Origin of the sequence: Plantactinospora endophytica (assembly GCF_016862915.1) — a bacterium.
Taxonomy (GTDB): Bacteria; Actinomycetota; Actinomycetes; order Mycobacteriales; family Micromonosporaceae; genus Plantactinospora; species Plantactinospora endophytica.
In genome coordinates this window covers 345,617-403,287 of record NZ_BONW01000021.1, presented here as the reverse complement: position 1 = coordinate 403,287, position 57,671 = coordinate 345,617, and the positions used below count along the sequence as shown (strand labels likewise).

At 72.3% G+C, this 57,671-nt stretch carries 45 protein-coding genes, 2 pseudogenes and 1 riboswitch (2 of these 48 running past the window's edge); of the genes and pseudogenes, 31 read left to right on the top strand and 16 right to left on the bottom strand.

What is annotated here, in order from left to right:
- The 10 genes from map to truA form a co-directional block, all read left to right on the top strand.
- Nucleotides 1-85 carry the 3' portion of a type I methionyl aminopeptidase gene (gene map / locus Pen02_RS22795; RefSeq protein WP_203868103.1) on the top strand. 764 nt of this gene lie to the left of the window's left edge, so only the last 85 of its 849 coding nucleotides appear in the window; the start codon falls outside the window, past its left edge; it ends in the stop codon at nucleotides 83-85.
- 76 nt (nucleotides 86-161) lie between these two features.
- Nucleotides 162-719: a DUF1707 SHOCT-like domain-containing protein gene (locus Pen02_RS22790; RefSeq protein WP_372445644.1), complete on the top strand. Its 558-nt coding sequence runs from the start codon at nucleotides 162-164 to the stop codon at nucleotides 717-719.
- A gap of 214 nt (nucleotides 720-933) precedes the next feature.
- On the top strand, nucleotides 934-1,155 hold the full coding sequence (gene infA / locus Pen02_RS22785) for a translation initiation factor IF-1 (RefSeq protein WP_007073013.1): 222 nt from the start codon (nucleotides 934-936) through the stop codon (nucleotides 1,153-1,155).
- A 126-nt stretch (nucleotides 1,156-1,281) separates the two neighbouring features.
- Nucleotides 1,282-1,395: a 50S ribosomal protein L36 gene (rpmJ, locus tag Pen02_RS22780; RefSeq protein ID WP_012184307.1), complete on the top strand. Its 114-nt coding sequence runs from the start codon at nucleotides 1,282-1,284 to the stop codon at nucleotides 1,393-1,395.
- A 220-nt stretch (nucleotides 1,396-1,615) separates the two neighbouring features.
- The gene (gene rpsM, locus Pen02_RS22775) at nucleotides 1,616-1,996 is read left to right on the top strand and encodes a 30S ribosomal protein S13 (protein WP_203860657.1); all 381 of its coding nucleotides are present in this window, start codon (nucleotides 1,616-1,618) and stop codon (nucleotides 1,994-1,996) included.
- A gap of 209 nt (nucleotides 1,997-2,205) precedes the next feature.
- Complete coding sequence (gene rpsK, locus Pen02_RS22770; protein ID WP_030329919.1) at nucleotides 2,206-2,613, top strand: 30S ribosomal protein S11; 408 nt, start codon at nucleotides 2,206-2,208, stop codon at nucleotides 2,611-2,613.
- A gap of 16 nt (nucleotides 2,614-2,629) precedes the next feature.
- Nucleotides 2,630-3,256, top strand: a complete 627-nt coding sequence (gene rpsD / locus Pen02_RS22765; protein ID WP_203868102.1) for a 30S ribosomal protein S4 — start codon at nucleotides 2,630-2,632, stop codon at nucleotides 3,254-3,256.
- Nucleotides 3,257-3,370: 114 nt separating this feature from the next.
- The gene (locus tag Pen02_RS22760; RefSeq protein ID WP_101368124.1) at nucleotides 3,371-4,393 is read left to right on the top strand and encodes a DNA-directed RNA polymerase subunit alpha; all 1,023 of its coding nucleotides are present in this window, start codon (nucleotides 3,371-3,373) and stop codon (nucleotides 4,391-4,393) included.
- Nucleotides 4,394-4,461: 68 nt separating this feature from the next.
- A complete protein-coding gene (gene rplQ, locus Pen02_RS22755) occupies nucleotides 4,462-5,016 on the top strand; it encodes a 50S ribosomal protein L17 (RefSeq protein WP_203868101.1) in 555 nt (184 codons plus the stop codon).
- An 81-nt stretch (nucleotides 5,017-5,097) separates the two neighbouring features.
- Complete coding sequence (gene truA, locus Pen02_RS22750) at nucleotides 5,098-5,931, top strand: tRNA pseudouridine(38-40) synthase TruA (RefSeq protein WP_203868100.1); 834 nt, start codon at nucleotides 5,098-5,100, stop codon at nucleotides 5,929-5,931.
- 145 nt (nucleotides 5,932-6,076) lie between these two features.
- Here the strand turns inward: truA and Pen02_RS22745 are convergent, their stop codons facing one another.
- Nucleotides 6,077-6,787 carry a hypothetical protein gene (locus tag Pen02_RS22745; protein WP_203868099.1) on the bottom strand — a complete coding sequence of 237 codons (711 nt, stop codon included), beginning with the start codon at nucleotides 6,785-6,787 and terminating at the stop codon, nucleotides 6,077-6,079.
- Nucleotides 6,788-9,551: 2,764 nt separating this feature from the next.
- Between Pen02_RS22745 and Pen02_RS22740 the strand changes: the two genes are divergently transcribed.
- The 5 genes from Pen02_RS22740 to Pen02_RS22720 all read left to right on the top strand — a co-directional run bounded on the left by Pen02_RS22740 (nucleotide 9,552) and on the right by Pen02_RS22720 (nucleotide 15,969).
- A complete protein-coding gene (locus Pen02_RS22740; RefSeq protein WP_203868267.1) occupies nucleotides 9,552-10,157 on the top strand; it encodes a class I SAM-dependent methyltransferase in 606 nt (201 codons plus the stop codon).
- A gap of 185 nt (nucleotides 10,158-10,342) precedes the next feature.
- Nucleotides 10,343-12,022, top strand: a complete 1,680-nt coding sequence (locus tag Pen02_RS22735; protein ID WP_203868098.1) for an ATP-binding cassette domain-containing protein — start codon at nucleotides 10,343-10,345, stop codon at nucleotides 12,020-12,022.
- A 226-nt stretch (nucleotides 12,023-12,248) separates the two neighbouring features.
- A complete protein-coding gene (locus tag Pen02_RS22730; protein ID WP_203868097.1) occupies nucleotides 12,249-13,463 on the top strand; it encodes a lysylphosphatidylglycerol synthase transmembrane domain-containing protein in 1,215 nt (404 codons plus the stop codon).
- A gap of 44 nt (nucleotides 13,464-13,507) precedes the next feature.
- Nucleotides 13,508-15,109, top strand: a complete 1,602-nt coding sequence (locus Pen02_RS22725) for a glycosyltransferase (RefSeq protein WP_203868096.1) — start codon at nucleotides 13,508-13,510, stop codon at nucleotides 15,107-15,109.
- On the top strand, nucleotides 15,097-15,969 hold the full coding sequence (locus tag Pen02_RS22720; RefSeq protein ID WP_203868095.1) for a class I SAM-dependent methyltransferase: 873 nt from the start codon (nucleotides 15,097-15,099) through the stop codon (nucleotides 15,967-15,969). Before Pen02_RS22725 ends, Pen02_RS22720 begins: the two co-directional genes overlap by 13 nt.
- 117 nt (nucleotides 15,970-16,086) lie before the next feature.
- On the opposite strand, the gene Pen02_RS22715 is transcribed toward Pen02_RS22720, so the two are convergent.
- Nucleotides 16,087-17,982, bottom strand: coding sequence for a hypothetical protein (locus Pen02_RS22715; RefSeq protein ID WP_203868094.1), 1,896 nt, complete (start codon nucleotides 17,980-17,982; stop codon nucleotides 16,087-16,089).
- Nucleotides 17,979-18,965 carry a glycosyltransferase family 2 protein gene (locus Pen02_RS22710; RefSeq protein ID WP_203868093.1) on the bottom strand — a complete coding sequence of 329 codons (987 nt, stop codon included), beginning with the start codon at nucleotides 18,963-18,965 and terminating at the stop codon, nucleotides 17,979-17,981. The genes Pen02_RS22715 and Pen02_RS22710 overlap by 4 nt, the downstream gene beginning before the upstream one ends.
- A 255-nt stretch (nucleotides 18,966-19,220) precedes the next feature.
- Between Pen02_RS22710 and Pen02_RS22705 the strand changes: the two genes are divergently transcribed.
- The gene (locus Pen02_RS22705; RefSeq protein WP_203868266.1) at nucleotides 19,221-20,168 is read left to right on the top strand and encodes an aldo/keto reductase; all 948 of its coding nucleotides are present in this window, start codon (nucleotides 19,221-19,223) and stop codon (nucleotides 20,166-20,168) included.
- Nucleotides 20,169-20,287: 119 nt separating this feature from the next.
- Here Pen02_RS22705 and Pen02_RS22700 read toward each other — a convergent pair whose 3' ends face one another.
- From Pen02_RS22700 to Pen02_RS22690, 3 genes are all read right to left on the bottom strand, one after another.
- Nucleotides 20,288-20,836 carry an endonuclease domain-containing protein gene (locus tag Pen02_RS22700; protein WP_239141101.1) on the bottom strand — a complete coding sequence of 183 codons (549 nt, stop codon included), beginning with the start codon at nucleotides 20,834-20,836 and terminating at the stop codon, nucleotides 20,288-20,290.
- A 220-nt stretch (nucleotides 20,837-21,056) separates the two neighbouring features.
- Nucleotides 21,057-21,653 carry a hypothetical protein gene (locus tag Pen02_RS22695; protein WP_239141099.1) on the bottom strand — a complete coding sequence of 199 codons (597 nt, stop codon included), beginning with the start codon at nucleotides 21,651-21,653 and terminating at the stop codon, nucleotides 21,057-21,059.
- Nucleotides 21,654-21,961: 308 nt separating this feature from the next.
- Complete coding sequence (locus Pen02_RS22690) at nucleotides 21,962-27,838, bottom strand: ThuA domain-containing protein (protein WP_239141097.1); 5,877 nt, start codon at nucleotides 27,836-27,838, stop codon at nucleotides 21,962-21,964.
- A gap of 393 nt (nucleotides 27,839-28,231) precedes the next feature.
- Nucleotides 28,232-28,342: riboswitch (TPP riboswitch) on the top strand.
- On the opposite strand from Pen02_RS22690, the pseudogene thiE reads away from it, so the two are divergent.
- From thiE to thiC, 7 genes and pseudogenes are all read left to right on the top strand, one after another.
- Nucleotides 28,337-28,960 (top strand): annotated as a pseudogene (thiE, locus tag Pen02_RS22685) (thiamine phosphate synthase); the annotation flags it as partial. Its footprint overlaps the riboswitch before it by 6 nt.
- 95 nt (nucleotides 28,961-29,055) lie before the next feature.
- A complete protein-coding gene (thiO, locus tag Pen02_RS22680) occupies nucleotides 29,056-30,207 on the top strand; it encodes a glycine oxidase ThiO (RefSeq protein ID WP_203868091.1) in 1,152 nt (383 codons plus the stop codon).
- A 10-nt stretch (nucleotides 30,208-30,217) separates the two neighbouring features.
- Nucleotides 30,218-30,418 (top strand): sulfur carrier protein ThiS, encoded by a 201-nt coding sequence (thiS, locus tag Pen02_RS22675; protein ID WP_203868090.1) that lies wholly within the window; start codon nucleotides 30,218-30,220, stop codon nucleotides 30,416-30,418.
- Between the two features lie 5 nt (nucleotides 30,419-30,423).
- A complete protein-coding gene (locus tag Pen02_RS22670) occupies nucleotides 30,424-31,221 on the top strand; it encodes a thiazole synthase (RefSeq protein WP_203868089.1) in 798 nt (265 codons plus the stop codon).
- Complete coding sequence (locus Pen02_RS22665) at nucleotides 31,218-31,988, top strand: thiamine phosphate synthase (protein WP_203868088.1); 771 nt, start codon at nucleotides 31,218-31,220, stop codon at nucleotides 31,986-31,988. Before Pen02_RS22670 ends, Pen02_RS22665 begins: the two co-directional genes overlap by 4 nt.
- Nucleotides 31,985-32,797, top strand: a pseudogene (gene thiD / locus Pen02_RS22660) (bifunctional hydroxymethylpyrimidine kinase/phosphomethylpyrimidine kinase); the annotation flags it as partial. The gene Pen02_RS22665 and the pseudogene thiD, both read left to right, overlap by 4 nt.
- A gap of 194 nt (nucleotides 32,798-32,991) precedes the next feature.
- A complete protein-coding gene (gene thiC, locus Pen02_RS22655; protein ID WP_203868087.1) occupies nucleotides 32,992-34,584 on the top strand; it encodes a phosphomethylpyrimidine synthase ThiC in 1,593 nt (530 codons plus the stop codon).
- Between the two features lie 345 nt (nucleotides 34,585-34,929).
- On the opposite strand, the gene Pen02_RS22650 is transcribed toward thiC, so the two are convergent.
- From Pen02_RS22650 to Pen02_RS22640, 3 genes are all read right to left on the bottom strand, one after another.
- Nucleotides 34,930-38,295, bottom strand: coding sequence for a hypothetical protein (locus Pen02_RS22650; RefSeq protein ID WP_203868086.1), 3,366 nt, complete (start codon nucleotides 38,293-38,295; stop codon nucleotides 34,930-34,932).
- A 108-nt stretch (nucleotides 38,296-38,403) separates the two neighbouring features.
- Nucleotides 38,404-39,213: an ABC transporter ATP-binding protein gene (locus Pen02_RS22645; RefSeq protein WP_203868085.1), complete on the bottom strand. Its 810-nt coding sequence runs from the start codon at nucleotides 39,211-39,213 to the stop codon at nucleotides 38,404-38,406.
- A 109-nt stretch (nucleotides 39,214-39,322) separates the two neighbouring features.
- Nucleotides 39,323-40,516, bottom strand: coding sequence for an ABC transporter substrate-binding protein (locus tag Pen02_RS22640; protein WP_203868084.1), 1,194 nt, complete (start codon nucleotides 40,514-40,516; stop codon nucleotides 39,323-39,325).
- 455 nt (nucleotides 40,517-40,971) lie between these two features.
- Between Pen02_RS22640 and Pen02_RS22635 the strand changes: the two genes are divergently transcribed.
- The 5 genes from Pen02_RS22635 (at nucleotide 40,972) to Pen02_RS22615 (ending at nucleotide 46,332) form a co-directional block, all read left to right on the top strand.
- Nucleotides 40,972-44,076 carry a sensor histidine kinase gene (locus Pen02_RS22635; RefSeq protein ID WP_203868083.1) on the top strand — a complete coding sequence of 1,035 codons (3,105 nt, stop codon included), beginning with the start codon at nucleotides 40,972-40,974 and terminating at the stop codon, nucleotides 44,074-44,076.
- Nucleotides 44,073-44,483 (top strand): roadblock/LC7 domain-containing protein, encoded by a 411-nt coding sequence (locus tag Pen02_RS22630; RefSeq protein ID WP_203860634.1) that lies wholly within the window; start codon nucleotides 44,073-44,075, stop codon nucleotides 44,481-44,483. Before Pen02_RS22635 ends, Pen02_RS22630 begins: the two co-directional genes overlap by 4 nt.
- A gap of 62 nt (nucleotides 44,484-44,545) precedes the next feature.
- A complete protein-coding gene (locus Pen02_RS22625) occupies nucleotides 44,546-44,914 on the top strand; it encodes a DUF742 domain-containing protein (RefSeq protein WP_203868082.1) in 369 nt (122 codons plus the stop codon).
- The gene (locus Pen02_RS22620) at nucleotides 44,895-45,539 is read left to right on the top strand and encodes a GTP-binding protein (RefSeq protein WP_203868081.1); all 645 of its coding nucleotides are present in this window, start codon (nucleotides 44,895-44,897) and stop codon (nucleotides 45,537-45,539) included. Before Pen02_RS22625 ends, Pen02_RS22620 begins: the two co-directional genes overlap by 20 nt.
- Nucleotides 45,540-45,612: 73 nt before the next feature.
- Nucleotides 45,613-46,332, top strand: a complete 720-nt coding sequence (locus tag Pen02_RS22615) for an SDR family NAD(P)-dependent oxidoreductase (protein WP_203868080.1) — start codon at nucleotides 45,613-45,615, stop codon at nucleotides 46,330-46,332.
- A 124-nt stretch (nucleotides 46,333-46,456) separates the two neighbouring features.
- Here the strand turns inward: Pen02_RS22615 and Pen02_RS22610 are convergent, their stop codons facing one another.
- The 7 genes from Pen02_RS22610 to Pen02_RS22580 all read right to left on the bottom strand — a co-directional run bounded on the left by Pen02_RS22610 (nucleotide 46,457) and on the right by Pen02_RS22580 (nucleotide 56,408).
- On the bottom strand, nucleotides 46,457-47,233 hold the full coding sequence (locus Pen02_RS22610) for an ABC transporter permease (RefSeq protein ID WP_203868079.1): 777 nt from the start codon (nucleotides 47,231-47,233) through the stop codon (nucleotides 46,457-46,459).
- Nucleotides 47,234-47,309: 76 nt separating this feature from the next.
- The gene (locus Pen02_RS22605) at nucleotides 47,310-48,329 is read right to left on the bottom strand and encodes an ABC transporter substrate-binding protein (protein WP_203868078.1); all 1,020 of its coding nucleotides are present in this window, start codon (nucleotides 48,327-48,329) and stop codon (nucleotides 47,310-47,312) included.
- 406 nt (nucleotides 48,330-48,735) lie between these two features.
- Complete coding sequence (locus Pen02_RS22600; protein WP_203868077.1) at nucleotides 48,736-49,824, bottom strand: uroporphyrinogen-III synthase; 1,089 nt, start codon at nucleotides 49,822-49,824, stop codon at nucleotides 48,736-48,738.
- The gene (nirD, locus tag Pen02_RS22595) at nucleotides 49,824-50,192 is read right to left on the bottom strand and encodes a nitrite reductase small subunit NirD (protein ID WP_372445654.1); all 369 of its coding nucleotides are present in this window, start codon (nucleotides 50,190-50,192) and stop codon (nucleotides 49,824-49,826) included. Before nirD ends, Pen02_RS22600 begins: the two co-directional genes overlap by 1 nt.
- A gap of 2 nt (nucleotides 50,193-50,194) precedes the next feature.
- A complete protein-coding gene (nirB, locus tag Pen02_RS22590) occupies nucleotides 50,195-52,756 on the bottom strand; it encodes a nitrite reductase large subunit NirB (RefSeq protein ID WP_203868262.1) in 2,562 nt (853 codons plus the stop codon).
- A gap of 11 nt (nucleotides 52,757-52,767) precedes the next feature.
- Entirely contained in the window at nucleotides 52,768-54,252 is a 1,485-nt protein-coding gene (locus Pen02_RS22585) for an FAD-dependent oxidoreductase (protein ID WP_203868075.1), read from the bottom strand.
- The gene (locus Pen02_RS22580; RefSeq protein WP_203868074.1) at nucleotides 54,249-56,408 is read right to left on the bottom strand and encodes a molybdopterin oxidoreductase family protein; all 2,160 of its coding nucleotides are present in this window, start codon (nucleotides 56,406-56,408) and stop codon (nucleotides 54,249-54,251) included. Before Pen02_RS22580 ends, Pen02_RS22585 begins: the two co-directional genes overlap by 4 nt.
- 260 nt (nucleotides 56,409-56,668) lie before the next feature.
- Here Pen02_RS22580 and Pen02_RS22575 point away from each other — a divergent pair, with 260 nt between their 5' ends.
- The 3 genes in view from Pen02_RS22575 to Pen02_RS22565 are tightly spaced (at most 32 nt apart) and all read left to right on the top strand, a layout consistent with a single transcriptional unit that may run on beyond the window.
- Nucleotides 56,669-57,370, top strand: a complete 702-nt coding sequence (locus Pen02_RS22575) for a class I SAM-dependent methyltransferase (RefSeq protein ID WP_203868073.1) — start codon at nucleotides 56,669-56,671, stop codon at nucleotides 57,368-57,370.
- A 32-nt stretch (nucleotides 57,371-57,402) separates the two neighbouring features.
- Complete coding sequence (locus Pen02_RS22570; protein ID WP_203868072.1) at nucleotides 57,403-57,666, top strand: DUF6364 family protein; 264 nt, start codon at nucleotides 57,403-57,405, stop codon at nucleotides 57,664-57,666.
- Nucleotides 57,656-57,671 carry the start of a type II toxin-antitoxin system PemK/MazF family toxin gene (locus Pen02_RS22565; RefSeq protein WP_203868261.1) on the top strand. 278 nt of this gene lie beyond the right edge of the window, so 16 of the gene's 294 nt are visible here — the first part of the coding sequence; it begins with the start codon at nucleotides 57,656-57,658; its stop codon lies off the right edge, out of view. The genes Pen02_RS22570 and Pen02_RS22565 overlap by 11 nt, the downstream gene beginning before the upstream one ends.

Here is a 57,671-nt window from a genome sequence, read left to right as displayed (position 1 = left end):
CTGGGTGCTGACCGCCCCGGACGGCGGCCGGGCCCGGCTCGGCGACCTGGTGACCGCCCGGGAGCCGGCCCAGTCCTCGGCCTGAGGCCCCGCCTGCCGCCCGTGACGGCCGGACGGGCGCAGGTCGTCGACGGTGGCCGGGGAGTGGCATCCTCGTAGGTATGGACCGGCGGGACCAGATGCGCGCCGCGGACTCCGATCGCGCGGCGGTGGCCGACCAACTCCTGCGCGCGCTCAACGAGGGCCGACTCGACCTCGGCGAGTACGAGGACCGGCTCCAGCGGGCGTACGCCGCCAAGACGTACGCGGACTTCGACGGACTCCTCGACGACCTGCCTGGGACGGTACCGGTCGACCGGGCCCAACTGGTCCCCGCCGACGGGGCGGCTGCCCCGGCGCTCCGGCGCGGTCCGGACGGGCGCTACCCGGGCGCCACCCGGGCCTGGCTGGCCGACACCTGGGACGGCTACGTCGGTGTGGTCACCGTCGTGGTGGTGATCTGGGCGATCACCTCCCTGATCGCGACCGACTGGCTCTATTTCTGGCCGGTCTGGGTGGCCGGGCCGCTGGGCGCGGTGCTGCTCGTCGGCACCGTGACCGGGTTGGCGAACGGGGAGCCGCAGCGGTGGGCCGCCAAGCGGGAAGCGAAGCGGCAGGCCAAGATCGAGAAACGGAATCGCCGCCGGGGCGAGCAGGCCGGTCAGGAAGAACCTGCCTGATATAGTCGCCTTCGTCCGGTACGACGACCTGGGAGTCCCCGGGTTGGCGCTGGCGTGCGGGCGCGCGTACACTGGCTGATCGGCGCACAGCGTCCACTCCGGCATGCCCACCAGCGCTTCGGTGGGCCCGGAGCCGCGGCTGGCTCGGATGTTCTCCATCCGGGAAAGGCGTTGTGAGCCGTCCGGAGTAACCGACGTCAGGACAGCGGAGGACATGCCGAAAAAAGACGGAGCCATCGAGATCGAGGGCCGAGTGATCGAGCCACTCCCGAACGCCATGTTCCGGGTCGAGCTCGCCAACGGTCACAAGGTGCTGGCTCACATCAGCGGCAAGATGCGGCAGCACTACATCCGCATCCTGCCCGAGGACCGGGTCGTCGTCGAACTCTCGCCGTACGACCTGACCCGAGGGCGAATCGTCTACCGCTACAAGTGAACGGCGCCGGGCCGTCCGTCGGTCCGGGGTTCACGAACTGTCTGACGACGGCCGGGTGTCCGTGTCCGTCCTCAAGACTCGACGGCGTCAGCGCGCTGCCGGGCAGAGTGGGAAAGTAAGGCAACCGTGAAGGTCAAGCCGAGCGTCAAGAGGATCTGCAACAAGTGCCGGGTGATCCGCCGGCACGGCCGGGTCATGGTCATCTGCACCGACCCGCGCCACAAGCAGCGCCAGGGCTGAGCCACGCCCGCCGGCCACGTGCCGGCGGAGTCGTCGGAAAGTCCGGGCCGCAGGTCCCGTACAACAACACAAGCTCGTCCCAGCCGCGAGCGGCGAGATCGCCAAGCGATAGCGCAGTCGTGGCCGACCCCCGGTCGGAGGCCGGGGCCCGCCGGTTTAGGGCAGGCGGGGTGGGGTGGGTGCAGACCTCCGCGAAGAATTCCGAGGAGTACGCCCGCACATGGCACGGCTAGCCGGCGTCGATCTTCCCCGCGAGAAGCGGCTGGAGATCGCGCTTACCTACATTTTCGGGGTCGGTCGGACCCGCGCGGTCGAGACGCTCGCCGCCACCGGCATCTCCCCCGACAAGCGCGCCAAGGACCTCACGGACGAGGAGCTGGTCCAGCTCCGGAACCACATCGAGGCCAACTACAAGGTAGAAGGTGACCTACGCCGCGAGGTCGCTGCTGACATCCGCCGCAAGGTCGAGATCGGCTGCTACGAGGGCATCCGGCACCGCCGGGGCCTGCCCGTCCGTGGCCAGCGGACCCGTACCAACGCGCGGACCCGGAAGGGCCCGAAGCGGACCGTCGCCGGCAAGAAGAAGCCCGGCAAGAAGTAGAACTTAACCGGAATCCGGGTCGGCATCCGCCGAGCTAGGCCGGACTCCAACCCGCACCGGGAAGTTCTCCGGGATTCGGGTCAACGTCCGCCGAGGTAGGCCGGACTCCAACCCGCACCGGATAAGTTCTCCGGAATCCGGGTCGGCATCCGCCGAGGTAGGCCGGACTCCAACCCGTACCGGAAAGTCAACTAGGAGCGCACAGACTTATGCCACCGAAGGCTCGCGCCGGGGCCGCCGTCAAGAAGGTCCGGCGCAAGGAACGCAAGAACGTCGCCCACGGGCAGGCGCACATCAAGAGCACGTTCAACAACACCATCGTCTCCATCACGGACCCGACCGGTGCCGTCATCTCCTGGGCCTCCGCCGGCCAGGTGGGCTTCAAGGGTTCCCGCAAGTCGACTCCGTTCGCCGCGCAGCTGGCCGCCGAGGCCGCCGCACGTCGGGCCATGGAGCACGGCATGCGCAAGGTCGACGTGTTCGTCAAGGGCCCCGGCTCCGGCCGGGAGACCGCCATCCGTTCGCTGCAGGCCGTCGGGCTGGAGGTCGGCCAGATCGCCGACGTCACGCCGCAGCCGCACAACGGGTGCCGTCCGCCGAAGCGTCGTCGGGTCTGAGAGGTAGACGAAGAACATGGCTCGTTACACCGGTGCCGACTGCCGCCGTTGCCGTCGGGAGAAGATGAAGCTGTTCCTCAAGGGCAGCAAGTGCGATGGCCCGAAGTGCCCGTTCGAGTCCCGGCCGTTCCCGCCCGGGCAGCACGGCCGGGGCCGCACCAAGGAGACGGAATACCTGCTCCAGCTTCGTGAGAAGCAGAAGGCCCGCCGCGTCTACGGCGTGCTGGAGAAGCAGTTCCGCGGGTACTACGAGGAGGCCGTCGCCAAGAAGGGCAAGACCGGCGAGATCCTCCTCCAGATCCTCGAGTCCCGGCTCGACAACGTCGTCTACCGGGCCGGCCTGGCGAAGTCCCGCGACCACGCGCGGCAGCTCGTCAAGCACGGTCACCTGACGGTGAACGGCCGCAAGGTCGACATCCCGTCGTACCGGGTGAAGGAGCACGACATCGTCGAGGTCCGGGCCAAGTCCAAGGAGCTGACGCCGTTCATCGTGGCGCAGGCCGAGGCTGGCTCGAAGACGGTGCCGGCCTGGCTGGAGGCGATCCCCAGCCAGATGAAGGTGCTGATCCACTCGCTTCCGGCCCGGGGCGTCATCGACACCCAGGTCCAGGAGCAGCTGATCGTCGAGCTCTACTCGAAGTAGCGGTTCCTGGCGTTTCCGCACCGGTTCCCGGCCCTGCCGTCGGGAGCCGGTGCGGAGCGCCGGACATCAGTTTGGGCATCAAATAGCGGGTGCCCCGAACGAAAAGGAAACAACATGCTCATCACCCAGCGGCCGACCCTCACCGAGGAGTCGATCAGCGAGACCCGGTCCCGGTTCACCATCGAGCCGCTCGAGCCGGGTTTCGGGTACACCCTGGGCAACTCGCTCCGGCGGACCCTGCTCTCCTCCATCCCGGGCGCGGCGGTCACCTCGATCAAGGTCGACGGTGTGCTGCACGAGTTCACCACCATCCCGGGGGTCAAGGAGGACGTGGTCGAGCTCGTCATGAACGTGAAGGAGCTCTGCGTCAGCTCCGACCACGACGAGCCGGTCAGCATGTACCTGCGCAAGCAGGGCCCCGGCGACGTCACCGCCGGTGACATCCAGCCCCCGGCCGGTGTCTCCGTGCACAACGCCGACCTCAAGCTCGCCACCCTGAACGGCAAGGGCCGGCTCGACATGGAGCTGACCGTCGAGCGGGGTCGGGGCTACGTCACCGCCGCGCAGAACAAGCAGGCGGGTGCCGAGATCGGCCGGATCCCGGTCGACTCGATCTACTCGCCGGTGCTGAAGGTGACGTACCGGGTCGAGGCGACCCGGGTCGAGCAGCGTACCGACTTCGACCGGCTGATCATCGACGTCGAGACCAAGGCGTCGATCGGGCCGCGTACCGCGCTCGCCTCCGCCGGCTCCACCCTGGTCGAGCTCTTCGGGCTGGCCCGGGAGCTGGACGAGAGCGCCGAGGGCATCGACATCGGCCCGTCGCCGCAGGACGCGCAGCTCGCGGCCGACCTGGCGCTGCCGATCGAGGAGCTGGACCTCACCGTCCGGTCCTACAACTGCCTCAAGCGCGAGGGCATCAACACGGTTGGCGAGCTCATCGGGCGTACCGAGGCCGATCTCCTCGACATCCGGAACTTCGGTCAGAAGTCGATCGACGAGGTCAAGATGAAGCTCGCCGGCATGGGGCTGGGCCTGAAGGACTCGGCGCCCAACTTCGACCCGGCGCACGTCGTCGACTCGTTCGGCGAGGCCGACTACGACACCGACGACTACCGCGAGACCGAGCAGCTTTAGTCCGGGGCTAGCCGGAGATCCGGCCACCCACTGGAGATCCGGCCACCCACTATTGAGGAGCACCAAGAATGCCCACGCCCACCAAGGGCCCCCGCCTCGGCGGTAGCCCCGCGCACGAGCGGATGATCCTGGCCAACCTGGCCACCGCGCTGTTCCAGCACGGCCGCATCACCACCACCCAGACCAAGGCCAAGCGGCTCCGCCCGCTCGCGGAGCAGCTCATCACCAAGGCCAAGCGGGGTGACCTGGCGTCCCGGCGCCGGGTGCTGACCGTCGTACGGGACAAGGACGTGGTCTTCACCCTGTTCGACCAGATCGCCCCCCGGTTCGCCAACCGCCCCGGTGGCTACACCCGGATCGTGAAGACGGTCCCGCGCAAGGGTGACAACGCGCCGATGGCGATCATCGAGCTGGTCGAGGAACTGGTCGAGGCGCCGCCGGCGCCGGCGAAGAAGACCGCCGCCCGCAAGGCGGCGCAGCAGGACAAGGTCGAGGCGCTCGCCCCGGACGAGGAGACCCCGCGTTCCTCGTCGGCCGCCGACCAGGACGCCGAGGCGCCGGAGTCGCGCTCCGGCGACACCCCGGAGGCCCGCGAGGACACCGACGAGGCGGACAACAAGTAACACCGAGGAACGACGCCGGGCCCGGCATCCCCGCGGGGGTGTCGGGCTGCGGCATATCTGGAGCCGGCCGTGGAGCACGAGGTGGATGAAGAGCAGACCCGGGTACGCCTGGACGTCGCCTACGACGGCGGTGACTTCTCCGGCTGGGCCGCCCAGCCCGGTCGACGTACCGTCGCCGGGGTACTGGTCGAGGAGCTGACCAGGATCCTCGGGCCGGGGCGGGCCACCGGGCTGACCGTGGCCGGGCGTACCGACGCCGGAGTGCACGCCAGCGGGCAGGTCTGTCACCTGGACCTGCCGACCGAGGTGTGGCGGCAGTGGGCGGACACGCTGCTGCGCCGGCTCGCCGGGCTGCTTCCGCCGGACGTCCGGGTGCGGGCGGTCACCGAGGTACCGGCCGCGTTCGACGCCCGGTTCTCGGCCACCTTCCGGCGCTACGAGTACCGGGTCACCGACGCCCCGTACGGGGCCGAGCCGCTGCGCCGGCACGAGGTGCTCGCCTGGCCCCGCCCGCTGGACCTGACGGCGTTGAACGAGGCCGCTGCGGGGCTGGTCGGCGAGCACGACTTCGCGGCGTACTGCCGGCGCAAGGAGCACGCCACGACGATCCGGGAACTGACCCGGCTGGACTGGCGGCGGGAGCCGGACGGTGTGCTGGTGGCGACCGTGCAGGCCGACGCGTTCTGCCAGTCGATGGTGCGCAGCCTGGTCGGGGCGATGCTGGTGGCCGGGGACGGGCGACGCCCGGTCGACTGGCCCGGTGGCCTGCTGGGGCGCCGGGAGCGGGCCAGCGAGGTGAGCGTCGTACCGCCGCACGGGCTGACCCTGGTCGCGGTCGGCTATCCCGCCGACCCGGCGGAGTACGCCGACCGCGCACTGCGTACCCGTCGACTCCGGCTCACCGCCTCGGCCTGAACCGGCCGGAGTCTCGTCCCGGCCGGAGTCCCGCCCCGGCTTCGCGCTGCTTCCGGCGAACCGGGTCGGTGCCCTCGGTGCCCCGGCTCGGCGTCCCCGGTGGCCCGGCTCGGCGTTCCGAGGGTGTCCGGGGGCCGGGACGTGGTCAGTCGGACTGTGTGGGGCTGGGTGGCGCCGACGAGGCGATGGTGCGCCGGTCGAGCACCTTGCCCCGCAGGTGCACCTCGATCATGTCGGAGAGGATCTGCCGGGCGAACAGGTCATCCTCGCCGATGGTCTTGCCGTCGGTCTTGGCGACGACGCAGTAGATCAGGAAGTGTCCGCGGACGTGCCAGCCGGCCTGTGCCGAGGCGGCCGTGACGGCGTCGGTGTCCCGGCCGGCGGACAGCCCGAGGAACCGCCCCTTCCGACCGTCCACGATCGGTTTGATCTTCTCGCGTGCCGACGTCGCGCCCGCCTCGTCGGCCAGGTTCACTATCCCGGCGGTCGCGACGTACGAGCCGGTGGGCGAGCGTACGGTGCCACGGACGAACTGACTGCACCCGGCATCGGCCAGTACGGTGGCCACCTGGCCGTCGGCGACGAGCTTGCAGTCCTCCGACTCCTGGGTCTTCAGCAGGTCGTACGGGCTCTGGTCGATGTCGATCGGCACCTGCTTGCCGTCCGGGAAGACCTCCTTGACGGTCAGCGGGGTCGGGTCGGCGGTACGCGAGCTGATGTCCCGAGGTGCGGCGACCGCGTCGGCACCGTCGGCCGCCCGGGAGTCCCGCCCGACGGGTTCGTCGACCACGAAGAAATAGGAACTGAGCCCGCAGATACCGAGCAGGAGCAGTACGCCGAGCGAGCCGATCACCAACTGCCAGGTCCGCTTGCTGCTCCGAGCCGGTGTGCCGGCGCCGCCGGACGGCGACGCGACGATGGCGAGGGCCGAGCCGGGAGCCGGTTTCCCTGGTGTGGTGGCCGGCGCCGGAGCGGGCGGAACGGACGCGGCCGACTTGGGCGCCCGCTCCGGGGCGCGGGCCGGGGACGCCGGGGACGCGGCGGCGGATGGCCCGGTACGACCGCCCTGCCCCGACGGCCCTGGCCGGCCGGCTCCGGCCGGTGGTCCGGAGCGCGGTCCGGCGGGTGAGCCGGGAGCACGGTCGAGTGGCGGTCCGCCGCGCGGGCCAGCCGGCCGGTCGAGTGGGGGTCCGCTGCGTGGCCCGGCGGGTGACCCCGGGGCCCGGTCGAGTGGCGCGTTGCCCGGTGGTCCGGAGCGTGGGTCGGCGGCCGATCGCGCCGCGCGCTCCGGTGCGGAGCCACCGGTACGGGGTCCGGCGGGTGAGGCGCCGGCACGTGGTCCGGCGGGTGAGTTCGGTGGTGCGGCACCGGGTGGCCCGGTGCGCGGGCCGACGGGCGGCCCGGAGCGTGGGCCGGACTGTGGCCCGGCGGGTGATCGTGGTGCACGGTCCGGCGTGGGCCCGGATCGCGCACCGGCGGGCGAGCCCGGGGCTCGGTCGAGTGGCGGGGTGCCGGGTGGCCCAGAGCGTGGGCCGGCGGGTGAGCCTGGGGCTCGGTCGACCGGTGCCGGCCCGGGCGGTCCCGAGCGTGGCCCGGCGGGTGAGCCGGGTGCGCGGTCCGGTGCCATACCTGGACGCGGGCCGCCCGACGGGCCCGGTGGAGTTCCGGCGTTCCTGGATCGGCGTCCGGCCGGCGGGCCGACCTGTCCCGGCCTGCCCGGCTCGGCGTCGGGCCGGGGCAGGGCGGTCGGGCCGGGACCTCCCGATCGGGTTCGTGGCGGCTCCGGCGGTGCCCCGCCGGACGTCGGGGGCGGGCCGGAGCGGGCCGGTCCGGCGGGTCCACGGGTACCTGCCCGGTCGGCGGGTGCCTCGGAGCGGGCGGGCCCGCCGGGACGGCGTACGCCCGGATTCTCGTGCCCTGGACGCAGCGGCGTTGCCCGGTCCAGCGGCGGGCCGGCCGGGGTGCCCCGGTCACCGGTACGGTCCGCCGGATCGTCGGCGGCCCTGCGCCGTCCACCGCGTGGTGCGGCGGGCTCGGGAGGGCCGGGCCGGAGAGCGTTCCGATCGTCCGAGGGAGCGCGACGCTGCCGTGGCGCCGGGGCGGGCCGTGTCCCGGCGAGCGGCCCCTCCCCGGAACCCGGCCGGTACGGACCGTCGGGTGGCAGTGGGGAATCGGTCTGGGCCCGGCGTCGGCCCACCGGACCACGCTCGCGGGAATCGGCGATCCCGGGTGCGGCCGGACCCGAAACGCTGCGGGGCGAGCCGAACGGCTCGGCGCCCGAGACCGGCCCGTCCGGGCCTGGCCGGCCACCCGCGTCCGGGCCTGGCCGGCCACCCGCCCGGTTCGGACGACCGCCAGAGCCGGGCCTGCTGTCGGGACCGGGTCGGTCGTCGGGGGCGATCCTGCTGCCCGGTATCGGCCGACTGCCGGGGCCCATCCGGTCGCCCGGTCGAGGCCGGTCGCCGGGGGCCATCCGGTCGTCGGGTGCGAGCCGGTTGCCGGCACCGATGTGGTTGTCCGGTCCGGTTCGGCCACCCGGGTTCATTCGGTCGTCCGGTCCGGGCCGGCTTCCCGGGCCCATCCGGTCGTCCGGTCCGGGCCGGCTTCCCGGGCCCATCCGGTCGTCTGGGGCGGGTCGGTCGGCGGTGGCGGGCCGGCCGGCTCCCGGAGCGGGGCGGATAGCGTGCGGCGGCCCGTCCACCGGTGCGGCCAGATGGCGCCCGGCGCCGGCCGGGCGCGCGGCGTGCGTCGGGCCGACCGGGGGCAGCCGGTCGTGACCGGGGGGGTCCACCGCTGAACGATCGCGGTTCCGGCCACCGGGCGGTGACAATGGGTCACGACCGGGAATGTCTGCCGGCGGATAGCCGTGACCCAATCCGGGGATGTCAGGTTCCCCAGCGCCGTGTCGAGCGCGCCGAGAACGGCCGGGGGTCTCTGCCGACCGTCCAGGTCCGTCCGGGCCGTACCCGGGTGGCCCGTCCGGTGCGCGACCAGGGCCGTCCAGCCCGCGACCACGGTCGTCCAGTCCACGGCTGCGGTGGTCCGGGGCGTGGACGCGGTCGTCCAGGGCGTGCGCGGGTGGGGTGTCGGCGTACCGGCCGTGGGTTGGTCCGTCGGGGCGTCGCCCGGGTGGCCCGTCCGCGTGCCGGCCCTGCGGCTCCGGGTATCGGCCGGGTGCCTCGGGAGAGCGGTCGGGAGAGGCTGTTGACCGACCTGGACGGTCGGCGGAGCGCCCCGGGGCGTCGATCGACCAGCCGGCGGAGGAGTCGGGGCCGGAAGGCTCCGGAGTGGACGGACCGAACCGGGTTGCCGCTGGCAGCGGGTCCGGCCGGTCGCCTCCAGACCGGCGCCGGCCGGCCCGCCCCGGTGGCGGACCGGCCACCGGATCCGAATCGGCCGAAGGCTGATCGGCGGGATCTCGTCGAGACCGTGGCGGCCCGCCGCCCGGTCCGGGTCCGCGCCCATAAACCATGTCGCACAGGGTAACGGAAATGCCGAACGGCGCGCCTCCACGGATGAGTCACAGTTGGTGAGAGAGTGGGCATTTGCCCGGAAGACGGGCAGGGCCCCGAGTACGACCACCGGCGCGGGCGCCGACGCGGTAGGCGAGAATGCGTGACGTGACCGGCGACCACTATTTCAGCACCGAGCCCGCGACCAGCGCCGACCGGCGTACGGTGGCGTTCTCCGTCGAGGGCCGCGACTACTCGCTGAGCTCTTCGGCCGGGGTCTTCTCCGCCGATCGGCTCGATTCGGGCACCGCGGTACTGCTGCGCAAGGCCGAGCTGCCCGGTCCGGAGACCACCGGTGTACTGCTCGACCTGGGCTGCGGGTACGGGCCGATCACCTGCGTGCTCGCCAGTCGGGCGACCACCGCGACGGTCTGGGCGGTGGACGTCAACGCCCGGGCCCGCGAACTCACCACCGAGAACGCCCAGCGGCTCGGCCTCGCCGACCGGGTACGCGTCGCCGCGCCGGACGAGGTGCCCGACGACCTCTCCATCGCACAACTGTGGTCGAACCCACCCATCCGGGTCGGCAAGGACGAGCTGCACGCCATGCTGCGGCGCTGGCTGCCCCGGCTGGCGCCGGACGGCGTGGCGTGGCTGGTGGTGGCCCGGCATCTCGGCGGCGACTCGCTCCAGCGCTGGCTCGTCGAGCAGGGCTGGCGGGTCGAGCGGCATGCCAGCCAGAAGGGCTACCGGGTGCTGAGGCTCACCCGCTGACCGTCGTCCGATCCGCTGGACCGTCGCGTCATCTGCTGACGGTCGGGCAATCCGCTGGACCGTCGGGCGATCTGCTGACGGTCGGGCGATCCGGTGACCGTCGCGTCATCCGCGATGACGGGTCGGGCAGGTCCGGCGTCGAAACCCGCTGTTGCCGGGGGCGGCTGTTGCGGCACTATGCCGACGTGGGTTATGTGGACGTCGCCGGAGTCGGGCACATCCTGCCGGACGGCCGGCAGTTGTTCGCCGACGTCTCCTTCCGGGTCGGCGAGGGCGCCAAGATCGCCCTGGTCGGGCCGAACGGCGCCGGCAAGACCACTCTGCTGAAGATGGTGGCCGGCGATCTGCCCACCCGTGCCGGCACCATCGCCCGCTCCGGCGGGCTGGGCGTGATGCGGCAGTTCATCGGCATGATCGGCGACGAGTCGACGCTGCACGACCTCGTACTCTCGCTCTCGTCACCCGGGCTGCGCACGGCGGGGGAGCGGCTGGCGGCGGCCGAGACGGCGCTGCACGCCGCCGAGGTGCGCGGCAAGTTCAGCAGCGCCGCCGGCAAGGCCCAACTCGGGTACGCGGAGGCGCTGGGCGCGTGGGGCGAGGCCGGCGGCTACGACGCCGAGGTGCTCTTCGACACCGTCTCCACGATCGTGCTGGACCTGCCCTGGGAGAAGACTCGTGAACGGCCGGTACGCACGCTCTCCGGCGGTCAGCAGAAGCGGTTCGCCCTGGAACTGCTGCTGCGCGGCACCGACGCGGTGCTGCTGCTCGACGAGCCGGACAACTTCCTCGACGTGCCGGGCAAGCGCTGGCTGGAAGGGCGGCTGCGGGAGTCGGCGAAGTCGGTGCTCTACGTCTCGCACGACCGCGAACTGCTGGCGCGGACGGCCGACCGGGTGGTCGCGGTGGAGGGCGGCAGCGCCTGGGTGCACCCGGGCGGCTTCGGCAGTTGGCACGAGGCCCGGCTCGCCCGGCACGACCGGCTGGAGGAGCGGCGCCGCCGCTGGGACGAGGAGCACCAGAAGCTGCGCGAGCTGATGCTGATGTACAAACAGAAGGCGGCGTACAACGACGGGATGGCCTCCCGCTACCAGGCGGCGCAGACCCGACTGCGCAAGTTCGAGGAGGCCGGGCCGCCGCCCGTGCCGCCGAAGGACCAGGACATCCGGATGCGGCTGACCGGCGGGCGTACCGGCAAGCGGTCGATCGTCTGCGAGCAGGTCGAGCTGGACGATCTCACGTTCCCGTTCGACCTGGAGGTCTGGTACGGCGACCGGGTCGCCGTGCTCGGCGCCAACGGTACGGGGAAATCGCACTTCCTCCGCCTGCTCGCCCGGGGCGGCACCGACCCGGACCCGGCCAACGGTCCGGTCGACGGCGGCCCGGCGCTGGCCCCGGTCCGGCACGGCGGGACGGCCCGGTTGGGTGCCCGGGTACGGCCCGGCCACTTCTCGCAGACCCACGACCGGCCGGAGTTGCTCGACAAGACCCTGGTCGAGGTGCTGTGGCGGGGCGACGACCACCGGGCCGGGATGGACCGGCACACCGCGATGAAGGCGCTGAACCGGTACGAGTTGGCCGGCCAGGGCGACCAGCGGTTCGGCACGCTCTCCGGCGGCCAGCAGGCGCGGTTCCTGGTCCTGCTGCTGGAACTCTCCGGCGCGACCCTGCTGCTGCTGGACGAGCCGACCGACAACCTGGACCTGGCCTCGGCCGAGGCCCTGGAGGCCGGGCTGCTGGCGTTCGACGGGACCGTGCTGGCGGTCACCCACGACCGGTGGTTCACCCGGTCGTTCGAGCGGTTCCTGCTCTTCCGGGGCGACGGCGAGGTGGTCGAGACGCCGGAGCCGGTCTGGGACGTCGGCTGAGCCGGATCGGTCGTGTCGCCGCAGCCGGTTCGCGGCGTCGGCCGGGCCGGGTCGGTCGTACTTGCCGGAGCCGGTTTGCGATATCGGCCGCTACGTCGATGTGGTCGAGTTCCGGAGCCGGTTCGCGGCGTCGGCTGAGCCGGCGTGGTCGCGGAGCCTGAGCGGTACCGCCGAGCGCCGCGTGGCTCTCCGGGGTGGTGGCATTACGGCGAGTATCGTCCGTGCCGTGGTGCCGCGTGGATCCGGCAGGTGGCGCCTGGCGCGGCGAGCCGGCCAGGTCGTGGTGACCGCCGTACTCCTCGGTTTCGTCGGCTGGGCAGTGGCGGGACGGTGGAACGAGTTCTCGGGCGTACTCGGTGCGCTCTCCGTACCGGGCCTGGTGCTGGCCGGGCTGGCCGCCGCCGTCGGAGGACTCTGCGGCTGCCTGGCCTGGCGGGCGATCCTGACGGACTTCGGCGCCGACCTGCCGTGGTACGGCACGGCGCGGATCTTCTTCGTCGGGCAGTTGGCGAAGTACCTGCCCGGCAAGGTCTGGCCGATCCTGCTCCAGGCCCGCCTCGCACGGGCGTACGGAGTGCCGGGGCGGACGTCGGCCGTGGCGGCGTTACTGGCCATGCTGATCACGCTGGGCACCGGCCTGCTGCTCACCGCGATCGCCCTGTTGGTGCTGGGCGACGGAGCTGTCGTCGGTTACCGGTGGACCCTGCTGGCCGTACCGCTGGTGCTGGTGCTGCTCTGGCCGCCGCTGCTCAACCGGATCCTCGCCCGGCTGCTCCGGCTGGCCCGCCGCGATCCGATGCCCCGGCCGCTCTCCCCGCGCGGCGTCGGCAGGGCCGTCGGCTGGTCGCTGGCGACCTGGCTCGGCTACGGTACGCACCTCTGGCTGCTCCTGACCGACCTCGGAGTGGACGGCCCCGACCTGTTGCTCCGCTCGATCGGCGCATTCGCCGGTTCGTGGTCCGTCGGGTTCCTGCTGGCCGTCGCCCCGGCCGGGGTCGGCCCCCGGGAGGTGGCCCTGCCCCTGTTGCTCGGGCCGACCGTCGCCCAGCCCGCCGCGCTGGTTGCCACCGTCGTGTCCCGGCTGCTGCTGACCCTTGTCGACCTGCTCCTGCCGGCCGTCGCGGTGTCGGCCGAGTGGACGCGTCGTCGACTGTCCCGACGAGCGCCCCAGCCGGCGCCGTCGACCGATGCGCCGGAGATCGGGCCGATGGTGGCCGACGCGCCGGAGTTCAGGCCGGTGATGGCGGATGCGCCGGAGTTCAGGCCGGTGGTGGCCGACGCGCCGGGGTTCGCGGCGATGGTGGCCGATGCGCCGGAGTTCGGGCCGGTGGTGGCCGACGTGCCGGAGGTGCCGGTGGCGCGGCGGGCGGGGTCGGCTCGCGGAGATGGTCGCCGCGAGGCGGCCGGGCCATCGGCGGACTCCGCGACTCGCCAACAGTGACCACGGAACGTGCTGACTGGCGTACGGCGGGTTACTCTGCTGGCGTGCGTTGGCTGGTGTTCGGCAGCTACGACGTACGGCGACATCCCCGGGTCGGCGTACTCGTCGAGGGGCTCCGGGCGGCCGGCGACGAGGTGGTCGAACTGAACGTGCCGTTGGCCCTGGACACCGCCGGTCGGATAGCCATGCTCCGCCAGCCGTGGCGGCTTCCGCTGCTCGTCGGCAAGCTGGCCCGGTGCTGGACCCTGCTCGTGCTGCGGACCCGCCGGCACCGCCGAGCCACCAGCACCAGCACCAGCACCAGCACTGACATCACCGCCACTGGCACTGCCGACACCATCGCCTCCGGCACTGCCGTCCCCGGCGCCACCGTCCCCGGTGCCACCGTCACCGGCACCACTGCCACCAATGGCTGCACGGGGAGCCCCGGCACTGGAACCGTTGGCACCGGTCCGGTCGATGCCGTCCTGGTCGGGTATCTCGGGCACTTCGACGTGCATCTGGCTCGCCGGCTGTTCCGGGGTACGCCGATCGTGCTGGACCATCTCGTCTCCGCCGCCGGGACGGCCCGGGACCGGGGACTCGCCGGTGCCGGCGGTCTCCGGGGACGGCTGATGCGGGCGATCGACCAGGGCGCGTTGCGCCGGGCCGACGTCGTACTGGTGGACACCGCCGAGCAGCTGGCTGCGCTGCCCGACGAGGCGCGGGAGCGGGGACTCGTCGTACCCGTCGGAGCCGGAGCGGAGTGGTTCGCCGCTGGTGCCCGTACCGCCCGAACGCGCTGGCCCGGCGAACCGGCCGGCGGCGGCCGGCGCGGGCTGCGGGTCGTTTTCGTCGGCCTGTTCACCCCGCTGCACGGCACCCGGACCCTGGGCACCGCCCTGGCGCTGCTGGCCGCCGACGAGTCGATCGAGGTCACCCTGGTCGGCACCGGCCAGGAACATTCGGCCTGCCGTCGGGCCGCCGCCGACAACCCGCGGGTGACCTGGTACGACTGGGTTCCGGCCGGCGAACTGCCCGCGCTCGTCGCCCGGCACGACGTGTCGCTGGGGATCTTCGGTGAGACGGCGAAGGCCCGCCGAGTGGTACCGACGAAGGTGTTCCAGGGCGCCGCCGCCGGCTGTGCGATCGTCACGTCCGACACCGCTCCGCAGCGGCGCGCCCTCGGCGACGCGGCGGTCTTCGTCCCGGCCGGCGACCCGTCCGCGCTGGCCGACGCGCTCCGCGCGCTGGCCGGGGAGCCGGACCGACTCGCCCGGCTCCGGCGGGCCGCCCGGCGCCGGGCGGTGGAGTACTTCTGGCCGGCCGCCGTCGTCGCGCCGGTACGCCGCCGGCTCGGCGCCGCCGTCGAGCGGGACGGCTCCACCGGCCATCCGTGTGCCACGGACCGGTCCGGCGAGTCGATCCCGATCCCGATCCCGGCTCCAACTCTGACCCCGAGCCCGACTCCGACTCCGAGCCCGACTCCGACTCCGAACCCGGAGCCGACTCTGGCTCCGACCTCGACCTCGGCTTCGTCCCCGGCTCCGGCTTCGTCCCCGGCTTCGGCCACCAGCCTGACGGGTACCGGTGCGGCCGGTGTCGACCCGACCGCCGCAGGCCCGGATGCTGGTCCGGCCGGCGGTCCGGTTCGGTGGATCGGGTGACCGCGCTCGCCGCCGACCCGCCGCTGCCACCCCGGGCGGCCCTGCGCTGGCACGTCGTACGTCGGATGGTGGCGGAGTGCCGGCCGGAGACGATCCTGGAACTCGGCTGCGGGCTCGGATCGGTCGGCACCCGGCTGGCCCGACTCGGCAACTACACCGCCGCCGAACCCGATCCACGCAGCTACCGGACCGCACACGCCCGGATCACCCCGCTGGGCGGGACGGTGCTGAACGGGGACCACCGGCAGGTGCCGAGGGCCGGCGGCTACGACCTGGTCTGCGCGTTCGAGGTGCTCGAACACATCGCCGACGACCTGCCGGTGCTGGCCGAGTGGCTGACGCTGGCCCGGCCCGGTGGTCACCTGCTGCTCTCGGTACCCGCCGATCCGGACCGGTTCGGTGCCTGGGACACCCTGGTCGGGCACTACCGGCGGTACTCGGCCGAACAGCTCCGGCAGCGGCTGTGCGATGCCGGTGCCACCGACGTACGGGTGGTGCACTACGGCTGGCCGCTCGGCTATCTTCTCGACGCCGTACGGGACCGCTGGGCCGGACGCCGTGCCGACTCTGGCGGCGCCGGACCCGACGAGGGCCGCGCGCCGGCCGACGAAGCCGACCCGGCCGACGGCCTCGACCGAGCGGCCGGTCCCGACTCGGCAGGTGGCCCCAGGTCGGCGGATCGGCCCGGACTGGTGGGGGGCACCGCAGAGGAGCGAACGTCGCGCTCGGGACGCATTCTGCAACCGAACGGGACGGTGGTCGGCGAAGCCATCCGGCTGGCGGTGTCGCCGTTCGTCGTCCTCCAGCGGATGCGGCCCGACCGTGGTCCGGGGCTGGTCGCGCTGGCCACCCGCCCCTAGCCGCTCGATCCACGGAAGCAGTCGCGTCCGGCGGGCTCCCCCGGAGCGGAGTGACAGCCCGAGATCGGGATCGGGACCTTAGGCCGGGGATCGGGAATCGGGGATCGGGGATCGGGGCTACGATCCGGCGGCGTCACGGAGTACGGCGACCGGAAACAGCGCGTACGGCCCGGCCCGCGCCACGGCCTGTGCCTCGACCGACTCGGGCATCCAGTCCGGGCGCCTGCGCAGGTTGACCAGTACCAGGTCCTCGGGGCGGGTCGGCGCGGCGGTCAGCGTGGTGGCGGTGAGCAGGCGGGGCTTCAGCCGCCAGTAGTAGGCGAGCCATCGTGGACTGGTCGCACCCGTGCCGGCCACCCAGGCGTACCGCTGACCGGCCGGTGGCGGGTGTCCGGCCACCAGCCGCCCGGCCTGGGCCGGCTCCTCCAGCAGGCGTTGCCGGTCCGGACCGACGACGAGCACCCCGAGGTACGTCCCGAGCGCCGTCCCGACCAGCAGCGCTACCGTCACCCGTACCGGCCGGCGGGCCAGCCACCGACCGGCCCGCTCGGACCGTCCGACCCGGCGGACCACGGCCGGCGTTCCTCCGCCGCCCGGCCCCGAACCGTCGAGCCGGCCGTCGGCGTCCGACCCGTGAAGCCTGTCGAGTTCGTGGAGTCCGTGGACTCTGTCGAGTTCGTGAAGTCCGTCGAGTTCGTGGGGTTCGTGGCCCGGGTGCGGACCATCGAGTTCGTGGCCCGGGGTGGGGCGTCGGGCGGCCATGAGGTGGTCGGTGACACGGTCCAGCAGTACGCCCATCCCGACGAGCCCGACCACCAGGATCGGGTAGGACCAGTACGAGTGGACGAAGGCGCCGTTGTTCAGCCCGAGGATCCAGGCGGCGGTGAAGGCGATCGCCATCGCCAGGTAGCTCCGGGTACGGCGGTCCAGCAGCCCGACCACCGCCCCGACCGGCAGCGCGGCGATGTACCAGACCGGGAGCAGGTCGGCGGCGTACTGCCACTGGCGGCCGAGGAACTGCCAGACGGTGTAACTGCCACCGGTGCTACGCAGCTCGGCCTGCCCGCCGAGCATGGTCATCCCGGTGACCCCGACCACGAAGGTCAGACTGATCGCCACCCCGGCCAGCATGCTCGCGCCGACCGGCACCGTCACCCGGTCGACCCGCCGGGCCGCCAGCAGCCACAGCCCGAGTGCGGCGGCGAACCCGACGCCGGGCCAGGAGACCAGGGTGGTGAGGAACGCGGCGAGGCAGGCGCCGAGGACGAGCCGGCGCGACGGATCGGGGCGGGCGCGCAGTCGTACCACCGTGGCGGAGAGCGCCAGGATCGGTCCCAGGTCGAACATCAGCGGGCTGTACACCCAGTAGAAGGTGGTGGCCGTCATCAGGCCGACCGCCAGCAGGGTGGCCGACCAGCGCAGCCCGATCCCGCGCAGCAGTGCGGCACCGGCCGGGACGATCGACAGGGCCAGCAGGTACGGCGGCAGCCACACCTGGTACTCGCCGTCACCGGGGAGCAGTCCGGTCAGCGCGGTGAGCAGGTTGAGCAGCGGCGGATGGTGCGCGTACGGCGCCGAGGCGTACGGCACCCAGTCGGCGCCGAAGTGCGAGCCGAGGAGTCCCTGCTCCTGGAGGTTGCGCAGGTGCAGCGCGTACCGGCCGATGATCCGGCCCAGGTGGTTGTCGCCGAACGGCATGTCGAGCAGCGGGATCCAGGTCAGCGCGACGATTCCGGTGATGGCGGCGACGGTCGTCCAGCCCCACCGCTCGACCCGCCGGAGATCCCGCCGGACCCCCGGCCCGCTGCCCCGGACCTCGGTGCCCCGGACCCGGAGCCCACTGCGCTGGGCCCTGAGCCCACTGTTCCGGAGTCCGCTGCCCCTGAGCCCACTGCTCCTAAGCCCACTGCCCCTGAGCCCACTGCTCCGGACCCGGAGTCCGCTGGCCTTGAGTGCGCTGCTCAGGGCCCGGATCCGGAGCAGTGCGGTGGCGCTCGGCACCGCTCCGTTCACGAGCGGTTTCCGGGTGGCCAGTCGATTCTGGACCGGACGATCAGGTCGGCGAGCAGCGCGACCGCGCCGACGATCAGACCGGCGCAGAGCAGCAGCACGGTGTTGGTGGCGATCCGGACCGGATGCGCGACCAGGTCGTAGACGACTTTTCCGGAGCCGACGGTGAGCAGCAGCAGCGACGGCGGCATCAGGACCTTGAGCGGGTTGAAGTACATCACCATCCGGACGACCTGGAGCAGGTAGCGGTAGGCGTCCCGGACGAAGTGGAACTTCGACGAGCCGGACCGACGGGCGTACGAGATCGGCAGGTAGTACACGTCGTGCTGGTTGTGCAGGAAGGCCATCGTGATGGTGGTGACGCAGGAGAAACCGGGCGGCAGCAGCCGGAGGTAGGGCAGCGACACGTCTCGGCGGAACGCCCGGAGCCCGGAGTTGAGGTCGGGAATTCGGGTACCGGCCAGCCGCTCGGCGATCTTGCGGATGAGCCACTTCGCCGGTACCCGGAGGAACTTGTGGCTGCCCTGTTCACTCGTCCGGGCGCCGACCACCTGGTCGACGTGCGGGTCGCCTAGCAGCAGCCGGACGAACTCCGGGATGCGCTCGTTCGGATAGGTCATGTCCGCGTCGGTCCACACCACGATGTTGCCGCGAGCCTGTTCCGTACCGATTCGGCGCGCGGTACCGGAGCCGCCGTTGCGGTGGAAGCCCAGCACCCGCAGCCGGGGAAAACGGCCTGCCGCCCCGCGCAGGATCTCCAACGTCCGGTCCGTGGACGCGTCGTCGATCGCCAGTAATTCGTATTGGAGACCGCTCGCGTCCATTGCCACGCAGATCCGCTCGACTTCGGCGAGTACGTGTGCCTGCTCGTTGTAACAGGGCAGCACGACCGTCACCTCGATCGGCGCGTTGCTCTCCCTGTTGACCTGGGCGGGGACGACGGACACCTCCGCCCCCGGCCGGTCGAATCGGCCGTTCACCGCCATGCGAACCCGCCTTTCGGCACCTCGCCCGGCGACCAGGAACGGCACGGGCAATTGCAGAGGGTTGCCGTATCCGTGCCCACGATATATAGCAGTTTCCGGCGCGAGTACGCGACGCGCCAGCCCGTCCGTCGATTTCACAAACGCGAATCGGTGGCGAATTCGTTTCTCGAATTGTCGTACGCCGCACGGGTGAGCGGGTACCGGTGCGAGGTGGCGTGCCGGCGCCCGCGGCATAAGGTTGATCTCGTGACTGAGATGACCTACCGCCGGTTGGGCGACTCCGGGCTCGTGGTGTCCGTGGTCGGGATCGGCTGCAACAACTTCGGCCGCAAGCTCGACGCCGGCGGTACCCGGGCCGTGGTCGACGCCGCCCTGGACGCCGGCATCAACTTCTTCGACACCGCCGACATCTACGGCGAGCCGCACGGCGGTTCGGAGGAGCAACTCGGGGCCGCGCTGCGTGGCCGGCGGGACGACGTCGTGCTGGCGACCAAGTTCGGCATGAGCATGTCCGGGATGAACGGGCCGGACCACGGCGCCCGGGGTGCCCGACGCTACGTCGCCCGGGCGGTCGAGGCGTCGCTGCGCCGGCTGGGCACCGACCACATCGACCTGTATCAACTGCACGAGCCCGACCCTGGTACCCCGATCGAGGAAACCCTGCGCGCACTCGACGACCTGGTCCGGGATGGCAAGGTCCGCTACCTGGGCAACTCCAACTTCGCCGGCTGGCAGATCGCCGACGCGGCCTGGACGGCGCGTACCCGGGGCCTCACGCCGTTCGTCAGCGCGCAGAACGAGTACAGCCTGTTGCAGCGGAACGTGGAGCGGGAGGTCGTGCCGGCCGCCGAGCGTTTCGGGCTCGGCCTGCTGCCGTTCTTCCCGCTCGCCGACGGGCTGCTCACCGGCAAGTACAAGCGGGGTGCCCAGCCGCCGTCGGACAGTCGGCTCGCCGGCGCCAACCCGAGGTACGCCGCCCGGCTGGCCGCAGCACCGTGGGACACCATCGAGGCACTGGAGAAGTACGCCGCCGAGCGCGGCCGTACCCTGCTGGACGTGGCGATCGGCGGCCTGGCCGCCCAACCGGCGGTGACCTCGGTGATCGCCGGAGCCACCAGCCCCGACCAGGTACGCGCCAACGCCAACGCCGGAGCCTGGCAACCCTCACCCGAGGACCTCGCCACCCTCCGCGCCCTCCTCTGAGCACCGCGCCCACCTCCCACCTCCCGTCCACTCTCCGTTGACGGCAACCGCGTCGACCTGGACAGCAGAGGCGTTACCGCTGGTGGTTAACGCCTCTGCTGTCCAGGTGAGCGGAGGGTTCAGGCGTGCGCGGAGCGTTCCCGGACAGCTTGGGCGACCTGGGCGACAACTCGGGCGGGTTGGCGCAGGACGTCGTCGGCGGTGAAGCGGAGCACGGTCCACCCGGCGGCGCGCAACTCGTGCAGCCGGGCGACGTCCTGCCGAAAGTGCGCCCGCTCGCGGTGGTGGTCACCCTCGTACTCCAGCGCGATCCGCAGACGGGGACAGGCGAGGTCGACCCGGCCGACGAACCGGCCCCGGGCGTCGTACACGTCGTGTTGCGCCGTCGGCGTCGGCAGGCCGGCGTTGACGAGCAACAGCCGGAGGCGGGTTTCCATCGGTGACTCGGTGAGCGGCTCGGCCAGGCCGAGCACCTCGCGCAGCAGAGTTACGCCGGGCCAGCCGGAATGCCCCGCGAGGAAGTCGGTGAGTGCGCCGCGCTTCACGAGTCGACGGTTCAGCAGCGCGTCCACCGCCACCACCGCCTCGGTACGCGGCGACTTCCGTCCCAGGTCGAAGGCGGTACGCAGCGGAGTGGTGACCGGCAGCCCGGCGTCACCCCCACCCACTCGCTTCCCGGCACCGAACTCTCCCGCGCCACCGCCCGCCCTTGCAGTGTGCGGCGCTGACCTGGACGTCAGAGGCGCTAACCGACCCGGATAACGCCTCTGACGTCCAGGTGAACGACGTGGCGCGGCGGAGGTGGTGCGGCTGCGGCGGGTGGTGTGGGTTGTGGGGGAGCGGTGTGGGATGGGGGAGGGTGTTGAGCGGTTGGTATGGCCGGAGGGGTCAGGGGCGGCGGGTGCGGGTGCGTACCAGGAGGGCGCCGAGCGTGGCGACGGCGGCGAGGGCCACCGCGGCCCCGGCCACCCACCACAGCCAGGTGGTCGACGTGCCGGCCGGCTCGGGCGCGGCGGCCGCGCGCGGGGGCGGGGCGGCCTGGGCGGCGCGGGCCTGCACGACCACCTGTACCGAGGCCGGGGTGGGCTTCGGCGCGGTGACCGTGACCTGCCACGAGCCGGGCGTGAGGACCGGCCCGGTGCTGTAGAAGCCCTCGCCCTCGCCGGCCGGGTTGAGCTGGAGCGGGCCGAGCGTCCGGCCGCCCTCGCCGGTGGCGGTCAGCACCAGCCGGACGCCGTTGTCGAGCGGATGACCGTCCTGGTAGCTGGCCTGCACGGTCACCCCGGTGGCGCCGTCACCGGCGACCAGAAGCTTGATCTTGTCGCCGTGCGCGGCGGCCGGCGCCGCCGGAGCCAGCCCGGCGGCGAGGAAGAGTGCGCAGAGCAGCGGTACGAGCGCCCGGAGGCCGGGGATCCGCCGCGCGGACCGGGTGGCGGGTGCCGGCGCGGCCGTCGAGCCAACCGCAGTCGAGGGTCGGTGTCGCATTCGGGGCACTCCTTCCCGGCGGCTTCCTTCGCCGGTCGGCTCGGCTGGTTTCCGGCGGGTTCGTTCGCCGGTCGGTTCTGTTTCCGGCGACTTCGTTCGCCGGTCGGCTGTGTTTCCTGCAGTTCTGTCCGCCGGTCGGGTGTGTCGGCTGCGAGGGTGACGGTTGTGTTCGCAGCGAGGGTGACGGTTGTGTTCGCAGTGGGGGTGACGGCTGCGTTCGCGGCGGTGGTGGTGCGCTGGACGGGTACGGGGGCGGTCGCCGGATGGTGACCGCCCCCGCGCTTACCTGACGTGCCGAACTTTCCGGGCTAGAGCTTCGCGCCCCGCTTCAGCCGGGTCGGGTCCTCGACCAGCCGGCCGGTGCCCTGCACCGACTTGCCGTCGTTGGCCTTGACCCCGGAGGCGCTCGGGCTGCCGCCCAGCCGGACGATCATCGCGTCGGCGTCCCGGACCAGTACGTCCCGGATCTCCGCCTCGGTCACCAGCGTGGTGTCCGCGGCGAGTGCCTTGAACTGGCCGAGCTGGTTGATCGCCTTGTTGTCGTTGCCGCTCGCCTCGGCCTGGCGGACCGTGTCGAGCTTGTTCGACAACTGCTTGTGCCCCTTGGCCGACAGTCGACCCGTCGCCTTGAACCGGTCCAGCAACTGCTGCATGTCCCGGAACGAGGTGGTGACGAAGAACCGTACGGTCGAGGTCGTGGTGTTGCCGGCCTTGTCCGTCGCGGTCACGGTCAGCTCGTGCAGGCCGAGCGGCAGCTCGTACATCGCCTGCAGGGTGTTCGGCTGGTACGGGCGTCCGTCCAGCGTGCCCACCGTCGCCTTGATGCCGGAGGTCGGGTCGACCGCCGACCAGTTCACCCGGACGTCCTGGCTGTCACCGTAGAGCTGACCGTCGGCCAGCCCGGAGACGAGGACGGTCGGCTTCACGCCGTCGATCTTGACGATCGCCGACTTGAGCGTCTCGACGTTTCCGGCGGCGTCGGTGGCCCGGTAGAGCAGCTCGTGCTGCCCGTCCCCGGTCACGTTCACCGGCTCGGTGTACGCCGTCCAGGCACCGCCGTCGAGCGACCATTCCAGCTTGGCCACCCCGGCACCGGCGTCGGTGGCGGCCAGCGTCACCGGGATGGTGCCGCTGTGCCAGCCGTCGTCGGTCGGCGGCGCGAAGGCGGCGGTGCTGACCGGCGCGGTGGCGTCGATCTTCACCTCGACCGACTTCGTCGCCTCGACGTTGCCCGCCTCGTCCACCGAACGGAACCGCACGGTGTGCGGGCCGTCCCCGGCGACGAGCACCGGCTCGGTGTACGCGGTCCAGGTGGTGGCCGCGTCGAGCTGGTATTCGGTGCGGTCGACCCCGCTGCCCCCGGCGTTGTCGGTGGCGGCGAGGGTGACGGTCGCCGGTCCGGTGTGCCAGCCGCCGGTCGGGGTTCCCGACACGGTGGCGGTGGTCACCGGGGCGGCCTCGTCGACGGTCTCCGTGCTGAGCCGGAAGTAGTCGAACGAGACGGTCTTCGAGGCGGTCTGCGCCGCCCCGAGGCTGAACAGACCGATCCGCGGCGTGGCACCCACCGCGGCGTTGGTCAGCGCCGGGAATTCCGTCCAGGTCGTCCCGTCCGCCGAGTACGCCGCCGTGTAGGCGTTACCCGACTTCGCCAGTCGCAGGTGCCACACCGACTCGGTGAGGTTGGTGACCTGCGGCTGCGGGTCCTGCACGGCGGCCGCGATCTCGCTGCGGAACTCGATCCGCCGGCTGACCGGCTGACCCACCTGGTTGTCGGCGATGAAGTCCAACTTCAGGTAGTTGTCGTCGTCGCCGTAGACGATCAGGCCGGCCTGCTGGTACTGCTCGTTCAGCTTGCTGCCGTCGACCTTCGTCTCGATCGTCCAGTCGCCCTCGGGAGCGGTCTGGAGCATGAAGTTCGTCGGCCCGGTGTTGTTGCCGGTGTAGATGTCACCGTTCGGCACGTCGATGTGCAGGGCGCCGTCGGCGACCCGGTACTTCGTCGCGTCCTCCCGGACGATGCCGTCCCACCGGCACTTGTCGAGGCTGGTCCCGGTGAACTCGTCGTTCGGGGTCACCTCGCCGGCCGGCTCGTCCGGCGTGATCTGGAACCAGTCGAAGCTGGCGTCGACCACCGGTGCGGTGGTGCCGCCGTTCAGCGCGAACAGCCCCACCTTCGGGTTGCTGATCCCGGCCAGCGCCGCCGACCGGCCGACCGGGGTGAAGGTCTGGCCGTCGGCCGACATGGCCGCCGTCAGGTTCACTCCGTCGCTGATCAGCCGCAGGTAGATCGAGTCACCGGCGGGTGCCGGTGCCGAGTCGCCGCCCTCGTTGCGCGGGGTGCCGGCGGTCTCCCGGATGAACTCGACTACCCGGTTGCCGTTGTACAGCAGGTCCACCTTGGCGTAGTTGTCGTCGTCGCCGTAGACGATCAGACCGGCCTGCTGGTAGTTCTCGACCGCCACCAGGCTCACCTTGGTGGTGGCCTGCCAGCTACCGTTCGGCGCCGGTTGCAGTACGACGTTGGTGGCGTCGTTGCGGGTGCCGTACAGGTCGCCGACCGAGGTGGGCAGGACGAGGGAGCCGCCCCGCACACCGTAGAGCTGGTTCTCCCGGAGCACCGTCGACCAGCGGGCCTTGTCCAGCTCGCTGCCGGTGAAGTCGTCCGAGCGGGCCCCGAAGCACGAGGTGTTCGGCGCCTCCACCTTGACCGTCACCGTGGCGTACGCGGCGGCGCCGCGCGAGTCCGTCACGGTCAGGGTCGCGGCGAACGTACCCGGGCCGGTGTACGTGTGCGTGGCGTCCAGGGTGTTCGCCGTGCCCCCGTCCCCGAAGTCCCAGGCGTACGTCAGCGGGTTGTCGCCCTCGGCGTCGCTGGCGGTGCCGTCGAAGCTCACCGCGACCGGCGCGGTGCCGGTGGTCGGGGTGGCGGTGGCGGAGACCGTCGGCGGCGCGTTGTCGGTGACACCGCGACCGAGGAAGTCGACCCAGTTGACGTTGAGGATCGCACCCGTGCCGGTGGCCCCGACCGGGTTCTTGGCCACGAAGAACAGCGGTCCGCTCGCCGTGCTCGGCGCCGCCAGTTCGGCCGTGGCGTTGGTGAAGGTCTGCCAGCCGCCGGTGTTCGGTACGGTGGCGGTGGCCAGCAGCGGGCCGTCGGCCGCGCCGGAGCGCACCTCGATCCGGGAACCGCCGCCGGCCGAGGAGGCCCGGAACCGGAACCCGGTGATGCCGGTCAGGTTGGTCGGGTCGAAGGTCCAGTAGTCGCCGTCCTCGATGAAGCCGATGTTCTCGAAGCCGCCCTCGACGTCGGTGGTGGCCTGGGTCTGTACGCCCGGGTCACCGCCGCCGACCGCGCCCGGCGCCCGGCCGGTGGCCGCGTAGTACTCGGCCTGCTTCCGCTTCGGCTGCAACTGCTCGATCGCCCGGCCGGTCAGCGGGTTGGACCCGCCGGCCCCGCCGCCGTCGACGTAGGTGGCCTCGAAGACCGCGAACACGTTGGCGTCGGCACCGTGGCTGGCGGCGAGCGCGGTCTGCACCGAGCCCTCGCAGCCGGTCTGCTCGCCCATCGGGTGGGCGTGCTCGTCGTGGCCGAGGAACGACTGGAGCTTCACCTTGGTGCAGTCGATCTCCCCGTCCTCGGGGTCGGTCACCTTGACCTTGTACTTGACCTGGTCGCCCCAGTCGAAGAACCCGCCGTCCGGCGGGAACTCGATGGTCACCGTCGGGGCGGTGTTGCCGACCGTCACCGGCACGTTCGCCACCGCCGTCCGGCCGGTGTCGTTGGTGACGGTGAGCTGGGCGGTGTAGTTGCCGGCCGCCGGGTACGTGTGCGTCGGGTTCGGCTCGGTCGAGGTGCCGCCGTCGCCGAACGTCCACGCGTAGGTGATCGGGCCGCCGTCCGGGTCCCGGGAGCCCTCGCTGGAGAACGCCACGGTCAACGGGGCCGGGCCGGAGGTCGGGTTCGCGGTGGCGACCGCGATCGGCGCCCGGTCACCGGCGATGTACTCGATCCGGTAGACGCCGGAGTTGTCGTTGTTGCCGCCGAAGCCGCTGCCCCACTCGATCAGGTAGAGCGCGCCGTCAGGGCCGAACTCGAAGTCCATCGGCCGGATGAAGGTCATCCCGGTGAAGAGCTGGTTGATGTCCACGAGGGACTTGCCGTCGTCGGTGACCTGGAACGCGTACATCTTGTTCTGGTTCCACTCGCCGAACATCGCCTTGCCGTCGTAGTACGCCGGCCACTTGCGCTCGGACGGGTTCTCCGGGTCGTACCGGTAGACCGGGCCGCCCATCGGGGCACCGCCGCCGCCGATCTCCGGGAACAGCGGGTTGCCGCTGTAGTCGTAGTCGACGGTCGCCGGGATCGCCGGGGGCAGGTTGGTCAGCCCGGTGTTGTTCGGCGAGTTGTTCACCGGTGCGGCGCAGTCGAACTTCGCCCCGCTCGGCCCGGACGGGAACTGGTAGTCGTTGTACGCGTAGTTCGCGCCGTGGCAGTACGGCCAGCCGTAGTTGCCGGCCTGCCCGACGATGTTCCACTCCACCGTTCCCTCCGGACCGCGGTCCGGGTTCGCCGCTCCGGCGTCCGGGCCGTAGTCGGCCACGTAGAGGGTGTTCGACTTCGCGTCGACGCCGATCCGGAACGGGTTCCGGAAGCCCATCGCGTAGATCTCCGGCCGGGTCTTGTCGGTGCCCGGCGCGAACAGGTTGCCCTGCGGGATGGTGTACGTCCCGTCGTCCTCCGGGTGGATCCGGATGACCTTGCCGCGCAGGTCGTTGGTGTTGCCGGAGCTGCGCTGCGCGTCGAAGTCCTGCCGGCCCGTCCGCTCGTCGATCGGGGTGAAGGAGTTCGACTCGAACGGGTTGGTGTTGTCCCCGGTGGCCAGGTAGAGGTTGCCGGCGCTGTCGAACGTCATGCTGCCACCCGCGTGGCAGCAGGTGTTCCGCTGCGTCGTCACCTGGAGCACGATCTTCTCGCTGGCCAGGTCGAGGGTGTCACCGACGACCGTGAACCGGGAGAGATAGTTGCGGGGGCCGCCGCCGTTCGGGGCGTAGTAGAGGTACACCCACTTGTTGGTGGCGAAGTCCGGGTCGAGCCGGATGCCGATCAGCCCGTCCTCGTTGCCGGTGAAGACGTCGAGGTCGGCGGCGGTCACCGTGGTACCGGTGTCCGGCTTGATGATCTGGACCCGGCCGTCCCGCTCGATGTAGAAGACCCGCCCGTCGGCGGCGACGTCCAGCTCCATCGGGTTGTTGGTGTTGCTGTCCAGCGTGATCTTCTCGAAGCTGCTGGTCAGCGAGGCGGTGCAGTCCGCGTCCACGGCACCGGCGGCGGTCTGGATGCCACCGAGCAGGTGGGCCAGGAACTCCGGCTCCGCGTACGACTGCTGGGTGTGGCCGCCGGCCGTGTACCAGGCCCGGCCGCCGTCGTAGTCCTGGCACCAGGCGAACGGGTGGTCGTGGCCCATCGCCCCGGCACCGGGCGCGTAGCTGGTCTCGTCGAGCGAGGCGAGCACGTGTACGTCGCCGCGCGGGTTGTCGCGGAAGTTGTACCACTCGTCGTACCGGGACCACTCGGCCGGCAGGTCGTTCGTGGACTCGTGCGCGTGGTCCTCGACCTTGATCGTTGCCTGCTGGTTGGCCGGGTGCGAGGCGAAGTACGCCCCGACCAGGTCGCCGTACCAGGGCCAGTCGTACTCGGTGTCCGAGGCCGCGTGCACGCCGGCGTAGCCGCCGCCGTCCTTGATGTACCGCTCGAACGCGGCCTGCTGGTCGGCGTTGAGTACGTCACCGGTGGTGGAGAGCCAGATCACCGCCTGGTACTTGTCGAGGTTGGTGTCGGTGAACGCCGCCGCGTCCTCGGTCGCGTCGACGGTGAACCCGTTATCCGCGCCGAGTTTCTGGATCGCGGCGATGCCCGCCGGGATGGAGTCGTGCCGGAAGCCCGCCGTCTTGGAGAAGACCAGCACGCTGAACGGTTCGGCCTCGGGGGCCAGTTCGAGTGCCGGCACCTTCTTCACGGGTGCCTGGGCCAGCGGAAGCACCGCCGGAGCGGCCGAGGCCGGGGTGGCGGCGAGTGCGGTCGTGCCGAGCAGCACGGCCGCGGTCGCGCCGACGAGGCCGCGTCGGAATCTGCGATCGGGGTGTGGGGGGTGCGAGGTGCCGCCGGAGCGGCCGGGACTGGACACGGAGGATCTCCTTGGTCCGGGGAGGACAGCAGGGATCCCGGGTCGGTACGCCGAAGACCGCCACGGGGGTGGTGCGACGGCCGGAGCTCGCCGAAGCACCGACCGTCGAATTTTGCCTTGTTCTTGAACAAATTAGGGCCGCCTGCTGGGCGGCCGGAATACGGCGGTGAGGTTAATTCGGGTAACGGTTGCGTAACGAGGTGGAATGATCCGGATAGGACAGACATATCCGCCGACTGTCAGCGGGGTGAGCAGGCCGGGTGCCATCTGCTCGGTGCGGCTCGCTCGGCCGCCCCTCGCGGCTCCGGATCGGCGGTACGTGGTCGAGTGTTGACACTGTGCGATTTATCACGGCCCTTTACGGATCCGTGACCGGCCGCGTACGCTCGCCGACAAGTAACCCACGGGAGCCCGGTGGACCGGGCTGAGAGGGGGGCTAGCCAGCCCCCGACCGTCGAACCTGATCCGGGTAATGCCGGCGCAGGGAGGAGTGTTGCCGTGCCATCTCCAGGACGACTCCACCTCATCACCGACACCCGACCGGGGCGGGACCCGCTCGCGGTCGTCGACGCGGCCCTCTCGGTCGCCGGCTCCGAACTGGTCGTACAGGTCCGGGTCACCGACGACGCCGACGACCGGACGGCGTACGAGCTGGCCGTCGAGGTCGCCCGTCGCTGTGCCGACGTCGGGGCGACCTGCCTGGTCAACGACCGGCTGCACCTCGCGTTGGCGGTCGGGGCGGCCGGCGGGCACGTCGGTGCCCGGGACCTGCCGGTCGACGCCGCCCGCCGGGTGCTCGGCCCGGACGCCGTGCTCGGCGCGACCGCCCGCGACCCGGAAACGGGTACGGCGGCGGTCGCGGCCGGCGCCAGCTACCTCGGCGTCGGCCCCTGCCACGCCACCTCCACCAAGGACGGACTGCCCGCACCGATCGGCCCGGAGGGAATCCGCCGGGTCGCCTCGGCCGTGCCGGTACCGGTGATCGCGATCGGCGGGATCACCGCCGAGCGGGTACCGGCACTGCTGGCCGCCGGGGCGTACGGGGTGGCCGTGGTCGGTGCCGTCGCCAACGCCACCGACCCGGCCCGGGCCACCGCCGACCTGCTCACCGCGATCTCCGCCGTTCCGCCCCCACCCTCCCTCGACTGGGGACCGTCGCCGGGGTTCGCCCCCTGGCGGGGTTCCCCGACGTCCGGGCGGGGTGCGGGGGCGGCGGGATGGTAGCCGCCGGCCCGAGCGACGTGGCGGTGGTGGGCGGCGGCCCGATCGGGCTCGCCGTCGCCTGGCGCTGCGCCGCCCGGGGAATGCGGGTCACCCTGTACGACGCCGCGCCCGGCTCCGGCGCCTCCGACGTGGCCGCCGGAATGCTCGCCCCGGTCGCCGAGACGTACTTCGGGGAGCGGGTACTGACCGGACTGCTCGTCTCCTCGGCGGCCCGCTGGCCGGACTTCGCCGCCGAACTCGCCGGGTACACCGGGTTGGATTTGGGTTACCGGACCGAGGGGACGCTGACCGTGGCGCTCACCCCGGACGACCTGGCCGAGGCGGAGCGGCTCTGGACGTACCAGCGGGACCTGGGGCTGCCGGTGACCCCGCTGCGGCCGGCGGAGCTGCGGGACCGCGAACCGCTGCTGGCCACCCGGCTGCGTGGCGGCGCGCTCGCCCCCGGCGACCACCAGGTCGACCCGCGCCGGCTGGTGGCCGCGCTGCGGGTCGCCGTCGAACGGGCCGGCGTGACCGTGCTGGCCCGGCCGGTCCGGGACCTCGCCGAACTGGACGCGACGGCGACGGTGGTCGCGGCCGGCTGCGGTACCGCCGCCCTGACCGGCCTGCCGGTCCGGCCGGTGAAGGGCCAGATCCTGCGGCTGCGGGCGCCCGGCGGCGCGGCGCCCGGCTTCCGGCACGTGATCCAGGGGCACGCCGACGGCCGGCACGTCTACCTGGTGCCCCGGACCGACGGCGAGGTGGTGGTCGGGGCCACCGTCGAGGAGCGGGCCGACCTCGACGTGACCGCCGGAGCGGTACTCGACCTGCTCCGCGCCGCCACGGACGTGATCCCGGAACTCGCCGAGTACGAGCTGGTCGAGGCGCGCTCCGGCCTGCGCCCCGGTACGCCGGACAACGCACCGCTGCTCGGGCCGCTGCCGGACCGGCCGGACGTCGTGGTAGCGGCCGGGCACTTCCGGCACGGCATCGTGCTCACCCCGCTCACCGCCGACCTGGTCGCCGACCTGCTGGCCACCGGCACACCGGACCCGGCCCTGGCGGCACTCTCCCCGGCCCGCTTCGGCACCACCACCCCGGCCCGCTTCGGCACCACCACCCCGGCCGGCGGACGGCCGGCACCCGACGACGGATTGACCAGGTAGGGAGGACGCGGTGGAGCTGACCGTGAACGGAGTGCAGCAGCGGCTGCCCGGCGAACTGACAGTGGCGGAGCTGGTGCAGCGGTTCGTCGACGCACACCGGGGCGTCGCGGTCGCGGTGAACGGCGAGGTGGTGCCCCGGGGCGGCTGGCCGGCCCGGCTGCTCCGGGACGGGGACCGGGTCGAGGTGCTGACCGCGGCCCAGGGCGGGTGAGCGGGATGTCTTCGGCACTTCCGGAACCCGAACCCGGGTTCGTCCTCGGCGGCGAGAAGTTCACCTCCCGGCTGATCCTCGGCACCGGCGGGGCGACCAGCCCGTACGCGCTGGAGCAGGCGATCCGGGCCAGCGGCACCGAACTGGTCACCGTCGCGCTGCGCCGGGTCGACAGCAGCGCCACCATGGGCGGCGGCCTGCTGGAGGTGCTCACCCGGTGCGGCGTACGGCTGCTGCCGAACACCGCCGGCTGTCGTACCGCCACCGAGGCGGTCACGGTGGCCCAGCTCGCCCGGGAGGCGTTCGAGACGCCGTGGGTGAAGCTGGAGGTGATCGGTGACGACCGGACCCTGCTGCCGGACGCCGTCGAGCTGGTCACCGCCGCCGAACGGCTGGTCGCCGACGGGTTCACGGTGCTGCCGTACACCACCGACGATCCGGTACTGGCCCGTCGGCTGGCCGACCTCGGCTGTGCGGCGGTGATGCCGGCGGGTGCGCCGATCGGTTCCGGGCTCGGCATCACCAACCCACACAACCTGCGACTGCTGCGGCAGAACGTCGACGTACCGGTGATCCTGGACGCGGGCGTCGGCACCGCCTCGGATGCGGCGCTGGCGATGGAACTCGGCTGCGACGCCGTACTGCTGGCCAGCGCGGTGACCCGGGCCGCCGATCCGGTCCGGATGGCCACCGCGATGCGGCTCGCCGTCGAGGCCGGGCGGCTGGCCGCCGGTGCGGGACGGATTCCCCGGCGCTTCCACGCGCTGGCGTCCACCCCGGACGAGGGACGGCCCGAGCTGTGACGGCCCGAGCTGCGACCGGCCCGTACGGAATCGTGGTGGTCACCGACCGGTGGCAGGCCGCCCGGCCGCTCGACCAGGTAGTTCGCGCCGCCGTCGACGGCGGGGCGCGCTGGGTGCTGTTGCGGGAGCGGGACCTGCCCCGCCCGGAGCGCCTCGAACTGGCCCTGCGGCTGCGGGCGATACTCGCCCCGGTGCATGGCACCCTGCTGGTCGCCGGGCCGGATCCGCTGGACGGCGAGGCGGTGCACCTGCCGGCCGCCGGGCCCTATCCGCCGCCCCCGCTGCCGCTGGTCGGCCGCTCCTGTCACGACCTGGCCGAGTTGGGCCGGCTCTCCACCGAGGACTACGTGACCCTGTCCCCGGTCTTCCCGAGCCCGTCCAAACCCGGGTACGGCCCGCCGCTCGGCCCGGCCGGCCTGGCCGAGCTGGTCGCCCGTAGCCCGGTGCCGGTGGTGGCGCTCGGCGGCGTCGGCACGCCCGAGCAGGTCGACGCCTGCCTGGCCGCCGGTGCGGCCGGAGTGGCGGTGATGGGCGCGGTGATGCGGTCGGACGATCCCGCCGGCCTGCTCCGCACCCTCTGCACGGCCGTCGGGGCGCGGACCGGTGCGCGGGACTTTGTGGCGGGGCCGCGTTCGTCGGCGGGTGCGGCATCCGTCGGGGAGCAGGCTGTCGAGGCGGGGGCCGGTGCGCGGGACTTTGTGGCGGGGCCTGGTGCGTCGGCGGGTGCGCGGGCCGTCGGGGTGCGGGTACCGGGGAGGTCACGGTGACGCCGCCGGTGGTGTTGACGGTGGCCGGATCGGACTCCGGCGCGGGTGCGGGCATCCAGGCCGACCTGAAGGTCTTCGCCGCCCTCGGGGTGTACGGCACCTCCGTGATCACCGCAGTCACCGCCCAGAACACCCATCAGGTACGGGCGGTCTTTCCGGTCGCCGCCGCAATGGTGACCGAGCAGCTCACCGCGTTGGCCGGTGACCTGCCGCCGGTGGCGGTGAAGACCGGGATGCTCGGTGACGCGGCGGTCGCGGCTGCGGTGGCGGCGGCTGCCCGGGCCGGCCTGCTGCCCAACCTGGTGGTCGACCCGGTGCTCGTGTCGACCAGCGGCGCCCGGCTCGGCGTGGTCGACGCGATCGAGCGACTGCTGCCGTACGCGCTGGTGGCGACGCCGAACCGGGCGGAGGCGGCGGCGATCCTCGGTCGTCCCGTCGCCGGCCCGGACGAGATGGCCGAGGCGGCCCGGCAGCTCGGTACGGGCGGCCCCCGGTACGTGGTGGTGACCGGCGGCGACGTCGACGACTCGGGGCTGGCGACCGGTGGCGGGGAGGCGTTCGGCGGCGCGGTCGACGCGCTCTGGACCGGTACCGAGGTGCGGCTGTTGCGCCGGCCGTGGGTGCCGACCCGGAACACCCACGGCACCGGCTGCTCGTTCTCGGCGGCGATCGCCGCCCGACTGGCGCTCGGCGACCAGGTACCGGACGCGGTGGCCTTCGCCAAGGAGTACGTCACCCGCGCCCTGCTCGGCGCCCGGACCTGGTCGTTGGGCAGCGGTCACGGGCCGCTGGACCACTTCGGCTGGTCCGACGCGGCGGCCGGCGGCTCCTCGTCACCCGGAGCCACCGATTCACCCAGCGAGTCCGGTCCGACCGGTGGCTCCGGTCCGCCCAGCGGGTCCGGTCCAAGCGGTGGCTCCGATTCACCCAGCGGGTCCGGTCCACTCGGTGGCTCCGGTCCGCCCAGTGGGTTCGGTTCATCCAGCACAGGGAGGTTGTTGTCATGAACGCTCGCCGCAAGGTGTACGTGACGGGAGCGCGGCCGGACGTCCGGGTGCCGTTCGCGGAGGTCGAACTGACCGGCGACGAACCGGCGGTCCGGCTCTACGACACGTCCGGTCCCGGGTCCGACCCGGCCGAAGGGCTGCCCCCGCTGCGCGGACCGTGGATCGCGGAACGGGACGACGTGGCCCCGGTGCGCGGCGCCGGTACCCCGCTCGCCGGCCGGGACGGTGCCCGGCCCACCCAACTGGTCTACGCCCGGGCCGGGATCGTCACCCCGGAGATGGAGTTCGTGGCGATCCGGGAGGGGATGCCGGCCGAGGTGGTCCGGGATGAGATCGCCGCCGGCCGGGCGGTGCTGCCGCTCAACGTGAACCACCCGGAGTGCGAGCCGGCGATCATCGGCAAGCGGTTCCTGGTGAAGGTCAACGCCAACATCGGTACCTCGGCCGTCACCTCGTCGATCGCCGAGGAGGTAGAGAAACTGACCTGGGCGACCCGGTGGGGCGCGGACACGGTGATGGACCTTTCCACCGGCAAGCGGATCCACGAGACCCGGGAGGCCATCGTCCGCAACTCGCCGGTGCCGATCGGCACCGTACCGATCTACCAGGCGCTGGAGAAGGTCGGCGGCGACCCGGTGAAGCTCTCCTGGGAGGTCTTCCGGGAGACCGTCATCGAGCAGGCCGAGCAGGGTGTCGACTACATGACGGTGCACGCCGGGGTACGCCTCGGCTACGTGCCGCTGGCGGTGAACCGGGTCACCGGGATCGTCTCCCGGGGCGGCTCGATCATGGCGGCCTGGTGCCTGGCGCACCACCAGGAGAACTTCCTCTACACCAACTTCGCCGAGCTGTGCGAGATCCTCGCCCGCTACGACGTCACCTTCTCGCTCGGCGACGGGCTGCGGCCCGGCTCGATCGCCGACGCGAACGACGAGGCGCAGTTCGCGGAGCTGCGTACGCTCGGGGAGCTGACCTCGGTGGCCTGGGCGCACGGCGTACAGGTGATGATCGAGGGACCGGGCCACGTGCCGATGCACAAGATCAAGGAGAACGTGGACCTCCAGCAGGAGCTGTGCCACGAGGCACCGTTCTACACGCTTGGCCCGCTGACCACGGACATCGCCCCGGCGTACGACCACATCACCTCGGCGATCGGTGCCGCGATGATCGGCATGTTCGGTACCGCGATGCTCTGCTACGTGACCCCGAAGGAGCACCTGGGGCTGCCGGACCGGGACGACGTCAAGGCGGGGGTGATCGCGTACAAGATCGCGGCGCACGCCGCCGACCTGGCCAAGGGCCACCCCGGGGCGCAGGCGTGGGACGACGCGCTGTCGAAGGCGCGGTTCGAGTTCCGCTGGGAGGACCAGTTCAACCTGTCGTTGGACCCGGAGACCGCGCGGGCGTACCACGACGCCACCCTGCCGGCGAGCCCGGCCAAGACGGCGCACTTCTGCTCCATGTGCGGGCCGAAGTTCTGCTCTATGAAGATCACCCAGGAGCTCAAGGAGTACGCCGCCCAGGGCATGAAGGAGAAGTCGACCGAGTTCCTGGCCTCGGGCGGCAAGGTGTACCTGCCGATGGCCTGATTCTCCCGCCCGCTGCCCCTACGGCCGGCTCCCGCCCGCTGCCCCTACGGCCGGCTCCCGCCCCGCTGTCAGCGTTGCTCCCTGCCAGCCGTTGTTCCTGCCAGCGGTCGCGCCGCCGTCCTCCGCCCTACCCGTGCTCGCGCCGCCGCCGTCCTCCGCCCGCCTGCCGCCGTCCTCCGCCCGCCTGGGTGCCGAGACGCTCGACCTGGACACCAGATGCGCTACCGGGTCCGGGTAGCGCACTTGGTGTCCAGGTCGGCGGGGGCAGGTGCCTGCTCGGCGGTGGCCGGGGCGGTCGGTCGGCGGCGGGGAGTTGGGCGGTGCGATGGTGGGACGGTGGGATGGTCAGTCGGCGGCGTGGCGGCCGGTCGAGCGCAGTGAGCGCCGGACGCTCCGGTCCAGTGCGGGGTCGTCGCCGGCCGGGTCGGGCTCGCTGAGCCCGCTCACCCAGTCGACGTACTCCTCGTCGCGGGCCGGAACCGGCTCTTCCGAACGGTTGCGACCCTTCGACTCCCGCTGTTTGGACTCGCCCTTGCCGGTGTCGATGGCGCCGGTCTGCTCCGGGTCGGTCGCGTTGCCACCTTTGTTGCGCCGGAAGAGACCGCGCCGGATCCGACCGGTCGGCCGCTCGGCGTCCCCGGTGCCGGCATCAACACCCGCGCCGGTGCCGGTGCTGTGGGCGGGGGTGGTTTCTGCCTCCGCTTCGGGCGCCGGTGCCGGGTGGGGTGCGACCGGCGGCGACACGTCCTGAACCGGTGGCGCCGGGACCGGGGCATCTCCGGAGACCACCGGTACGGACGGCATCTGCCCCGTCCGGGCCACCCCAGCCGCACCCGATCCGGTCCGGTTGCCGGCCATCCCGCCCGGCTCGCTCCAGGTCCTGGCCGTTCCACCCGACTCGGGCCAGTTCCCGGCCGCTCCTCCCGGCTCGGGCCAGTTCCCGGCTGTTCCAGCCGACTCGGTCCAGGTCCCGGGTGTCGTACCCGATTCGGTCCAGGTCTTGGCCGTTCCACCCGGCTCGGGCCAGTTCCCGGCCGTTCCACCCGGCTCGGGCCAGTTCCCGGCCGTTCCACCCGGCTCGGGCCAGTTCCCGGTCGTGTCACCTGACTCGGTCCAGGTCCTGGCTGCTCCTCCCGAGTCGGTCCAGTTCCCGGTCGTTCCACCCGGCTCGGTGCGGCTCGGCGGCGTGTCGTCCGGCCCGGCCGGGGTGCCGGCTGGTCCCGCCGACGTCCGGCCCGGCTCCGCCAGGATCCCGCCGAACTCGATGACGATCCGAGGCGGTGGCGAGAGGGACGTGGCCGGCCCTGCCGCAGGTCCGCTCGGGTGCGGCCGGTCGTCGTCGACCCGCGCGGCGCCCTGCCCACCCGTTCCGGTCCGGCCGTCGCTGCCAACCCCGCTGCTACCGGTCGCGCCACCGACCGCCGGGGCGGCAGGCTCGGTCGACGGTTCATGCCGGTCGGGGCGGGGGCGGCTGACCGGGGCGAAGGCGTCCCAGCTGGCGCCGGTAGGGGCGGGTGTCACCGGCGGCAGGTCGACGCGGGCCGACCACTGGGCGGCGGCCGGCAGGCTTCCACTCCGGTGCGTGTCGCCGTCGCCGGTGACCGGCCGCTCCCCGGTCGGGGTACCCCCGGAGGTGGGGCCGGCGGCCGGCGAGTGCACCGGATCGGCTGCTGCCGGCGGCGGTGCGGGTGCCGGTGCCGGCTCCGGTGTCACCGGCGGCGTCGCCGCTGCCTGCACTGTCGGCTGCGGCGCCGTCGGCCAGAAGTCCTCGGTACGGAACCGTCGCGCCCCGGCCCAGCCGGCCGGCAGCCCGGACTCCGCCGAGCCGGTGGCCGGTCCGCCGCTCGCCGGGCTGACCGGTCCAGTGTTCGTGAGGCCGGCTGGCCCACCGCTCGCCGGGCTGACCGGTTCGGTGCTGCTCGGTCGCCCGCCAACGGGTTCGGCCGGCGCCGAGCGGGTGAACTGCTCGGTGGGCGTCGACCAGGTGAACTGCTCGGTGGGCGCCGGGTACTCCGCCGAGACGCGGGGCGTCGGGATTCCGGTGGTGGTGTCGAACGACCAGGTGCCCGAGCTTGGCATCTGTGCCCGGACCGGTCCGCCGGAGCCGCTGCCGGTCCACTCGCCCTCGGTCTGCTCGCCGCCGATCGGGGCGGGCGTCCAGTGGGGGGTGGCCGCCGCCGTTCCGCTGGCCGGATCGCCGCCGGTACGGCTGTCGCCACCCGCGGATTCGGTCCCCGGGATGTGGGTACGCCACGCCGCGTCGGCCGAGGCGGCCCCGGTCGTGGCGCCGCCCGTCGTGGTGTTGCTGGTCATGGTGCCACCTGTCGTGGTGTCGCCTGTCGTGTGAGCCCCGGTCGTCGTGTCACCGGCGGTGGTGTCACCGGTCGATGTGTCACCGGTGGTGGTGTCACCGGTCGTGTTGTCGCCGGTCGTGGCGGCCCCGGTGGGGGTGTCGCCTGTCGTGTGAGCCCGGGTTGTGGTGTCGCCGGTGGTGGTGTCACCGGTCGGGGTGCTGCCGCTCGTGTCGCCGCCCCAGGACGGAATCGGAAGTGTCGTGCTGCCGGGCCAGCTCGGTGCGGTGCTGGTGGCGTCGTTCGGCGTGCCCGCCGTCGGGAGTACCTCGGTCGGCGGGTCGCTGCTGTCCGCACCGGCCGTCGTCGTCGCGGCACCGCCCGGCGGCGTCGTGCCGGCGGCACCGGTCGGCGTCCCGGCTCCGGACGGGTCGGCGTCGACCGACGAGTGGGCGCCGACGTACGGCGGGGCGCCGGTGGACGAGCCGACTTCAGCGGATGCCGAGGCTTCGGTGGATACCGGGGCTTCGGTGGGGGAGTTGGCTCCGCTGGTCTCGGCCGGGTCGGTGCTGGTCAGTGGCCAGCGGGCCGTCGCCGCCAGCACCGAGCCCAGCGCTCCCGCACCGAGGGCGATCAGTGCTCCCCAGTACGGTGCCGCCTGGTAGGCGTCGGTCGAGTTCCCCTTGCCGGCGACCACGTACGCCAGCGCGAGCATCGCCGGCCCGGCCACCCCGGAACTCGCCACCACCGGCAGCGGCAACTCCCGCCGTCGGGCCAGCGCACCGGTCAGCGCGCCTGCGACCAGGGCCAGCGCCGGCATGGTGACGACCGCCAACCGTTGGCTCGTGCCGGCGCCCAGCCAGGTCGGATCGACACCGCCGAGCCGGATGGCCGGCAGCGGATCGGTGGGGCCGAGCGAGGGCAGCACGGAGAGTAGGGCGAGGAACCAGACGGCGCCGGTGATCGCTCCGACGTTCCAGGCGACCGGACGGTAACTGAGCACGGCCAGGGTGGCGGCGAGCCCGACCAGCGCGCCGAGCGCCGCGGCCACGCCGGCCAGCGTCACCGGGTCGGCCGAGGCGACCTGGGCGGTCCGGGCCGGCTGCATACAGAGCGGGGCGACCGCAAGCGCGCCGAGGGCGGCCACCGCCGAGATGGCGGCGCGGCTGCCGAGGACGCTGGGCAGGGAGTACCGGCGGACGAGCTGGTCGGCGACGATTCCGCCGAGTACTGCCGCCACCATGGCGAACCAGCCGACCCAGACCAACTGGGCGGGCCACTGGTTCACCGCAGCCCCGTCGAAGCCGCGGTTGAAGCGGACGAGGCCCAGCCCGTACGCCATCCCGAGCTGGCCGGCGCCGCTGACTAGCCCCACGAGGAGTGCGGCGAGCAGCACTCTGCCCCAGGTCCGGTAGGCCATGCGGGGCACGTTACGCACTCGGTCGGCCGGCCCGCCACCCTGGGGCGTACGCGGGCCGGCGGTAGCGCGACCCGCCCGGTGTGCTACCCAGCGTGACTGACCGCCGGGTCAGTGCTGTTGGTCACCCTGGCCGCTGCCGCTGAGCGCCAGGCCGGGGCCGCCCTCTGGGTGGTCGAGCAGGAGTTCGTGCAGCTCGGCGCTGGCCCGGGCGACGTCCTCGAAGTGCGCGTTGCGGCCCAGGGACCGGGGGCGGGGGATGTCGATGTCGAGCACCTTGCGGATCCGTCCCGGCCGCGGGCTGAGTACGACGACCCGGTCGGCGAGCAGCACCGCCTCGTCGATGGAGTGGGTCACGAAGAGGATCGTCGCCGAGTGCTCCATGTGAATCCGCTGGAGTTCGACCGACAACTCCTCCCTGGTCAGCGCGTCGAGTGCGGAGAACGGCTCGTCCATCAGCAGGACCTTGGGCTGCTGGATCAGGGCCCGGCACAGCGAGACCCGCTGCTGCATCCCGCCGGACAGTTCGTGCGGGAGCCGCTTCTCGAATTCGCTGAGCCCGACCATCGCCAGCAGGTCGCGGGCCCGGTCCCGGTGCGCGGACTTGCTCCAGCCGAAGATCTCGGTGGGCAGCATGACGTTGTCGAGCACCGACCGCCAGGGCAGCAGCGCCGGGCGTTGGAAGACCATGGCGATGTCCCGCCGTGGCCGGGCGACGACCTCGTCCGCCACCCGGATCTCGCCCGCGCTCACCGGCAGCAGGCCGGCCACCAGCCGGAGCAGGGTCGACTTTCCGCAGCCCGAGCGGCCGACCACGGCGAGGAACTCGCCTTCGGCGACGTCGAGGTCGATGCCCCGCAGGGCCTCCACCGCGCCGGACCGACCGCCGAAGGTCCGGGACACCCCGGAGAGTCGGATCATCGCTTGGCCACCCCATTCGACAGGTCGACAGTGCCGACAGGCTATCCCGGACGCCTGCCGGCGGCGAGGAGTCGTTCCCCGCCGCCGGGCGGCGTTGTCGATCGCCGGCTCAGCCGGCCAGCCGCCACCGGCCGCCACGGGCGACCAGCAGGGTCAGTGCCTGGGGCATCAGCCCCGAGTGGTTCTCCGGGGTCATCCGGATCGGGCCGGAGAGCCCGTCGGTCTCCGCGGTCTCCAGCAGGGCGCGGATCCGGCCGCGGTCCGGCGTCCCGTCCTTGTCGCCGGCCCGCAGCGCCGCGTCCACGATCAGTTGTAGGGCGTCGGCGGCGAACGAGGAGTATCCGTAGTAGCCGCCGAACCGGGCGGTGTAGTCCCGGAACCACTGCTTGCTCGCCGCCTTGGCCGGGGTCGTCGCGATGACGTCGTCGATCACCATCGTCTGGGTGAAGACCATCGTGGTGTTCTCCGCCGCGCTCCCGCTGTTGCCGATGAAGAGGTCACCGGCGGCCACGGCGTCGAAGAAGACGTGGCCCTTGAAGCGTTCCTTCTTCAGGCTCCCGATCGCCAGGTTCGCCTGGTCGGCGGGGGCCCACACGATCACCGCGTCGGGCTCCTCGGCGACGATCGCGGCGACGGCCTGGCTGACGTCGGTGTCGGTGTGCTTGACCGCGCGGCTGGCGACGATCGGGATGTCCGTCTCGTCCTCCTCCGGGCCGACGAGTTCGGTCCGCAGGAGGCCCTCGCCTTCCTGGCCGTACTCGTCGGCGGTGCGCAGCAGTCCGACCGACTTGACCTTCCGGCTGCGGAGTTCGGCGGCGATGGCGGCCACGTTGTCGCGGGCGTTCGGGCCGAGTCTGAACATGTATTCCCGGTCCTGCCCGGACGCTACGGCGCCGGCCGGGGCGAGCGCGATCGTCGGAACCTGCTTGCTCCGGACCGTCTTTGTCGCACCGATGGCACATACGTTGCAACTGCCCATGATGATGCCGCTGATGGCCGGATTGGCGGTGAAATCGCCGATGTTGGTTGCCGAGATGCTCTGGTCGAACTTGTTGTCCCGGACCTCGAGGCGTACCTTGCGGTCGCCGAGCGCACCGGACTCGTTCAGTTGCTCGACCTTCAGTTGCAGGGCCCGCTGGTAGGCATTACCCACCTGTGGGGCGGCGCCGGACAACTCCAGGTCGGCGCCGATCACGATCTCTCCGGACGCCTCGTCCGGCGCGCCGAACTGGCAGCCGGTCAGCGAGGTTGCCAGGATGGCCGACGCGAGCAGCGCGGGTATCGCGGAGCGGATGGGCCTCAACTCAGTCCTCCAGGTATCCGGCGCGGGTGGGGGGCTTGCCCGGCCGCCGATCTAGTCGTCCACAATGGATCGGCAACGATCTGCCGTACGGTTCACGCGAAGCCTTCAAACCCGCAAAACCTTGCCAATGCCGGCCGCCCGGGTCAAGCGCTGGATAGCCGGCCGGTTTCGGGATGACGGGTCTCACATAGTGATAAGAGGGGGTACGGGTGCGGGATAACTTTCCAGATACAAGCGACCACTCTAAAGATATATGTGCTGATCAGAGACTTGGCGGTCCGTCGATCTTCCGGCCCCGAGGGTAGTAGACGTCCCATGATGGACCTTTGCTGCCCTCCCGTCGCTTCCCAAAGCGGCCTTCTTCTGATGAAATCGCGGCCGTGCCGCGTGCGGCTCGATCCGCTGCAGCAGGCATCGGTCGACGGGTCACGTAATGAAACGACGGAGGCGATGTCGTGAGCACCGGACCTACGACCCTGCCCGCAAAAGGTCTGCGGGGGGGCGCTGCACCACGCCGCTGGCTTCCCCGGCTACGGGACACCCGAATCCGGTCCAAGCTCGCGTTGCTGCTCGTCGTGCCCGTCGCCGCGGTTCTCGCGCTCGCCACGATCCGACTGGTCGACATCGGACAGGGCGCCTACCAGGCCGGCGTACTGCGGTCGCTGACCGAGCTTTCCGCCGACATCTCGGCGCTCACCCAGGACGTGCACAAGGAGCGGATCGCGGCGGCCCGGCTGCTCGCCAAGTCGCCCGACATGAAGCGCGAGGCGTTCGAGGCGTACGTGCAGCGCACCGATGCCCGGATCGCCGCGTACAACGACCGGCGCGCGCAGGTGAGTGACGTACCGGGCTCGGTCGAGGACCGGCTCCGGGTCATCGACGACCGGCTGGCCACGCTGAACAGCACCCGGCAGGAGGTGCAGGAACGCGCGCAGATGCCGCCCGGCGAGGCCACCCTGCGGTACGGGATGATCATCGGCGAACTCGTGGCGTACGGCGAGGCGCTCGGCCAGATCTCCGGTGAGAGCGCGGTCGGCGACAGCCTGCGTACCCTCTCCGCTCTCGCCCAGGCCAAGGAGGCCGTGGCCGAAGAGGAGGCGGTGGTCTACAGCGCACTGGCCCCCCGCAACGTGCTGGACCAGGAGCAGTTCTCCGCCTTCATCGCCACCCTGACCAGCCAGCAGGAGGCGCTGCTGGCCTTCGGGGCCTCCGCCACCGCGCAGCAGGAGGCGGTGGTCACCGGTGCCGTCACCGGCGACGCGGTGATCCTCGCCGACAAGGTCGCCCGGGACCTGAGCGGTTCCGTCGGGCGGCCGGCACCGGTCAGCGCGAGTTCGGCCGCGATCGCGATCGGCTCCATCAACGACCTGATGCGCTGGGCGGAGACGCAGCTCGAATCCGACCTGCTGGACCAGGCCGACCAGGCCCGGTCCGAGGTCGTCCAGCAGGCCATCCTCGAATCGATCGTCGTACTCCTCACGCTGATCGCCGCGCTCGCCCTGGCCGTGGTACTGGCCCGGTCGCTCAACCAGTCGCTGCGCCGGCTCCGCGAGGGTGCGCTCTCGGTGGCCAACCACGACCTTCCGGAGGCGGTCCGCCGGCTGCGGGACGTCGGCAACATCGGCGACGGTGGTGTCGACGAGATCGTCCGGCAGGTCCGGGATCCGATCCGGCTGAACAACAAGGACGAGGTGGGCCAGGTCGCGCTGGCGTTCAACGTCGTACACAAGGAAGCGGTCCGGATCGCGGCCGAGCAGGCCGCGCTGCGGACCAGCGTCTCGGCGATGTTCCTCAGCCTGGCCCGCCGAAGCCAGACCCTGGTCGACCGGATGATCGGTGAACTCGACGCGATCGAGCGGGGTGAGGAGGACCCGAAGCGGCTGGCCCAGCTCTTCGAGCTCGACCACCTGGCCACCCGAATGCGCCGCAACGACGAAAACCTGCTCGTACTGGCCGGTGCCGACTCGACGGCGCCGCGCCGGGAGGACGCGCTGCTGATCGACGCCCTCCGGGCCGCCCAGTCCGAGGTGGAGCTCTACAACCGGATCGAGTTCGGCACGGTCGACCCGGACATCTCGGTCGCCGCGCACGCGGTCAACGACGTGGTCCGACTCGTCGCCGAACTGCTCGACAACGCGACCCGCTTCTCGCCGCCGCACACCACCGTCGTCGCCGACGCCCGCCGGATCCGTGACTACGTGCTGATCCAGGTGGAGGACCGGGGACTCGGGCTCAGCGAAGAGCAGATGGACGCGCTGAACCGTCGGCTGGCGGCCCCGCCCGCCGTCGACGTGGCGGCCTTCCGGCTGATGGGCCTCGCGGTCGTCGGTCGGCTGGCGCACCGGCACGAGATCCGCGTCGACCTGCGCCGCAACGTGGAGGGCGGCACGGTCGCCCAGGTGACCCTGCCGGCCAGCACCGTGGTGCTGCCCGCGCCTCGCGGCCGTGACCAGATTCTCGGCCGGCCCCGGCAGCCGCTCGCCGTCGAGCAGGCGCCGGCCGCGCCCACCCAACCGTCGAACGGTCCGGCCTGGCAGGAGACGCTCTCCCCGGTCGGCGCGTCCCGCAACGGCACGCTGACCGACCAGTGGCGCAACGCGGGAACGAACCAGTGGCAGACCGGCGGCAGCCCGGCGGGCGCGATGCCGGCCGGCACCGGTGCGGCGATCAACAGCCAGTTGACGGCGAGCCAGCTACCGGCGATGCCGAACCCGGCGTACCAGCAGAGCATGACGCCGACGTACCAGGCTCCGGCGTCGACGGCTCCGCCCGCGCACACCGGTTTCGCCGGTTCGACCGGGGTCACCTCGCCGACCGTGCAGTACCCGACGGTCGGGTCGGCGCTGCCGCAGCGCGGCGCGGCCGGTGCCGGCCCGGCCGCGCACGCCATGTCCCCCGCGGTCTCGGCCCCGTCCGGTCTGCCCTCCGGCCCGGTCGCCGGTGCCCCGGTCAGTGCGGCCTCCGCGGTCGCGCCCCGGGTGGAGGACACCGGCGAGGCGCCGATCTTCCGCGAGATGGAGGCGGTCTGGTTCCGTTCCCACGGATCGGACTCGACCGCGATCTTCACGGTGCCGCCGGGCGGCTACCAGTCGCCTCCGGCACCGGCCGCGCCGTCGTCGGCGACGCCGGGTCGCGCTCCGCTGGCCGCCCGTTCGCCAGGGCGATCCGCGCCGCCGCCGGCCCCCTACGCACCACCGACACCCGCCGCCGTACCGGCGCCGGCCGCCGCGCCGCCGGCCGCCCCCGCGCCGCCGCCGGCCGTGCCGACCGCCGGGTCCGAGGGATCCTGGCAGACGGCTGCCGACGAGGGCTGGGCCCGGGCAAGTCGGGCGGCGGAGCCGGCCAGCGCCGGCACCACCCGGTCCGGTCTGCCCAAGCGGGTACCCCAGGCACAGTTGGTGCCCGGCGGTGTCGAGCCCAAGAGCGGGCGCGATCGGACCAGGCGTACCCCGGACGAGGTGCGCGGTCTGTTGTCGGCCTACCACCGTGGCGTACAGCGCGGGCGGACGGCCGGTTCCGAGCAGAACGGCACGATCCCAACCAAGGAGACCAGCGGATGAACAGGCCAGCAGCGATGCAGGACATGGGTTGGCTGCTCAGTAACTTCGCCGACAGCGTCGCCGGCATCGCACACGTCGTGGCGGTCTCCGCGGACGGCCTGCTCCTCGCCTCCTCGCGGGACCTGCCGGCGGACCGGGCCGACCAGCTCGCGGCGATCACCTCCGGCGTGGTCAGCCTGACCGACGGCGCCTCCCGGATGTTCAGTGCGGGTGGGGTGCTGCAGACCGTCATCGAGATGGACAGTGGATACCTGTTCCTGATGTCCATCAGCGACGGCTCCTCGATGGCCGTGCTGGCCGCCCGGAGCTGCGACGTCGGCCAGGTCGGCTACGAGATGGCGCTGCTCGTGGAACGGGTCGGTGCGGCGCTCGTGCCGCTGCCGCGCGAGGCTGTCTCGCGTCCCTAACCTGGCTGATCAAGGATGGCATCGGTGCAGCCGCGACTCGACTCTGAGGAGGTGACCACGGTATGGAGGGACGACGCGATGACCCGCGTGGCGCGCTCGTCCGACCGTACGCGGTCACCCGCGGCCGTACCGAGGCCCGGCTGGAGATCGCGCTCGAGGCGGTGCTCGTGGCGAGCCCGGCCGCGGTCGTGGAGTCCAGGTTCGCCGGCCATGACAAGCACCGCATCGCCACGATCTGCGAGGGCCGGGCGCAGTCACTGGCGGAGATCGCCGCGTACACCCGGCTGCCGTTGGGTGTCGCCCGGGTGCTGGTCGCCGACATGGTGGCGGACAGCCTGCTGACGCTGCACAGTGCCGCTCCACCGTCTGAGGCGTACGAGGAGCGGATGGAACTGCTTGAGAGGGTGCTAAGTGGACTTCGCAGGCTATGACCCGGCCAGGCCGCGTCGCGGCGGCGGCGGTGGTGGCGGTGGTGGAGGGATCACCTCCGCGAAGATCGTGATTGCCGGCGGGTTCGGTGTCGGCAAGACGACGCTCGTGGGTGCGGTCTCGGAGATCACCCCGCTGACCACGGAGGCGGTGATGACCGCGGCGGGTGTCGGCATCGACGACCCCTCCAAGGTGCCGGGCAAGGAGACCACCACGGTCGCCATGGACTTCGGCCGGATCACCATGGCCCAGGACCTGATCCTCTATCTGTTCGGCACGCCCGGACAGACCCGGTTCTGGTTCATGTGGGACGAGATCATCCGTGGTGCGGTCGGTGCGGCGGTACTTGTCGACACGCGGCGGATCACCGACGCGTTCGCTCCGCTGGACTACTTCGAGAACCGGCACCTTCCTTACGTGGTGGCGTTGAACTGCTTCGACGACGCCCCGCAGTACGAGGCGGAGGAGGTACGCGAGGCGCTCGCCATCGCCCCGCACGTTCCGCTGGTGATGTGCGACGCCCGGCACCGCGAGTCGGTCAAGCACGTGCTGGTGAACGTGGTACAGCACGCGATGGCGACGCTGCGCGCGGAGCACGGCCGGGGACAACCCACCCCGGTCGGCTGACCCTCGTCGTTCGCAGGTTTGCCGGGCCCGGGGAGGCTCCGCGGTTCAATCCTGCACAACGAGAGGGACAGAAATGCCACAGCACGATGGCCCCGATGGCGGCTCCGTAGTCGTCATCGGGGGTACCTCCGGCCTCGGCCGGGACGTGGCCGAGCACTACGCCAAGCGGGGACTCGAGGTCGTCATCACCGGGCGCGACACGGCCCGGACCGAGGCCGTCGCCGCCGAGATCGGTGGCCGTACCACGGGCGTCGCCGTCGACCTCGCCAAGCCCGAGACCATCGCCGCCGCACTCGCCGGAATCGGCGGGATCAAGCATCTTGTCCTCTCCGCGTTCGTCCGGGACGTCAACAAGGTCTCGGACTACCAGATCGACCGGGCGGTCAGCCTGGTCACGGTGAAGCTGGTCGGCTACACCGAGGTGGCACACACCCTCGCGTCGAGGCTCTCGCCGACCGGGTCGGTGCTGCTCTTCGGCGGCGGTTCCAAGGACCGGCCGTTCCCTGGCTCGGCAACGGTCTCCACGGTGAACGCCGGGGTGGTCGGCCTGGTCAACGTGCTCGCCGCCGAGCTGCGGCCGGTACGGGTCAACGCCCTGCACCCGGGCATCGTCGGGGACAGCCCGTTCTGGGCCAAGCAGCCGGCCGAGGTGCACGAGACCTACACCGCGCGTACCCCGACGGGTCGGCTGACCACGATGGCCGACGTCACCGACGCCGCGGTGTTCCTGCTGGAGAACCCGGCCGTCAACGCGGTCAACCTCGACCTCAACGGCGGCGCCGGACTGGCCTGACCCCGGCGGGCGGACCACCGTCGGCGTCGGCCGCACCGGTGGTCCGCCCGATCGGCGGTGCGCGGCGGTGGTCCGCCCGGCCGTCCGGACCCGGTGGCCCGGGTCGCTCAGCGGGCGGCCACCGTCAGGCGGCGATCTTCCGGGCCCACGGCACCGCGAACCGCTCGGCCACCACCACCGCGTAGAACAGGGCGATGCCGAGCAGCCCGGCCAGGGTGATCGCGGCGAACGCCAGCGGGGTGTCGAACGACTGCTGGGTGCTGTAGATGATCGATCCGAGGCCGGCGTTCAGGGTCTGCAACTCGGCCACCACGGCACCGATAAGCGAGAGCGTGATGCCGAGCTTCAGCCCGACGAAGACCTGGGGCAGCGCCCACGGCAGGCGTACCTTGAGATAGGTCTTCAGCCGGGACGCCGACAGCGACCGGGTCAGTTCGTAGAGGTCGGCCGGGGTCGAGGTGAGGCCGGCCATGGCGGCCACCATGATCGGGAAGAACGCGATCAGTACGACCAGGGAGACCTTGGTCCGCGAGTCGTACCCGATCCAGAGGATCAGCAGCGGGACGAGGGATACCTTCGGCACCGCGTTGAACGCCACGATCATCGGCAGGGTGGCCTGCTCGACAAGACGCGAACTGGTCAGCAGCAGTGCGGCGAGCATCCCGCCGGCCGCCGCGAGGCCGAAGCCGACGAGGGTGCCCCAGAGCGTCGCCCAGGCTCCCTCGAACAGGTAGGTGGGCTCCCGTCGGAAGGCGTCGACCACCTCCGGCGGGCTCGGCAGGAACAGGGTCTCGATGTCGAAGACGATGGTCGCCAGCCACCACAGGGCGATCGCGACGATGGTGCCGGCGATCGGCAGGGCCGTCCGGGCGCCGGGGGACAGTTCACGCCTACCGGTCATCGATTTCTCCTCTGCGTCGAGAAGGGGACGGCGAGTGGCTGTCCACTCGCCGTCCCCGAGATGTCGCGCTTGTGGGTCAGGCCTTCGGCGCGATCGAGAAGTCGATGACCTTGTCCGGGGTGAGGCCGGCCGGGATCAGCTCGGCACCCTGGAGGATCGCGATGGCCCGGGCGGCCCGCTGCTCGTCGAGCGCGCCGATCACGTTGCCCGGCGCCGAGGTGACGTACGGCGTCATCAGCTTGATCTCGGCCGCCGCGCCCTGCTCGTTCACGTTCGGGTTGTTGGCCTTCATGATCTTGGCGGCCTCTTCAGGGTTCTCCACCGTGTACTTGAGGCCCTTCATCGCCGCGTCCTTGAACCGCTTGACGATGTCCGGGTTCTCCTGGGCGTACTTGGCGGTGGTGGTGAGGCCGGTGCCGAGCAGGTCCCGCAGGTAGTCGGTGAGCGGCATGACGGTCATCTGCTGCTTGGTCACCGTCTCCACCGTGTTCTTGGTGATGACGAAGGTGCTGAGCACGTCGACCTTCTTGCCGACCAGCAGGCCGACCAGGGTCTGCGGGGTGGTCTCGACGAACTGGAGCTTGCTGGCGTCGAAGCCGGCCAGCTTGCCGTACGCCGGCAGCAGGGTCTTGGTGATCGAGCCCGCGGCGACGCCGACCCGCTTGCCCTCCAGGTCCTTCGGCTTCGTGACGTTCGAGCCGGGCGGAGCGAAGATCGCGACCAGGGTGCTCTGGTGCACCGCGGCGATCACCCGCATCTCGGTGACCTGCGCCTTGCCGGTCTGGATCATCAACTGGGTCACGTCGCTGTAGGTGAACTGCGCCTTGCCGGAGAGCAGACCCTGGTTGTTGGTGGCCGGGGCGCCCTGCTGGATGGTGACGTCGAGCCCGGCCTCCTTGAAGAAGTTCTTGTCCTTCGCGACCCACGCGAACGCGTCGTGTCCACCGGTGCCGAACCCGGTCAGGTACGTCACCTTGTCCGGGGTCTTGCTGCCGGCGTCACCGCCGTCGGAGTCGTCCGAGCCCGAGCAACCGGCCGTGACCAACAGGGCCGTGGCCATGGCCGCGGCGGCCAGCACGCGAATACGCCTCGTCATTACTACCTGTCCTTTGAGGATGATCCGTTGAGGATGTGAATCGGTCGCCTGGTTCGGGATCGGCCGCGTCCCGCTGAGCGCTGCGGGTGCGGGTGGTTGCCGACGGCTCGCAGTGGCCGGTGCACGCCAAGATCGTAGTGCGTGGCCCGATGTCTCCGGCAGTCCTCCTGACGCGTCCGCGAGCAGGGTGTGACGCAACCCGAAAGAGTCTCGTCAGGGCGATGGAACGTCGCCGTATGTCCTCTGTGTACGGTCCCGGATGGCAGTTTACGGTCGCGACCGGGACGTTGCGGCCTTACCCTGCCAACCACCTGTCCGCCAGTCAAGGGATCAAGTCGAGCCGATACCCAAGCGTGAGCCGGCAGCCGCCCCGTCGATGGGTTCGACCAGGGGAGATCGGGGCGGATCAGTCGACCGGCAGCCGGTAGCCGCGCTTGACGACGGTCTGCACCACCCCCGGGGTACGCAGCCCGGCCCGCAGCCGGGCCACCGCCATCTCCACGGCGTGCTCGTCGGCGCCCCTCGGCAGGGTGCGCAGCAGGGCGGCCCGGGACATCACCCGGCCGGGCGTACTGGCCAGGGCCCGGAGCACCGCCATCGGGGCGGGCGCCAGCGGGCGCAGCTCGCCGTCCAGGATGGCGGCGTGCCCGCGCAGCGTCAGCAGGTGGCCGGCGACCTTGACGCTGATCGCCCGCTGCGGCAACTCGTCGACGATGGTCCGGACCAGCGCACCGAGCCGGGCCCGGTTCGGCGACACCACCGGTACGCCGTGTCGGCGCAACGGGGCGGCGGTGACCGGCCCGACGCAGGCGGCCAGGACGTCCGAGCGCATCGCGTCCAGCACCGCGTCGGTGCTGGGGCCGGCCGCCCGGAGCAGCGCACCGACGGCCGGTGCGGAGGTGAAGGTGACCGCGTCCACCAGCCGACCGGCGATCAGGTCGACCAGCCGGTGCAGCGGAGCGGGGTCGGTCGGCGCCGCCCACCGGTAGACCGGTACCTCGATCACGCTCGCCCCGGCCGCCTCCAGCGCCGCCGTACACTCCGGCTGCCGTTCGCCGTGTAGCTGCATCGCGATGAGCTGGCCGCGTACGCCGCGCTGCCGGAGGTGGTCGATCACCTCGTCGCAGCTCTCCGAGGCGGGTGACCACTCGTCGTGCAGCCCAGCCGCCCGGATCGCGCCCCGGGCCTTCGGCCCCCGGCTGACGATGTAGGCCCGGGACAGCACCGAGCGCAGCGGCTCGGCCAGTCCCCAGCCCTCGGCCGCCTCCAGCCAGCCGCGCATCCCGATTCCGGTGTTCGCCATCAGCACGTCGGGCGGGTTGTCCAGGCAGGCCCGGGTCGCCGCACGCAGCTCGGTGTCGTCGGCCAGCGGCACGATCCGCAGCGCCGGGGCCAGCACCACCCGGGCGCCGCGCCGCTCCAACAGCGCGGTGAGTTCGTCGCGGCGCCGGTCGGCGGTGACCCCGACCGTGAAGCCGGACAGCTCGCCGGACATCAGGAGTCCCCGGCCGGCCGCTGTCGGGGCGCCACCTCGACCAGCCCGTCCCGGAGCCGGACCGGGTAGGTCGGCACCGCCACGCCCGGCACGTCCAGGCAGTCGCCGGTGCGCAGGTCGTAGACCTGCTTGTGCAGCGGCGAGGCGACCGTCGGGATCTCGCCGCGACTGCCGACGATGCCCCGGGCCATCACGTACGCCTTGGCGATCGGGTCCTGCTGGCCGATGGCGAAGAGCCGGCCGTCGTACGTGCGGAAGACCGCCACCTGTTCGCCGTCGATCAGCGCGGCCACCCCGCGCTCCGGCTCCAGTCGGGGGTACGGGCAGACCGGCGTCCAGCTCACGTCGTCGTTGATCGTGGTGTCCAGAGTCAACTCGGTACCCCCATGGTCGTCGGGAGGCCGAGCGTCACCGGTCGGCGGTCTCCCAGGGCCGGAACGGGCTGTCCCCGTTCCACCTCGAACGTGATCGACGGGTCCGGGACGTCCGGCGCGTTGACGAACGAGGTGAACCGGCGCAGCCGGTCCGGGTCCGCCAGCGTGTCGCGCCACTCGTCCGAGTACGACCCGACGTGCCGGGCCATCGCGGCGTCCAGTTCGGCACAGAGCCCGAGCGAGTCGTCGACGATGACCGCCCGCAGGTGTTCCAGGCCGCCCTCCATCGCCTCGATCCAGGCGGCCGTCCGCTGGAGCCGGTCGGCGGTGCGGATGTAGAACATCAGGAATCTGTCGACGTACCGGACCAGGTCCTCGGTGGAGAGATCCTGGCCGAAGAGTTCGGCGTGCCGGGGGCGGAAGCCGCCGTTGCCACCGAGGTAGAGGTTCCAGCCGTTGTCGGTGGCGATGATGCCGAAGTCCTTGCTGCGGGCCTCGGCGCACTCCCGGGCACAGCCGGAGACCGCAGACTTGATCTTGTGTGGGGCACGCAGTCCCCGGTAGCGCAGCTCCAGGGCGACGGCCAGCCCGACCGAGTCCTGCACGCCGTACCGGCACCAGGTGGAGCCGACACAGGACTTCACCGTACGCAGCGCCTTGCCGTACGCGTGCCCGGACTCGAAGCCGGCGTCGACCAGCCGGCGCCAGATCTGCGGCAACTGCTCCACCCGGGCGCCGAAGAGGTCGATCCGCTGCCCACCGGTGATCTTCGTGTAGAGGTTGAAGTCCCGGGCCACCTCGCCGATCACGATCAGCTTTTCCGGGGTGATCTCGCCACCCGGGATCCGGGGCACCACGGAGTAGGTCCCGTCCCGCTGGATGTTGGCCAGGAAGTGGTCGTTGGTGTCCTGCAACGACGCCTGCTCGCCGTCGAGCACGTAGCCGTTGCCGAGCGAGGCGAGGATCGAGGCGACCGCCGGCTTGCAGATGTCGCAGCCCCGACCCCGGCCGTGCTCGGCGACCAGCCGGGAGAAGGTACGGATCTGGCGTACCCGGACGATCTCGAAGAGCTCCTGTCGACTGTGGTCGAAGTGCTCGCAGAGCGCCTTGCTCAGGCTCACCCCGGAGACCGCCAGCAACTGCTTCAGCATCGGTACGCAGGACCCGCAGCTCGTACCGGCCCGGGTGCACGCCTTCAACCCGGGTACGTCGGTGCAGCCCTCGGCGATCGCGCCGACGAGCTGGTCCTTGGTCACCGCGTTGCAGGAGCAGACCTGCGCCGACCCGGGCAGCGCGGCGATCCCGGAGCCCGTACCGGTGCCGTCGCCGGCCGGGGCGAGCAGCGCCAGCGGCGGGCCGGGCAGCGCACCGCCGACACTCGCCCGCAGCGTCGGGTACGCCGTCACGTCGCCCACCAGCACCCCGCCGAGCAGGGTCTGCGCGTCGTCCGAGAGGACCAGCTTGGCGTAGACCCGGGTGGCCGGGTCGGTGAACGTCACGTCCAGGCAGCCCGGGGTGCGGCCGTGCGCGTCGCCGAACGAGGCGACGTCCACGCCGAGCAGCTTCAGCTTGGTCGACAGGTCCGCCCCCGGGAAGGTGGCCGAGCCGCCGACCAGCCGGTCGGCCACCACCTCGGCCATCGCGTAGCCGGGCGCGACCAGGCCGTAGCAGGTCCCCTCGACGGCGGCGCACTCGCCGATCGCCCAGATCCGCTCGTCGGCGCTGCGGCAGGTCTCGTCGACCCGGATCCCGCCACGCTCGCCCAGCGCCAGGCCGGCGTCCCGGGCCAGCTCGTCCCGGGGCCGGATGCCGGCGGCCACCACCACCAGGTCGGTCGGGAGCCAACTGCCGTCCGAGAGGGTCAGCCCGGCCAGTTCGCCGTCCGGCCGGGACCGGATCGCGGTGGTGGCCACCCCGAGGTGCGGCACCACGCCAAGTTCCTCGACGTACCGGCGCAGCATCGCACCGCCGGCCTCGTCGACCTGTACCGGCATCAGCCGGGGCGCGAACTCCACCACGGAGGTGGCGAGGCCGAGCAGCCGCAGTGCGTTCGCCGCCTCCAGGCCGAGCAGCCCGCCGCCGACCACCGCACCGGTACGCCGGCCCTTGGCGAAGTCGCGGATCGCGGTCAGGTCGTCCAGGGTGCGGTAGACGAAGACCCCGGACCGCAGCGACGGGGTGGGTCCGAGCGCGTCCGGGCCGTCGGCGACGTACGCGCCGTCGATCGGCGGCACGAACGGGTACGACCCGGTCGCCAGCACCAGCGCGTCGTAGGGGTACTCCCCACCGCCGGTGACCACCCGTCGCGCCGCCCGGTCGATCGCCACCACCGGCTCGCCGAGCCGCAGGTCGACGCCGTCGTCGGGCCGGTGCAGGCTCAGCTCGTCCGCGTCCACCCCGTCGAAGAACGCCGACAGCCGCACCCGGTCGTACGCCGGCCGGCCCTCCTCGGCCAGCACGGTGACCTGCCAGCGGCCGTCGGTGTCCCGGGAGCGCAGCGCCTCGACGAAGCGCTGCCCCACCATGCCGTTGCCGACCACCACGAGCCGCTGCCGCACGGACGATCCAGTCACGCTGCCACCTCTGCTTCCACCGGGTCGGGAGTGTCGATCGAGGAGAGCCAGCCGAGGATCCCCTCCACGGCGTCCCGGCAGCTACCGCAGCCGGTGGTGGCCCGGGTGGCGGCGACCACGTCGTCCATCGACCTCGCCCCGGCCCGCCAGCAGCGCACCAGCGCGCCCTTGCGTACGGTGTTGCACTGGCAGACCGTCGCCGCGTCGGGCATCAGTGCCGGTGACTCGACCGGTGCCGCGCCCGCGCCGTCCCGGCTGCGGCCGAGCAGCAGCGTGCGGCGGTCGATCGGCACCGGGGTACCCCGGTCGAAGAGCTGGATCACCGTGCCGACCGCCGGGTTGTCGCCGAGCATGATCGCCCCGGTGAGCCGTTCGCCGACGATCCGCAGCCGGGCGTAGGTGCCGCGGACCGGATCGGAGAAGCTGAGTTCCTCGACGTCCGGGGCGGGGCCGGCGGCGGCGTCGCCCATCGCGGCAAGGTCGATGCCGGCGGCCTTGAGCCGGGTGACCGACGGCTGTGGCCGGTAGCGCGCCCTCGGGTCGTGTCCGGCCAGCACCTGGGCCAGCACCCGGGCCTGCTCCCAGGCCGGCGCGACCAGCCCGGTCACCACGCCCGCGTGCTGGGCGCAGTCGCCGATCGCCGAGACGTGCGGGTCGCTGGTGCGCAGCCGGTCGTCGACCACCACGCCCCGGTCGACGGTGAGCCCGGCGGCGCGGGCCAACTCGGTGTCGGGGCGTACCCCGCAGGAGAGGACCAGCAGGTCGGCGTCGAGGTGACGGCCGTCGGAGAGGGTGAGGGTGAGGCCGTCGGCCCGGACGTCCACGGCGCTCGCGGCCACGTCCAGGTGGGTGGTGACGCCGAGCCCGCCCAGGGTACGCGCCAGCACCGCGCCGGCCGTCGGGTCGAGTTGCCGCTCCATCAGGTGCCCGACCGGGTGCACCACCTGCACGTCGAGTCCCCGGGCGGCTAACCCCCGGGCCGCCTCCAGGCCGAGCAGCCCGCCGCCGAGCACCAGGGCCCGGCGGGCTCCGGTGGTGGCGGCCAGGATGCGCCGGCAGTCGTCCAGGGTGCGGAACACGGCGACCCGGTCCGGCAACCGGTCCCGGTCCAGCCCGGCCAGCGGCGGTACCAGGGCCCGCCCGCCGGTGGCCAGCACCAGGTGGTCGTACCCGATCAGGTCGCCCTGCCCGGTCGTCACCGTCCGGGCCGCCCGGTCCACTCCGGTCACCTCGACCCCGGGCCGTACGTCGATGCCGTGCCCGGCCGCCTCGGCCAGCTCCACACCGGACTCGTCGACCTTGCCGGCCAGCAGGCTGGACAGCATGATCCGGTTGTACGCCCGGTGCAGCTCGGCGCCGAGTACCGTGATCTTCGCGTCGCCGAGCCGGGCCGACAGCTCGGCGGCCAACCGCGCGCCGGCCATGCCGTGCCCGACGATCACGATCCGGTTCCGTGATCCGTCCACTGTCTCCTCTGTCATGAGGTCCCCTCGTGACGCTCGTCGACCGGTGCCTTCCGCACCTGGACCGCACAGACCTTGAACTCGGGCATCCTGGAGACCGGATCGAGGGCGTCGCTGGTCACCGAGTTGATCCGGGCCGCGCCCGCCCAGTGGAACGGCGCGAAGACGGTGTCCGGCCGGATCGTCGGGGTCAGCCGGGCCGGCGCGCGCATCTCGCCCCGGCGGCTGGTCACCAGTACCTCGTCGCCGTCCTCCACCCCGAGCCGGGCTGCCAGGTCGGGATGCAGCTCCACGAAGGCGTTCGGGGCGGCCCGGCGCAGCGCGTCGACCCGCCTGGTCTGCGCCCCGGACTGGTACTGCGCCAGCACCCGGCCGGTGGTCAGGTAGACCGGATAGTCCGGGCAGACCTCCTCGGCCGGCGGGCGGTGCTCGACCGGCAGGAACCGGGCCCGGCCGTCCGGGGTGGGGAAGCCGTCGGCGAAGAGTCGCGGGGTGCCCGGCCCCGCCTCGTCGGGACAGGGCCAGAAGACACCGTCCTCGGCGTCGATCCGCGCCCAGGTGATCCCGGCGTAGTCGGCCGTACCGCCGGCCGAGGCTTGCCGCAGCTCCGCGAAGACCTGCTCGGGCGCCGCCGGAAAGCGGGAGCGGTCCAGGGTCGTCCCGTCGACGTGCTCCAGCCGCTCGGCGAGGTCGGCGAGCAGGGCCAGGTCGGTGCGTACCCCCGGCGGTGGTGGGCGGAGCGCGCGACGGCGCAACACCCGACCCTCCAGGTTGGTCATCGTGCCGTCCTCTTCGGCCCACTGCGCGGTCGGCAGCACCACGTCGGCGATCTCCGCCGTCTCGGAGCGGACGAAGTCGGCGACGACCAGCAGGTCGAGGTCGCGCAGCCGGTCGGTGACCCGGCCCGCCCGGGGGGCCGAGACGACCGGGTTGGAGCCGAACACCAGCAGCCCCTTCGGACCGCCGTCGGTGCCGAGGGCGTCGAGCAGCTCGTACGCCGAGACACCCGGGCCGGGCAGCAGGGTCGGGTCGACGCCCCAGACCCCGGCGACGTGCGCCCGGGCCGCCGGGTCGTCGATCCGGCGGTAGCCGGGAAGCTGGTCGGCCTTCTGTCCGTGCTCCCGGCCACCCTGGCCGTTGCCCTGGCCGGTGAGGCAGCCGTAGCCGGAGCCGGGCCGACCGGGCAGGCCGAGCGCCAGGGCCAGGTTGACGAAGGCGGTCACCGTGTCGACGCCCTTGGCGTGCTGCTCGGCGCCGCGCGCGGTGAGGATGATCGCCCGGTCGGCGGTGCCGAGCGCCCGGGCCGCCGCCTCCAGGTCGGCCACCGGTACCCCGGAGAGCCGCTCCGCCCGGGCCGGCCAGTACCCGGCGGTCACCCGCCGCACCTGGTCGAATCCGCTGGTACGGGCGGCCACGTAGTCCTTGTCGACAAGTCCCTCGGCCAGCGCGATGTGCAGCAGCGCGTTCGCCACCGCCAGGTCGGTGCCGGGGGTCGGTTGCAGGTGCAGGGTCGCCTGTCGGGCGGTGGCGGTGGCCCGGGGGTCGACCACGATCAGGGTGCCGCCGCGCTCCCGTTGCTCGACCAGGTAGCGGACCAGCGGCGGCATCGTCTCGGCGACGTTCGCGCCGACCAGCAGCAGGGTGTCGGCGGTGCCGAGGTCGGCCAGCGGAAACGGCAGCCCTCGGTCGACGCCGAAGGCCCGCATCCCGGCGGCGGCGGCCGACGACATGCAGAACCGTCCGTTGTAGTCGATGTTGCGGGTGCCGAGCGCGACCCGGGCGAACTTGCCGAGGGCGTACGCCTTCTCGTTGGTCAGCCCGCCGCCGCCGAAGACGGCCACCGCGTCCCGGCCGTACGCCGACTGGATCCGGCGGATGCCGGTCACCACCCGGTCCAGCGCCTCCGGCCAGCTCGCCGGGCGCAACGTCCCGCCGGGGCGGTCCCGCAGCAGTGGCGTGGTCAGCCGGTCGGGGTGGTCGAGCAACTCGGCGGCGGTCCAGCCCTTCTGACACAGCCCGCCCCGGTTGGTGGGAAAGTTCCGGGGCAGCACCTGCACCAGGTCTGCGGTACGGCGCAGCGTCATCCCGCACTGGAGGGCGCAGTATGGGCAGTGCGTGACGATGTCCTGGGACACATCCTCCGAATGCGTCGCAGTGCGTGCACCGTCTGTCATGTCCGAAGCGTGCCGGCGCCCGGTTTCGCGGCCGGGTCCCTCTTGTTTCGGGCCTGTCAAGAGCCGCTCACACGGATCCCGCTCAGCGGGTCGGCTTCCCCTTGCCCGGCGCCGGAGATTACCTACAATTCTGGGCGGAGGCCGGAAAGTCTGCTGCGGACGGCTTTCGGGCGGAAGTGGACCGGGAGTTCGCGACGGGCCCGCGCCGGACAGTGGATCTATGATGTGGAAGCTCGTTCCACATCTTAGGAGGCACTCCGATGGCCGTGGTGTCGCTTTTCGAAGCGGTGGCCGGGTCGTACGACGAGTCCCGCCGCAGGCTGGTGCCGTGCTTCGACGACTTCTACGGCACCGCGGTGGAGGTGGCCGCTCCGCCGCTGCGTCGGGCGCTGGCGTCCGGGCGGGTGCCGGCGGTACTCGACCTCGGCGCCGGCACCGGACTGCTCTCGATCCTGGTCAGCGCCGCCGTACCGGGGGTCCGGACCACCCTGCTGGACGGCGCACCGGCGATGCTCGCGGTCGCCGGAGGGCACCTGAGCCGACGGGGCGTACCGCACGAGACGGTGATCACCGACCTGACCGCGCCGCTGCCCGGCGGCCCGTACGACGCGGTCGTCTCGGCCCTGGCCATCCACCACCTGCCGGACGCCGACAAGCGCGACCTGTACCGCCGGATCCGCCAGGTACTGGTGCCCGGTGGGGTCTTCGTGAACGCCGAGCAGGTCGCCGGCGGTACCCCCGACCTGGACCACCGGTACGACGAGGTGTGGCTCGCCCAGGTCACCGCGCTCGGCGCCAGCGAGGCGGAGATCGCCGGAGCCCGGGAGCGGATGCTGCACGACCGCCCGGCGCCGCTGCCGGACCAGTGCCGCTGGCTGGGCGAGGCCGGTTTCGTCGGGGTCGACTGTTTCTACAAGTCGTGGCGGTTCGCCGTCTTCGGCGGCCGGCGCGAGCTGGACTGACAGGTGGTCATACCGCCGGTAGGCTGGGCGGCATGACCGCAAAGGTGACCCTCTCGTTCTCCGACGAGACGATCGAGGACGCGCGGCACTTCGCGAAACGGGACGGCATGTCGCTTTCCGCCTGGATCGACCAGGCCGCCCGGGAGAAGGCGCTCCGCGAGGTCTTCGCCGCGCACGCCGAGGCGGTCGGCCGGGCCCGGCTGGACATCGAGGCCGCCGCCATCGCCGACGCCCAGGAGGCCGCACTCGTCGACGCGGCCCTCGGCAGGCGCCCGGGTGAATCCTCTGTTGCGTAGGGGCG

Excerpts from the sequence above, each read along its gene's own strand:
- Pen02_RS22790 (WP_372445644.1), top strand. The coding sequence starts at position 162 with ATGGACCGGCGGGACCAGATGCGCGCCGCGGACTCCGATCGCGCGGCG.
- infA (WP_007073013.1), top strand. The coding sequence starts at position 934 with ATGCCGAAAAAAGACGGAGCCATCGAGATCGAGGGCCGAGTGATCGAG.
- rpsM (WP_203860657.1), top strand. The coding sequence starts at position 1,616 with ATGGCACGGCTAGCCGGCGTCGATCTTCCCCGCGAGAAGCGGCTGGAG.
- rpsK (WP_030329919.1), top strand. The coding sequence starts at position 2,206 with ATGCCACCGAAGGCTCGCGCCGGGGCCGCCGTCAAGAAGGTCCGGCGC.
- rpsD (WP_203868102.1), top strand. The coding sequence starts at position 2,630 with ATGGCTCGTTACACCGGTGCCGACTGCCGCCGTTGCCGTCGGGAGAAG.
- Pen02_RS22760 (WP_101368124.1), top strand. The coding sequence starts at position 3,371 with ATGCTCATCACCCAGCGGCCGACCCTCACCGAGGAGTCGATCAGCGAG.
- rplQ (WP_203868101.1), top strand. The coding sequence starts at position 4,462 with ATGCCCACGCCCACCAAGGGCCCCCGCCTCGGCGGTAGCCCCGCGCAC.
- Pen02_RS22710 (WP_203868093.1), bottom strand. The coding sequence starts at position 18,965 with ATGGCGGTGAACGGCCGATTCGACCGGCCGGGGGCGGAGGTGTCCGTC.
- Pen02_RS22705 (WP_203868266.1), top strand. The coding sequence starts at position 19,221 with ATGACCTACCGCCGGTTGGGCGACTCCGGGCTCGTGGTGTCCGTGGTC.
- Pen02_RS22695 (WP_239141099.1), bottom strand. The coding sequence starts at position 21,653 with ATGCGACACCGACCCTCGACTGCGGTTGGCTCGACGGCCGCGCCGGCA.
- thiO (WP_203868091.1), top strand. The coding sequence starts at position 29,056 with ATGGTAGCCGCCGGCCCGAGCGACGTGGCGGTGGTGGGCGGCGGCCCG.
- Pen02_RS22670 (WP_203868089.1), top strand. The coding sequence starts at position 30,424 with ATGTCTTCGGCACTTCCGGAACCCGAACCCGGGTTCGTCCTCGGCGGC.
- thiC (WP_203868087.1), top strand. The coding sequence starts at position 32,992 with ATGAACGCTCGCCGCAAGGTGTACGTGACGGGAGCGCGGCCGGACGTC.
- Pen02_RS22650 (WP_203868086.1), bottom strand. The coding sequence starts at position 38,295 with ATGGCCTACCGGACCTGGGGCAGAGTGCTGCTCGCCGCACTCCTCGTG.
- Pen02_RS22645 (WP_203868085.1), bottom strand. The coding sequence starts at position 39,213 with ATGATCCGACTCTCCGGGGTGTCCCGGACCTTCGGCGGTCGGTCCGGC.
- Pen02_RS22630 (WP_203860634.1), top strand. The coding sequence starts at position 44,073 with ATGAACAGGCCAGCAGCGATGCAGGACATGGGTTGGCTGCTCAGTAAC.
- Pen02_RS22625 (WP_203868082.1), top strand. The coding sequence starts at position 44,546 with ATGGAGGGACGACGCGATGACCCGCGTGGCGCGCTCGTCCGACCGTAC.
- Pen02_RS22615 (WP_203868080.1), top strand. The coding sequence starts at position 45,613 with ATGCCACAGCACGATGGCCCCGATGGCGGCTCCGTAGTCGTCATCGGG.
- Pen02_RS22610 (WP_203868079.1), bottom strand. The coding sequence starts at position 47,233 with ATGACCGGTAGGCGTGAACTGTCCCCCGGCGCCCGGACGGCCCTGCCG.
- Pen02_RS22605 (WP_203868078.1), bottom strand. The coding sequence starts at position 48,329 with ATGACGAGGCGTATTCGCGTGCTGGCCGCCGCGGCCATGGCCACGGCC.
- Pen02_RS22600 (WP_203868077.1), bottom strand. The coding sequence starts at position 49,824 with ATGTCCGGCGAGCTGTCCGGCTTCACGGTCGGGGTCACCGCCGACCGG.
- Pen02_RS22585 (WP_203868075.1), bottom strand. The coding sequence starts at position 54,252 with ATGACAGAGGAGACAGTGGACGGATCACGGAACCGGATCGTGATCGTC.
- Pen02_RS22580 (WP_203868074.1), bottom strand. The coding sequence starts at position 56,408 with ATGACAGACGGTGCACGCACTGCGACGCATTCGGAGGATGTGTCCCAG.
- Pen02_RS22575 (WP_203868073.1), top strand. The coding sequence starts at position 56,669 with ATGGCCGTGGTGTCGCTTTTCGAAGCGGTGGCCGGGTCGTACGACGAG.
- Pen02_RS22570 (WP_203868072.1), top strand. The coding sequence starts at position 57,403 with ATGACCGCAAAGGTGACCCTCTCGTTCTCCGACGAGACGATCGAGGAC.